The following is a 57,671-nucleotide window of genomic DNA, read 5'->3' on the forward strand; positions in this document are numbered from 1 at the left end:
CTCGCAGGGTGCCAGCGAAATCAACATGAGCTTCATGATCGAAGAAGACGATGCATCGGAAGCGATCCGTTCGCTGCACAGCACCTTCTTTGCCGATCCTGACCCGAACATCTTTGACCTGGACGCACGCGCCAATACCACCGGAGCACCTCCGGTGAATGAACCTGCGCGCATCACGGTGCAGTAACAGTTAGAGCTCCATAGCGTTAATAAAGATCGTGTGGCCCACGTCTCGCATCTGAGACGTGGGTTTACTCAACTAAGATCGACACACAGGAAGTACGAAGTCACAAAGACACGGCTTGAGCCGTGTCGCAACCGGCCAAGAGATAAAGGGCTTAAAGCCCTGAGGGAAACAAACCATGCGGATGCTCGTCCTGGGTCACGGCAAAACAGGCAAACTGGTTGCGGAAGTAGCCACAGAACGCGGTCACGGCGTACATGTTCTGGATGCGAAGGAAAACCCACGCGGCGCGGCCCTGACCGCCCCCTTCGTTGCAGGATTCGATGTGGTGATTGACTTCACTACGCCGGACGCAGTGCTGACGAATCTCCGCGCATGCCTCGCCGTAGGAGCGAAGGTAGTTGTAGGTACAACGGGTTGGTATCAGCACCTGAACGATATGACAGGTCTCGCCATTCGCAAGGATGCCGCGCTACTGCATGGCACGAACTATTCCATTGGCGTGCAGGTCATGCTGCAACTTGCCAAGCAGATGACCGAATCCCTGAAGAAATACGGCTACGAATTCAAAATTGAAGAGACGCACCACACGCAAAAGCTGGACGCGCCCAGCGGCACAGCCGTCAGCATCCAGCAGGCGATGAATGCAGCGGGCGAGGTGCCAATCGAATCCATTCGCGAAGGCGATGTGGCTGGCATTCACATTGCCGAAGCCATCAGTGCGGGCGACAAGCTCAGCCTCCGCCATGAAGCCTTTGGCCGCCGTGGTTTTGCAGAAGGCGCAGTGCGCGCGGCTGAATGGCTCAGCACACGCAAGGGTGTCTACGACTTCCGCGATATCTTCACGCAGATCTAAACCATACAAAGGGCCCGGCTGATGCCGGGCCGCTCTGTCTTACAAGCAACAAGGAACTTTAGCTCCTGAGGAAATTTACCGATGTCCAACAAGCCATTTGCCAATCTCACCTTCGATGAAAAGCTCGACCGCCTTGCACTCGTTGCCGTTCGCGTTGGCCTGAACCTACGCGAAGGCCAGGAAGTTGTCGTTACCGCATCGCTCGACCACATTCCCTTCATCCGCAAGGTTGTGGCAGAGGCATACAAGGCTGGCGCGTACGCCGTGACGGTGCTTTATCAGGACGACGTGGCCACACTCGCGCGCTACCAGAATGCACCTGACGCTGCATTCGACTTCACACCGAAGTGGTTGGCTGACGGCATCGCGGAAGCCTTTCGCAGCAACGCTGCACGCCTCGGCATCACCGGCGCAAACCCGGCACTCCTGAAGGATCAAGACCCCGGCAAGATCAGCCGTGCCAACGTTGCTGCATCCAAGGCCAGCAAGCCCGCGATGGAACTGGTCACGCGCCACGCCATCAACTGGAGCATCCTCGCCGGTGCCACACCTGCATGGGCCAAGTTGGTTTTCCCTGACCTACCAGAAAACGAAGCCGTCGCTCGCCTGTGGGATGCCATCTTCTCCGCATCGCGCATCACGGGCGACGATCCGGTTGCCGATTGGAAACAGCACGGCGAAAACATCATGAAGCGTGTGGGGCTGCTGAATGACAAGCGGTATCACGCGCTGCACTTCCGCGGCCCCGGCACTGATCTCGTCGTCGGTCTTGCGGACGATCATCTGTGGGCCGGTGGTGGCGGCGTCTGCGGCAACGGTATCTTCTGCAACGCGAACATCCCCACGGAAGAGTGCTTCACCACACCGCACAAGGACCGCGTGAACGGCACCGTCACAGCATCGAAGCCGCTGTCGCATCAGGGTACGCTGATTGAAAACATCAGCGTACGTTTTGAAAACGGCAAGATCGTGGAAGCTCACGCCACCGCAGGCGAAGAGGCACTGAAGAAACTGATTGCCGTAGACGAAGGCGCAAGCCATTTGGGCGAAGTCGCACTTGTGCCTCACTCATCGCCCATTGCGCAGAGCGGTCTGCTCTTCTGGAACACGCTGTTCGATGAAAACGCAGCCAGCCACATCGCGCTGGGTCAGGCCTACGCTACCTGCATCATTGACGGTGAAACCATGGACGAAGCTACGCTGAACAGCAAGGGCGCCAACAGCAGCCTGATCCACGTGGACTGGATGATCGGCTCCGGTGAAATGAATGTGGACGGCGTCTTTGCTGATGGCACAGAGGAGCCGCTAATGCGCAACGGTGAGTGGGTGTAAGCTGCCGCCATGCCCGCCGAAATGATGAAGTCAACCCGACTGGAAGCCTTCAGTGATGGTGTGATCGCCGTCATCATCACCATCATGGTGTTGGAGCTTCATGTGCCGGAAGCACACGGCCTGGCGGGCTTCATCAGCATTCTGCCTCGGCTTGGCATTTACGCGCTCAGCTTTCTGATGATTGCCATCTACTGGGTCAACCATCACGCTATCTGCGCGCGGATTGAAGTGGTGAACTATCGCGTGCTTTGGGCCAACCTGTTCTGGCTCTTTTGCGCTTCATTCGTTCCCTTCTTCACGGATTACATTGAAGAGCACCACTTTGATTCCTTTGCCACGGCGCTGTACGCGGCCATCATGCTGCTTGCCGGTTTCGCATTTTTCCTGCTGCGCGCATCGGTGGATCATCTGCGGCAGGATCTGGGCGAGCAAATTCCGAAAACAGATGTGAGCGAAGCCATCAAACACGGCACCAGCATCGCGTTGTACGTAGCCGCTATTCCCATGGCGTATTTCAAGCCGATTTTTTCGCTGGCGCTGGTACTGATCACCACGCTCATCTGGATTGCACCGAAGTTCGGCACCAAGCATCCAGACGGTGGAATTCGTTACGTAAGCCGCTGCGACTGACAGGCGTGTTTCGCCGCTGTTCGCGATACACTCAACAGTGGTATGGAACCCGCGATTATCACTGGACTCGGCACTGCGATCATCACCCCTTTTCACCCGGACGAGAGCGTTGATCACGCTTCGCTGAAGAAACTGGTGGAGATGCAAATTGCAGGTGGCGTCGACTTCCTGGTGGCATGCGGTTCCACCGGCGAAGCCAGCACACTGACCGAAGACGAGACCGATGCGGTCATCGCCACCGTGATTGAAGCTGCCGCTGGGCGCATTCCCGTTGTAGCCGGATGCACGCACAACAGCACACGCGAAGCCGTGGCGCGCGCGCAGCGCATTGCAAAGATCAAGGGACTGAGCGGCATTCTGACCGCCAACCCTTACTACAACAAGCCCACACAGCAAGGCCAGTATCTGCACTTCAAGGCGATCGTGGATGCAGTCGCACCGCTGCCGGTGCTGCTTTACAACATCCCGGGACGCACCGCTGCGAATCTGCTTCCGGAGACTGTGATTCGTTTGGCCGAGTTGCCAAACGTCATCGGCATCAAGGAATCCAGCGGCAATCTCGCGCAGATCGGCGAACTGCTTGCTATCAAGCAGGCAAACTTCGCTGTCTTCTCCGGCGACGATTATCTTGCGCTGCCCATCATTGCAGGCGGTGGCGTGGGACTTATCTCTGTCGCTTCGAACGTTGCGCCGAAGGAAGTAAAGGCAGTGATTACAGCCGCACTTTCCGGCAATCGCGAAGCCGCTGCCGAAGCCGCAAAGAAGGTTCAGGCGCTAAACACAGTGCTCTTCGCCGAACCCAACCCAGCGCCCACCAAGGCGCTGCTGGCAGAGATGAAGATCATTGCGGGCGACACGCTTCGTCTGCCGATGCTGCCCGTTGGCGACAAGACGCGCTTATCGCTAAATAAAATCGCCACGCAACTCCATCTGCTGTAATCGATTTGCTGTCATAGAATGACGCCGCAACGAAGTGTTCTCCGTCTGCTATCAAACGATAGCGAGAGGAGTTACACATTCATGGCTTCCTGGAAAACATTTGGCCTGTCCGCGGTTGCAGTTGCCGCCCTGGCATTGGCTGCTCCCAGTACGGACCGCGCGCAGGTTTCAATCGGCGTCAACATCGGCCCTGCACCTGTATGCCCTTACGGCTACTTTGATTACGCGCCCTATGACTGCGCACCTTACGGCTACTACGGCCCGGACTGGTTCACAGGCGGCGTTTTCATTGGCGCTGGCCCATGGTTCCACGGACCCCACGGTTTCTACGGCCACGTGGACAATCGTTACGATCCCCACTATGGCTATCATGGGCCATTCCCCGCACGTGGCGAGGCTCCGTTCAATCATTTCCACGCCAATGAAGCCCGCGACGGACAGGGCCACATTGGCAACGCGCCACACTCACCGGGAGGTGAACACGCACCAGGCTTCTCCGGTCATGGTGGCCCTGGCGGCGGTGGTCATCCCGGTGGCGGCGGACATCACTAAACCGGCTCCGAGTAATTACGAAACGAGCCATCGTCTGCACGGCGATGGCTCGTTCTTTCATCAATTGATCGCCTTACGCTTGATAAACTTTTCCTATGCCTTTGAATGATCTGGAACAGCGCATCGAGCATGCGTTTTCTCTTGGCGCATCCGCTGCCGCCGACCCGAACTCTGTCATCGCCTTCAACGAACTCCGCGACGCGCTGGAAGCCGGCACCATCCGCTCTGCCGAACCCGACGCCACCAGCCCCATCGGCTGGAAGGTGAATGCGTGGGTCAAGCGCGGCATCCTGCTGGGTTTCCGCCTCGGCAACCTGGTCGAGATGTCGGCAGGCTCCTTCGTCGATAAGCACACCTACCCCGCGCGCACGTTCGCCGCGGAACAGGGCATCCGTGTTGTTCCCGGTGGATCCAGCGTCCGCGCCGGCGCATATCTTGCGAAGTCGGTCGTAATGATGCCCCCGGCATACGTCAACGTGGGCGCTTACGTGGATGAAGGCACCATGGTCGACTCGCACGCCCTGGTCGGCTCCTGCGCGCAGATCGGCAAGCGCGTCCACCTGAGCGCGGCAGCCCAGATCGGAGGCGTATTGGAACCGGTAAACGCCACCCCCGTCATCATTGAAGACGACGTACTGGTCGGCGGCAACACCGGCGTGTACGAAGGAACCATCGTACGCAGCAAGGCCGTTTTGGCCGCCGGAACCATCCTGACGCGCGGCACACCGGTCTATGACGTGGTGAACAACACCGTTATTAAAGCCACGGCTGACACACCGCTGATCATCCCGGCAGGCGCGGTCGTCGTCCCCGGCTCGCGCGCCATCACCAAGCCCGGCGTGGAAGGCCTCAGCGTCTACACCCCCATCATCGTGAAGTATCGCGACGAGAAGACCGAGCTTTCGCTCGCACTGGAAGACCTGCTGCGCTAAATCGGCTTTCTGAACACCCAAAGCCCGGCTCCCGAGCCGGGCTTTGCCGTTTTTGCCGGACTGTAATCCCCCGCAAAAGCGCCATCAGCAACGAACTGAAGTGCTACCCTGAAAGTCCATGGGTAACGAAACACTGAAAGTAATCCCGCTGGGCGGTCTGGGCGAGTTCGGCATGAACTGCATGGCCATCCAGTGGAAGGACGACATCATCGTCATTGACGCCGGCCTGATGTTCCCCGAGGACGACCTCCTCGGCGTGGACATCGTTGTCCCCGACATCACGTACCTGCTCGAGAACCGCGACAAGGTCCGTGGCATCGTCCTCACACACGGCCATGAAGACCATATCGGTGGCCTTCCCCGCATCCTGTCGCAGTTGAACGTGCCGGTCTACGGCACAGAGTTCACGCTGACCTATGTGGAAGGCAAGCTCGAAGAGCACAAGCTGCTGGACGACGCCGACCTGATTGAGATGCTGCCCGGCGAAAGCTTCGTCCTGGGGCCATTCAAGATTTCGCCCATCCGCGTTACCCATTCGCTGGTGGACTGTGTTGCACTGGCCATCCGCACGCCCGTGGGCACCATCGTCCACACCGGCGACTTCAAGATCGACCTCAGTTCGCCCGACGGCAAGCCTTTTGACCTGCACTCCTTCGCAGAGCTGGGTAAAGAAGGTGTCCTTCTGCTGCTGCAGGACAGCACCAACTGCGACCGCCCCGGCTACACCCCCGGCGAACTGGCCGTGAAGCCCCGGCTGGACGAGATCTTTGCGCGCACAGAGAAGCGCCTCTTCTTCTCCTGCTTCTCGTCGTCCATCCACCGCATCAAGCTGGCAATGGAACTGGCGCACAAGCATGGCCGCAAGGTCGCGCTCATTGGCCGCTCCATGGACAACTCCACCGAAATCGCCATGGACCTGGGCTACATCGATCCGCCTCAGGGCCTCCTCATCCACAGCGGCCAGATCAAGGATCTGCCACCGGAACAGGTGTGCGTGCTCATCAGCGGAACGCAGGGCGAACCCATGTCCGCGCTCAGCCGTGCCGCCGTGGACAACCACAAGCACGCCCGCATTGAACCCGGCGACACCGTACTGTTCTCCTCGCGCGTGATCCCCGGCAATGAGAAGCCCATCTACAACGTCATCGACCACCTTTATCGCCGCAAGGCCAAGGTGATCCACGACGACGGCAAGAGCGGCCTCATCCACGTCAGCGGCCACGCATCGCAGGAAGAACTGCGCCTGATGATCAACCTGCTGCGCCCCAAGTACTTCGTGCCCGTCCACGGCGACTACCGCCACCTGACGCAGCATGTGGAGATCGCTGTCGGTACCGGCATCCCGGAAAAGGCCATGCTGATTGAGGATGGCGAAGTGCTGGAACTTACCGGTAGCACCATCGAGAAGACCGGCAAGGTCGCCAGCGGACGCATCCTCATCGACTCCGGTTCCACGGCTGATGTGGTGGAAGACATCATCATCCGCGACCGCCGCCACCTGAGCGAAGCGGGCCTCGTGCTGGCCATCATCACCATCGACAAGATGACAGGCAAGCAGGCCGGACCACCGGAGATCGTAACGCGCGGCTTCGCGGTGAACGAAGAGGGCATCATGTCCGACGCCCGCAACATCATCGGCCGCACGCTGGAAGAAAGCAGTGCAGAAGAAAAGCGTGACTGGATCCTGATCAAGGAAAAAATCCGCGCCGACCTGAAGCGTTACATCCAGAAGAACACGCAGCGCAGACCGATGATCATGCCGGTGATTCTGGAGATTTGATCTGACTCTCAAAACATGAAAAGGCTGCCGCGAAGAGTGGCGGCTTTTTTCATTTCGACAGTGCATCGCCTACCGGTCGTATATGTTCTGCTATAGATAACCCGCGAGCAGGAGCGAGCAGCATTGAACTTCGACCAAGGCGAACTCTCCCGACGCAAGTTCCTCCGCAATACCGTTACAAGCGCAGCCGCCCTTGCTGCAGCACAAGCCGCACACGCTGCACCCAAGTCCACAACGAAGAAGAAGCCGAACATTCTCTGGATCATGTCGGACGAGCACAACTACGCCATCACCGGCGCGTACGGCAACAAACTCGTTCAGACGCCGCACATCGATTCGCTTGCGGCCAAGGGCATTACGTTTGATACGCATTACTGCAACTCGCCGCTGTGTGTGCCGTCGCGTGCATCGCTGACGGCAGGTAAGTATGCCTCACGTGTCGACACATGGGGCCTGACCAGCGAGCTACCCGATGCCAACATGCCCACGCTGCCACGCGTGCTGAATGACGCAGGCTACAAGAGCTATCTCTGCGGCAAGCAACATTATGACTACACGCGTCGCTATGGATTCATCGAGTGGGGCGGCAACTTCAACAACAACTACAAGACCGGCAAGGGCCATCGCGATGCTCCCACGCATCTGACGCAGGCATCGCTTTCGGATCGCTTCGAGTCATTCCATCCCGGCGATCATTCCAGCATCATGAACCACGATGAGAAGGTAACCGCCGGCACGCTGGACTTCTTCGCGCAACACAAGGATGCGGATGAGCCGTGGTTCCTGTTCGTCGGCTATCTCGCGCCGCACTTCCCTCTTACCGTCCCGCAGCAATACTTCGGTCGCTACAAGGACAAAGTTCCGATGCCCGAGATTCCCGCGGGCTATCTTGATTCGCTCTCATTGAACTACAAGGTGCAGCGTGCTGGCTTTCAGGAGATTGGCGTGCCCGACGCAGTGGTGAAGCAGGGCCGCGAATGCTACTACGGCCTGACCAACTGGGTGGATGACGAGATTGGCAAAGTCCTCGCGGCACTTGAGGCACATCCGCACATCGCGGAGAACACTATCATCGTCTACAGCAGCGACCACGGCGAAAACATGGGCGAGCATGGCATGTGGTGGAAGAACAACATGTTTGAAACCGCCGCGCGTGTACCGCTCGTCGTCAGCTATCCCAAACGCTGGAAGGGCGGCCAGCGACGCAAAGGTGCGAGCTCACACCTGGATCTGGTGCAGACATTGATTGAGCTTAGTGGCGGCACCGCACCGAAAGATTGGAATGGCACCTCCATGTTGTCGTGGATGGACAACGCGAAACACACATGGAAGGACACAGCCGTCAGCGAATACTGGGCGCAGTTCACATCCAGCGGCTATGCGATGGTTCGTCAGGGAGACTGGAAGTATGTCTATCACTGCGTGATTGACGAGCAACACCCCGAGGAACACGAGCTCTACTATCTGCCCGACGATCCCAAGGAACTGCACAACATGGCCGCGCTGCCGCAACACAAGCAACGCATCGCCGAGATGCACAAGGTGCTGGTGGCCGAGCTTGGGCAGAACCCGAACCAGATTGAACAGCGCAGCCGTCAACAGCTAGCCGAGGGCTATCATCGCACCGATCCCAAGCCCAATCCAAGAGCAGGTGAAGCGGGATAAAGCCCACGACGATTTCATCGAAGCATAAGCTTGTTCATGAAATACGAAGGCGTCAGGTGACGCAGTATCTCAACAGATGCCGATAAACTTCCCGATCCTTAGAAAAGTGCAGGCAGGAATTTCCCTGAGGATAAAAAAGGCCGAACGAAACACCGCATGACTATTGTCGATTCGCTTTGGTGAATAACGTGCAAACGATCCCTTGAGACTCCATCCCCAGGATCGTGACGTATGCATCTATGGACCGAATACGAAGGCAATGTACTTGCCGGTTATCCCATTCTCCGGTTACTCCGCTCAGAGGGTCGTAGCGCCTTCTTCAGCACCACCACACCCGATGGCCAGCCAGCACTGCTACGCCTGACCGAATCGCACTTCGACGAAAGCGAGCTGGTAGGTCGATGGCGAAAAATCTCTGCCGTCACGCACCCCAACCTGCAAGCCATCAAGCACTGCGGGCAGATCACGTTTGACAGTGTCCCGCTGGCCTGCTGCCTGCTGGAACCCATCGACGCCAGCCTGGCCGACGTGCTGCGCGATCGCGCACTAACACTCGATGAGACAAAAGAAGTAGCAGAAGCAGTATCAGGAGCGCTCGCCGCACTGCACGCCGCCGAGTTGATCCATGAGCACGTGGATGCCTCCAACGTATATGCCCACGGCGAAGTGGTGAAGCTGCGCAGCGACTGCGCCCGCGAATGCATCGGCGACTTTGAAGCTGACACACCGGAAGCACGCGAGGCACTGTGCAAACGCGACGTCCGCGACCTGGGCTTGCTACTGCTGCGCTGCCTTGCTCTGGAATGGCAGGGGTCATCGGCGATGAAGCTTCCCAGCCCCATGGATCGCATCATCCCCAACGCACTCAATGGCACAGTGACGGCGCAGGGCGTGGTGGACATTTTGGACAGAATGAAGCCCGCTCCTATTGCAAAACCTGTGCCAGCAGCCGCGGTAAGCGAGCCAGCGAACACCGCCAAGACACCGACACCTTTGAAGAGCGCTGCGACTACTCCTGACGCAGTGCTGGGCACCTTGGCAAGCCGCGAAGCCCCCGCGAAAGCTGCCACACCGGAACCGCGTCGCACACCACCAGTCGCAACCAAGTCAGACGACCCGTTCGATGTCGGCCTGGGTAGCCTGCGCAACGAACCGCGCCATCAGGCAGGCACAGCAGCGTCTGCCATGTTGCAGCGACTGCGGCCACTCATGCCGCGTCCCATCAGCCGCAAAGCCCTGTCGATTTCCGGCGCGCTCGCGGCAACACTTGCCTTCGTGCTGTGGATCACCTTCCATAACGGCGAACCAACACCAGCAGAAACCCACGCTGCCGTAGTGGCGCAAGCACCTGTGGAAGCACAGCCTCAGCCTGCACCACAACCAGCCGCAACCAGCACACCGAAACCTTCCGCGACAACTTCGCTACTTACGTCAACAGCGCAGGCTGGCTGGCGCGTGATCGCCTACACATATAACCACGAGCAACAGGCGCAAGCGAAAGCTGTGCAACTGCAGCAGAAGTACATGAACCTGCAGCCGCAGGTGTTCTCTCCCACCGGCCATGCGCCGTACTTTGTCGCGCTCGGCGGCCCACTGGATTCATCCAGCGCCTTCGCACTCCGCAACCGCGCCCGCCAGTCCGGCCTTCCCAGAGACACCTACGCCCGCAACTTCTAAACACTCCACAACACGCAGAACACAAGGCGGCCCACAAGGCCGCCTTTTGTGCTTTTCTCACAGACGTTCCTAGCCGTACTCAGTATCATGGGCGTACCCGTGACCACCCAATCGTACGCACTCTCTGAAAGCAATCGCACACGACAACGTTTTCGGCATTATGCAGTGGCGCTCATACTGATCACGTTCCTGCTGATCGGCATTCTTGTCTCGCGCATCTACATAGTCGCGCACCTGCAAGCCATCGCAGTCATGAAACAAGTGGCGGGGCAGTCTATTCCTCGCTTCATTCGCAATGAAGCCACGGAAGCCGTCACGCAACGCGACCTGACCATCCCCACCCCCGATGGCGATCTGCGAGCAAGACTTTATCTACCTGCAAAGCATCCCAATGCGCCAGGCCTTGTCGTCTTTCACGGCGTACACCATCTCGGCATGAATGAACCTCGTCTGGAGGCTTTCGCACAAGCCATGGCCGCGAGTGGCCTTAATGTACTCACACCGGAGCTTCCTGCCATCAAGGATTATCGCGTCAGTGAGGCCAGCATTCACGCGATTGGTGAATCCGCGAAGTGGTTCGCGCAACAGCGTGGAAAACCTGTCGGTGTAATGGGACTCAGCTTCTCAGGCGGACTCGCGCTCGTGGCCGCAGCCAATCCCGTGTATGCGTCCAGCATGAAGTTCGTCTTCGCCGTCGGCTCGCAAGGAGCCATGACACGCGTTGCCAGCTACTATCGCACCGGCAACGATCCACGCCCCGATGGCACCACAGAAATTCTTCCGGCGCACGAGTACGGACCACTCGTTCTGGAATATGAACACATTGAAGAGTTCGTCCCGGCAAGCGATGTGAAGCCCATTCGCAACGTTCTTCGCGCGCACTTGTATGAAGACAATGACGCCGAATCCAGCGCCCTGAAATTGCTGAATGCGAGGCAGACCGCGGAAGCAAAACGTTTGATGGATGCAGCCTCCAGCAGCACGCGTTCTCTCCTACTCACTAGCGAAAACAAGCACGCCGCAGAAATGCAGCAGCTATCGCCCGAAGCACACCTGCATGACCTTACTGTGCCCGTTTTCCTGTTGCACGGCGAAGCGGACAACATCATCCCCGCAGCGGAAACGCTGTGGATGGCTAGCCAACTCCGCGCGGAATATCTTCAGGCGGCATTGGTGAGTCCCATGCTCTCGCATCTCGACATGAACAAGGAGCCGTCGCTGATAGATCAGTGGCAACTGATTCACTTCATGGCCAAAGTTTTACGCATGGCCCACCAGTCGTAGCGATATCATCTGGTTCTCAGTTGCACCATGACGATCAAGGAGCCATCCTTGCACTTCACACCCACTGTCCGACTCGCCAAGACTGTGCTGATGGCTGCCATGGCGTTTTTCTTCACGCTGGTGGTCTTCAACAACATCACCGACTTTCAATCGAACTATCAGTTCGTGCACCACGTGCTGGACATGGACACCACCTTCCCCGGCAACAAAGGCATGTGGCGTGCGTTGCATCCGGCGTGGACGCACCTGCTCTTTTACCTCGGCATCATCGCGTACGAAGCGTTGAACATGGTGCTGTGCTGGTGGGCTGCAGCAGCAATGTTCCGAGCGCGCAACGCCACGCCGCAAGCTTTCGCACAGGCACGCGCTATAGGTGTAGTGGCGCTTACAGCAGGTATCTTGCTATGGCTGGTGGCATTTCTGGAAGTAGGCGCAGAATGGTTCCTGATGTGGCAATCACAGATATGGAACGGACAGGAAGCCGCCTTCCGCATGGTAGCGATCGAAGGCATTCTGCTGGTGATTCTGCTGTTGCCGGAAGAACTCTAAAACCGAAGGGACGGCGTTACTCCATGCCGTAAAACTTCTCACCCATACGAATCGGCTCACGTCCGTTGGAGATACGCACCAGGTTCGTATCGCGCAGTGAATAAGCGCAGCCGCAGTATTCCTGTTGGTAAAAGTTTTCGCGCTTGCTGATTTCAATCATGCGCGATGCGCCGCCGCCCTTGCGCCAGTTGTACTCCCAGTACTTCAACTCCGGATAACGTGACGCGGCCTTCACACCTGCGCCTGTCACCTGGTTGAAGTCTTTCCAGCGCGAGATACCAAGCGAACTACTGATGATGTCGAAGCCATTCTCAGCGGCGTACAGAGCCGTACGTTCAAAGCGCATCTCAAAGCATTCCGTGCAGCGAATGCCACGCTCCGGTTCGTTCTCCATGCCCTTCACGCGCGCGAACCAGTTGTCCATGTCGTAGTCCGCATCAATGAACGGAATGTCCATCTTCTTGCAGAAGTCGACATTCTCTTCCTTGCGCAACTCATACTCGCGGCGCGGATGGATGTTGGGGTTGTAGAAGAACAGCGAGAAGCGGATGCCCGATTCGACCATCGCCTCCATCACCTCGCCGGAACACGGCGCGCAGCACGAGTGCAGAAGAAGATTGCCCTTCCCCTCCGGCAGTTCGAGTTTCACGCGTTGCTGCATAGTGCTCCTGTTCCGATGAGAGACTCACTGAAAACCACAGGCGAAATCCTCTTTCTAGGATACCGAATTGCCCGCCAATTCGCTGGCCGGGGCATTTCTGTGCGTGTTTTCTTAAGCCCGCCCCAAATGCGCGACAATAGTCTCATGCCCACAGAGCCGCTGATCACTCTTGCCGACATTCACGCCGCCCGCGAACGCATCGCCGGAACCTGTGTCCGCACCGGTCTTTACCGGCTTGATCCCGAACGCATGGCTGCTGCCGGATTCAACATTCCGCTGCACAGCGAAATCTGGCTGAAGGCAGAGAACGAGCAGCCCATCGGCAGCTTTAAACTGCGCGGCGCTTACAACAAGGTCGCGTCGCTCACTGACGAGGAGCGCAGCCTCGGCGTCATCACTTACAGCAGCGGCAACCACGCACAGGGTGTGGCTTTTGCAGGCCGAGCAATGGGCGCAAAGGCTGTCATCGTCATGCCAGAATCCGCGCCCATCAATAAGCGCGAGGCCACAAAGGCTCTGGGCGGCGAAGTTGTTCTTGTTGGCCCTGCCAGCAGTGAACGCAAAGAAAAAGCCGAAGAGCTCGTGGCCCAACACGGCTACGTAATGGTGCCGCCGTACGACGATCCGTACATCATCGCAGGGCAAGCCACCTGCGGCCTTGAAATCGCTGAACAGGCTCCCGATGCTGATCTGATTCTTTCTCCCGTCAGCGGGGGAGGCCTTCTCAGCGGCGTTGCTTCGGGCATCAAGTTGTCCGGCAGCGACGCAAAGGTCTGGGGATGCGAACCGGAACTGGCTGGCGATGCCACCGAAAGCTTCTACAAGAAGGAACTCATCGAATGGCCCGGCAGCGAAACCACACGCACCATTGCCGACGGCCTGCGCACGCAAAGCCTGGGTGAGCGCAACTTCCAGCACATTCTGAAATTTGTGGACGGCATTGTGACCGTTACCGAAGAGGAAATCCTGGAAGCCACGAGGGTCCTGCTGCTGGCCACCGACATCGTTCCCGAACCCAGCGGAGCAGTCACACTGGCCGCAGCCTTGTTCCATAGTGACCGTCTGCCGGAAGCGAAGAAGATCGTCGCCGTGGTCAGCGGCGGCAACATTGATCCGTCGTTGAAACAAGAACTGCTGACCGCCGAAGCATAATCGCCGTCTAAGAAAACGTATGCGCAAGCTTGCCGTTGTTCTCTGCCTGACTCTTCCGACCATCGCCGTGGCGCAGAAACAAGTTGCGCCCGACGCCCGGCGCGGTGTCGTTCTGCACACTGCAGACGTCTACGTGGCGCCCGACGGCAACTCGCAGCGCGTGAGCACGGTCACGCCGGGACACGAGATCGTCGTCAACGAAAAGAGTGGCCCCTGGGTATCCATCTTCGCCAATACCGATATCCAGGAACGCTCTGAGACCGAGGACGAACCGGAATTTTCTACCGACGAGGGCAGTATCCCGCGCTCCGGCTGGATCAAGGATAAGGGCATCGTCACCTCCGCCACGCCAAACGGCGACAAGCTGATTTACGGCGCAGCCGCCACATGGGAAGCCGCCGCCAGCGAACCGCATGCACCCAAAACCGCCGTGGGGTCGGCTTATCTGCTCTATCGGCGCGTTTACGAGTACTTCCCCTCGTCGCCTCTGGCAGCCGAAGCGCAATGGCGCTCTGCCGACGTCCGCTGGCAGGAAGCAAAGTTCGATGCTTCGACTTTGCCGTCGTGGAAAGACCCCGATCCCAACATGCGTCCGAAGCTCTACCAGAAGGATCTGGAGCGCATTGTGAAGACCGGCACTGGCAAATATCCCGCACTGGCCGCCTTCGATCTACTGGACATCAAGGTCTGCGGCGACTGGCAGGGACTGACCAAATGCCCCGAACGCGAAACCGAGCTCTACGCCAAGTACGCTGATGCCTTCCCCGACGGCCCCAAGACGGCCGAAGCACTCTGGGATGCCGCTTACCGTCAAGGCGTGCTGGTAACCATGTACGCCGCGGAAGAGAACAAGAAGAAGGCAGACGTAGCCACGCAGCGCGTGCACCAGTTCCGTGACCGCCTGGTACAGAACTTCCCTAACAGCGACTACACGCTTCGGGCCATCAGTCTGGTATACAGGGTGGAGCAAGGCATTGCCATTTACGGCAGTGACCGCGACTAATTCGCTGGTGAAGGCCCTTTGAACGCATACATTCTCTCCATCATCCTTGGCATCGTTGAAGGCCTTACCGAGTTCCTGCCTGTCAGCTCCACAGCGCACCTTCGCATTACGGAAGCGCTGCTGCACATCCCGCTCGCGGATCCGTTCTGGAAGATGTACACCATCGTCATCCAGCTTGGAGCCATCCTTGCGCTGCTCCTCTTCTTCCTGCTGCGCATCGTGCGTTATTTCCGCACCTTCCCGCAGGGCGAACGCGGCGACAAGACGTGGTTGACGCACCCCATCTCGCTCACGCTCATCGCCTTTGTCTGCACGGCAATCCCGGCAAAGCTGCTGACAAAGAAGATTGGCGAAAACCTAGAGAACATGACGGTCATCGCATTGGCGCTGCTCATCGGCGGCATCATCATGTGGGCCGTGGATTTCTGGGCATCGCGCCGCGAACCTTCCACCACGCATGTGGAAGACATGAGCCTGCCACAGGCCGTCTGGATCGGCATCTGCCAGGTGCTGTCCGCTGTCGTTCCCGGCACATCGCGCTCCATGAGCACCATCGCGGCAGGTCAGATCGCGGGTATGGATCGCCCCGCCGCGCTTGAGTTCTCGTTCCTGCTCTCCATCCCGACAATGATCGCCGCCACCGGCTATTCGCTCCTGAAGGCCGTCCACCCCAGCGCGAAAGACATTGCCGCACAAGGCGCTGAGGCTCTCACACCGCTAGTGATGGGCCCGGAACGCTGGATCGTCCTCATTATCGGCATGGCGGTTTCGTTTGTGGTGGCCTACGTTGTGGTGGCGTGGTTCCTGTCATGGGTACGCACACGCGGCTTCGGCATCTTCGCCGCCTATCGCATCGTCATCGGTGCAGTCATTCTCTACTGGCTCCACGCGCACCCCGGCGTGCTGCTGTAGTCACAACCAGCTTCTAAAGCAAGAATGCCCTGAACGTAAGCCTTACGTTCAGGGCATTCTTGCTTGTTGGTCATGATCGACCACGAAGCCGATTCAAATCCCTGCGATCCCGCTTCGTGGGCCGCTCCGAACGATCCATCTCAAACCACGGATTCATCTTCTTCGCTTCCTGCTCGCGTTTACGGGCAGCCACGCTCTCTTCCGTCTCACGATACAGAGCCTGTGCCACCGCAGCAGGCCCACGCACGTCGCTCAACGCGAGCACGTCCACGGTGAACGTGCCTCCATCGTTGGTGATGCGGAGCAGATCGCCTGCCTTGATTTCGCGTGCAGGCTTCACCGGCTGATCGCGTAGCTTAATCCTGCCCAGCTCGCACGCCTTCACCGCCAGCGCGCGCGTCTTAAAGAAGCGCGCCCCCCACAACCATTTGTCCAGCCGAACCGAATCCATCTGCTCTCCATCTTGCCTTCCCGGCAACGGAAATAGCAAAGGATCAGGCCACAGCACTCTTCAGGGGGAGGATCTGCACCATGTCCAACGGTTGCGCTCGCTGCTCCAGAAACTGAATGCCAACATACATCAGCACAATGCCCGTTATACCGCGCCGCAGCGGCAGGTACTGGCTGCAAAGACACCGCTGCGCCAACGCACGATGGCTGTCGCGGGTCAGTTCCAGGCCGCTGCTCAGCAGCGCGCCATACACATCCGGCAACGACGCGGCTTGTGATTCCATCACCAACTCCAGCGAGTTGGCATCCAGCGTCTTGCGATCCAGAATCCAGCCACCGGCGTGGTCAATGGACACCCCTAACTCTGGCATCAGCGCGTTTCGGTCCAGGTAGGTAAAGCCGCGCAGTCGTAGTTCGGGCTGTCTTGCAGGATCGCTCACAACAAACATATCGGCCTGCCCACTAGCCCCGTGATGCCCTGCACTGCCCTGTTGCGGAACAGTTTGCCTCTATCGCAAAGTGCTCTTCTGATGTCTCATAAGACCAAGGACGGGATTTTCTCTTGATCGTTGGAACAGGTGTTGATCTGACCGAAATCTCACGGATTCAGGATTCCGTAAATCGGTTTGCCGATCGCTTTCTCAATCGCATCTACACACCACGCGAAATCGCCTATTGCATGCGCAAGAAGAACAGCGCAGAGAGCTTGGCGGCGCGCTTTGCCGCCAAGGAAGCCGGAGCCAAGGCGCTCGGCACGGGCATCTCCCGCGGCGTAAGCTGGCGTGAGATCGAGGTGACACATCTTCCCGGCGGGCGCCCCACCCTCCTCTTTCATGGCCGCGCAGCCGAAAGAGCCGCTACCATGGGAGTGACCGCCGCGCATCTGAGCCTGTCCCATGGCCGCGACCTTGCCATTGCACAGGTAGTTCTGGAAAGCATGCCGATGGCTTGAAACGAAAGTCCCCGGAATTGCATCCATTTAACGTAAGCTTTCGTTTGAAATGAACTGACCGGGGTACGCACCCACCGCTCAGCCAATCGTTGATCTAGTTGATCTATTAGGAGTAGCCCCGGACGCATGCCCAGCCAGAGTGAAGTGAAGTGGTCGCAGTTGAAGGTGGGTATTGTGGTCATCGTGTCGCTATCCCTGTTGATCACGCTGCTCTTCCTGATGACCAGTGCTCAGGGGTTGGGTCTGTTCTCCCACAAGCTGACCCTCTACACCTACTTTGAAAACGCCGCGGGCGTGAAAGAAGGCGCCGCCGTCAATCTGCAGGGCGTCACTATCGGCACCGTCAAGTCCGTCAACGTGGTGCACGACCCCAAGCGCAAGCTGACCCCCATTCAGGTGGTCATGCGCATTGACGGCAAGTTCCAGCAGGACCTGCACACCGACACACGGGCCTCGCTCTCTACCGTGGGCGTACTCGGCGACACCGTGATCGACCTGAACAGCCAGACCGCAAACGGTCCCGTTGTGCAGGATCGTGCTGAGCTGAAAACATTAGAAGCGCCGAATCTGCAGGACGTGGTCAAGGCTAGCCAGGGCACCATTGAGAGCCTGAACGTCATCCTCGCCAAAATGGATCGCATCGTGGATCAGATCGCTTCCGGCAAGGGTTCCGTCGGCGGACTCATCTACGACGACACGCTCTACAAGCGAGCCAACGCCACCATTGAAGAGCTACACACACTCGAAGTGAACCTGAACAACGGCAAAGGTTCCGTAGGCAAGCTGCTGCACGACGACAAGGTCTACAACAACCTGAACGAAACCACGACCAAGTTGAACAAGATCGTCGATGATCTTGCTGCTGGCAAAGGTTCCGCAGGCAAGCTGCTGCATGACGACGCGCTCTACAACAATCTGAACTCCACCCTTGCCCATGCAAACAACCTGCTGGCCGAGGCCGACGCCGGTAAGGGTGCACTTGGCCTGCTCACCAAGGACCCGGCCTTCGCAAGCAAGTTGAACGATACCGTCACGAACCTGAACGATATCCTTTCCGGCATCAACAAGGGAGAAGGTTCAGCAGGCCTCCTGGTAAAAGACCCGGCGCTGTATCACAACCTCGACAAGCTCGCCGTCGATTCGCAGATGCTGGTGAACACCATTCGCAGCGACCCGAAGAAGTACCTGACCATCCACTTCAAGGTCTTCTAAGCATTCGTTTCTAGCGATTCAGTTGAGCTGATCCCCTGGAGGATGAGACCCATCCCGGCTGCGAAGTCCTTGCGGTCGTCGTGTGAACGCAACCGTGCTGCCAGGCTGCGTACAAAGGGATACTCGTTCGGATCAAGCTGCGACCACGCAGTGGAGATGGTTTCCAAAAAGTCCGCTCTGTCCCGGCCATTGGCTCGTGCATATTGCCCGTTTGCAGCGTTGCGCCCACCCACACCAAAGATGTAGTTCAACAGAGTAGATGCAGCCACCCAATGCTTTGCCTTGGCCACGCCCATCGTACAAAGCTGATGACCAATGCGCTCCACCAGATGCAGCATGGGCGACTGCTGAGGTGCATGCATGAGTGCCGAACCCAGCCATGGGTGCGCGTCCATCGCATCGAACATCGCTAATCCCAGCACGCGGATATTCTCCTGCGGTGTTCCAGTCAACGATGTCTCACGCATGGTCTTTCCGATAAGGTCATCGCATGCGGCAGTTATCAGGTCGTTCTTATTGGCAACATGCCAGTAAAGGGCGCCAGGGCCGGTTGCGAGCCGTTCCGATAGCGCGCGAAATGTAAGCCCCTCTTCCCCGTTCTCATCCAGCAATGCAATCGCCGCCTGAATAATCTGCTCTCGTGAGAGTGACTCTTCTCGACGCGAACTTTTACCCATCGCGTTCGCTTTCTTGGCCATGTATCCATCTTGACACACAATGGAACATCGCTCCATACTTATGGAATGATGTTCCATAAGCTCTACAAGAGCGTTGGAGCCCAGGAGAAACCGGAGATGCACACTCCCATCGCAATCATTGGCGGCGGCCTCGGTGGTCTGACACTCGCTCGCGTCCTGCACCTTCACGGCATTGCGGCAACCGTCTTTGAGGCGGAAGCCTCAGCGGAAGCTCGCGGTCAGGGCGGGCTGCTTGACATCCATGATTACAACGGACAGCTTGCACTCAGGGACGCCGGACTCTTTGAAGAATTCCGTAGCCTCATTCAGGCCGAGGCGGAATCGCAGTACGTTCTGGATAAGGACGCCAATGTCCTCCTCTATCAGCCGGACAAAGGCAACGGCGGACGTCCCGAAGTACCTCGTGGCGAACTTCGCCGCATTCTTCTGGAATCACTTCCGGCGGATACCATCCACTGGGGCCACAAGGTTGTAATAGCGTCTTCGCTCGGCGATGGTAAACACTGTGTCACCTTTGCCAACGGCACAACCATCACCACCGATCTGCTCATCGGCGCTGACGGTGCATGGTCCAGGGTTCGACCACTGCTCTCTCAGGAGAAGCCGCAGTATCTGGGCACATCGTTCATCGAGACCTTCCTCTTCAATGGCCAGACTCGTCATCCCGCAAGCGCAAAAGTGGTAGGCAGCGGCACCATGATGGCGCTTGCGCCGGGGAAAGGCATCATGGCGCACTGTGAAGGCAAGGACACGCTGCACGCCTATGTGGCACTGAACAAGCCGCAGGCATGGCTCGACAGCATCGATCTTTCCGATCCAATCTCAACAGTGGAGCGCGTTGCTGCAGAGTTCAAAGGCTGGGCTCCTGCATTGACAGCACTCCTCACGGCTACAGAAACTTATCCCATCCTTCGCCCTGTCTACGCGCTTCCCACGGAACACAGATGGAGCCGCATTGCTGGCGTCACTCTGCTCGGCGACGCCGCGCACCTGATGTCGCCCTTTGCAGGGGAAGGAGCAAACCTCGCGATGTACGACGGCGCAGAACTTGCCAAAGCCATCGTCTCGCATTCCGGAGACACCGAGGCAGCACTGCTGGAATATGAAACTGCAATGTTTCCCCGTAGCGCATCTGCCGCAGCAGAGGCTGACCGCAACCTGAAACTCTTCTTCAACGAAAACTCACCACAGAGTGTCGTGGATTTATTTATGAGCTATCAGTCGGCAGTCGACGGCAGTCTTACGCGGTAAGCGCAATCGGCCGCACCTTCGCGAACACGGGCGACAACCCAAAGCTGATGACCAGATTCAACACCAGCGCAGGAATCGCAGCATACATGCTCCACGTCTGCCCGAAGACATGCAGCGGATACACGCCACTGCCCTTGAACTCCAGCGCAATCGCCATCCCTGATCCCCACACCATACCCGCGAGCCACCCTGCAAACACCGCCCACGGATGCAACGCGCGACGCTTCACAAACGCGCCGCACACCACTGCGGGAAACAACTGCGTAATCCAGATGCCGCCCAGCAACTGCATCTCAATCGCGTAGGACCCCGGCGTCTCCAACACGAATGCCAGTGCACCAAACTTCACAATCAGCGACACGATCTTAGCCTGCGCTGCTTCTTTCTGTGCAGTCAACGGCGTCTTCACAAACTCGCCCCACAGATTGCGCGTGAATAGATTCGCCGCAGCAATACTCATGATCGCCGCAGGCACCAGCGCGCCAATCGCCACAGCCGCCAGGCAGAATCCCGCAAACCACTCCGGAAACCCATTCAGGAACAACAGCGGAATCACTTCCGACTTATCCGCCGCCTTCACACCTGCCGCCAGCGCCACATACCCCAGCAACGCGAGCAATCCCAGCATCAATGTGTACGCCGGCAGCAGCGCAGCATTCCGTCGCAACGTCTGCGGACCGGACGAAGACAACGTCGCCGTGGAAGTATGCGGATACAGAATCAGCGCCAGAGCGGAACCAATTGCCAGCGTGGAATATGGCAGATACTGCCCCGCCTTCAGCAGCGTTCCACCCGGTGGCGAATGCTTCGGCAACTCCGCAGCTGCCACGGCAAAGATGTGCCCAAATCCACCCAACTTTGAAGGCAGCCAGATCACCGCGGCAATCACCATCACGTACAGCATGATGTCCTTCACCACCGCGATAATCGCAGGCGCGCGTAGACCAGCCGAGTAGGTATAGAACGCAAGAATCAGAAACGCGAGAATCAGCGGCCATTCGCCGCGCAACCCCATCGCTGCCAAGGCCACCTTCATGCCCACAAGCTGCAGCGCAATGTACGGCATGAGCGACAGAATGCCCGTAAGCGCAATCGCTACGGTCAGAGGACGAAACTCAAACCGCCCCTTCACGAAGTCCGCAAACGTGACATAGCCATTGCGGTGGCACACCGTCCACAGCTTCGGCAGCACCAGCATCATGTACGGATAAATCAGGATGGTGTACGGCACGGCGAAGAAACCAAGTGCGCCCGCACCATAGAGCGCCGCCGGAACCGCGATCACCGTATAGGCCGTGTACACATCGCCGCCAAGCAAAAACCAGGTGATCAGCGTGCCGAAAGAACGTCCGCCCAGCCCCCACTCTTCCAGCGAGTGCAGCCCCTCATCCGGGCGACGCCATTTTGCGGCAAGAAACCCCGCTACCGTTACCAGCGCAAACGCAACACAAAAAACCGCAAGCGCAACAGGATGCATGTTCCCCGCAAGAGCCATATTCATGGATAGGCGAATGGTAGCAAAATGGCGGCAACCCCTGCCTGTCGCCCATCCACGATAGACTGGAAAGCGGTATGCCGCCTATCATCGTCGCCCAGCAGCTCGGAAAAACGTATCGCAGCGGAAAGATTGAAACACACGCTCTGCGCGACGCCACCTTCACCATTGATCGCGGCGAGTTTGTCGCCATCGTCGGGCCCTCAGGCTCCGGCAAATCGACACTCTTTTACCTCCTTGGTGGCCTCACACGCGCCACCGGCGGCTCCGTCACCATTGACGGCGTGGACTTCAGTTCCCTCTCCGACGCGGAACGCACGCGCAAGCGCGGCCAGAAAATCGGCTTCATCTTCCAGCGTTTCAACCTGCTGCCCACCCTCACCGCGCGCGCAACGTAGAACTGGCGCACTCCATTGCGGATAACGGTCAGCCGTTGGACCAGAACCTGCTGCAGCACCTTGCGGAACTTCTTCGCATTGAGAATCGCCTGGACAGTCGTCCCAGCGAACTCTCCGGCGGTGAACAGCAGCGTGTTGCCATTGCACGCGCACTCATCACCCGCCCCGCCATCATCCTGGCTGACGAACCCACCGGCAATCTTGACACGGAAAACAGCGAAACCGTTCTGGAGATGCTGCGCCACGCCTCCAAGGAGCTTGGCCAGACCGTGCTGATGATCACGCACAACCCGGAAGCCGCAGCCATCGCCGACCGCACACTCTACGTGCGCGATGGTCGTCTGCACGACGCTCCCCCGCCACCGCGTGAATCGCGCAAATCGCTCATCGGCAGCCTGCTCGCAGGCTGAACAACAAGATCAATCGAAAGTGGGTGCCCAGGTTCGCGAAGCTAACCTGGGCATCGTGCTTTAGCACGATCCTGTGAACGAAGTCCGTCATCCTGAGCGAAACGAAGTGACGTCGAAGAACCCGCTTTCTTACCGTCCGCACACAAATGTCTCACACTGGCACTTGACGCCTATAGAGCTACGAACCTACGTTTGTCAGTACTCAAACGCTTGTTGATCGGAGCTCCCGTGCGTTCTCTTTCCCTACGCTCTCTGCCTCTTGCTGCCATCCTTCTCGCCGCAACAACAGTACACGCACAAAGCGCTCCGGCAACACCGCAAGCTGGCCCCAACATGCCATCGGCCACCGCCGTCACGCCACCGGCCAAGCCGGAAGACGTCGCAGGCATTCCCGTCAATTACGACGAAAGCAAGGTCGGCACCTACACGCTTCCAGACGCATTAAAGATGTCCGACGGCACGCCCGTCCGCGACGTGAAGACATGGGAGACCAAACGCCGACCGGAGATCGTGCGCATCTTTGAAACGCAGCAGTTCGGCATCGCACCCGGCAAGCCCGTGGGCGAAAACTTCGAAGTCTTCGACAAAGGCACACCTGCCCTCAACGGCAAGGCCATCCGCAAACAGGTTGTGATCTGGCTGAACAAGGAAAAGACCGGCCCACACATCAACCTGGTCGAATATCTCCCGGCAAACAAAGTCGCCGCGAAGAAGCGTACACCGGTATTGCTCAGCATCAACTTCGGCGCGCCACAGATGGCCTTTGATGATCCCGGCATCCGTCCCGTGGAAGTGTGGAATCCAAAGACCGGAAAACGCGAAATGCCCACGCGCGCCTTCGGCAAACTCAACGCAGACATCTTCCTTGACGCAGGCATCGGCATCGCCACGTTCTATTACGGCGACATCGATCCCGACTATCCCGCCGGTGTTCCCGATGGCGTACGCGCCATGAACATCAAGAGCAATGACGACCGCCCCGGTGACGCGTGGGGCTCCATCGCCGCGTGGGCATGGGGCATGAGCCGTGTTCAGGACTACTTCGAGACAGACAAAGACATCGACGCAAAGCGCGTCGCCGTTCACGGCATCTCACGCTTGGGAAAAACCGCTCTGTGGGCGGGCGCGCACGACCAACGCTTCGCTGCTGTCATTGCAAGCTGTGGCGGTGAAGGCGGAGGCGCACTCAGCCATCGCAACTATGGCGAAACCATCGCACACATGACCGCGCCCAGCCGCTACCCCTACCAGTTCGCCAAAAACTGGGCCAACTACGCAGGCTTTCCTGACACTGCACCGATGGACGCCAACATGCTCGTGGCACTCGTTGCGCCGCGTCCGCTGCTGCTGCAAACCGGCAACGTCGACTTCTGGAGCGATCCCAAAGGTGAGTTCCTCGCCGCCGTCGCCGCGGGGCCGGTCTACCGTCTTTACGGAAAGCAGGATCTGGGCACCGACGTATTACCTGCTGCAGGCGTGCCCATTCTGCACGACCTAAGCTACGAAATGCACAATGGCGGCCACGGCATGGTGCCCTCCGACTGGCCCGTTTACGTGGACTTTCTGAAGATGCACCTGCACCCGGAACGTTAGTTCATTTACTTAACTTAGTACCGACAATCTCATCTCCGCCCTGCAACACAATGCGGGAAACACCATCTCGCGTCTGCGGAAAGATAACCGTAGCCACGCGTCCATTGCTCAACAAACGACGCAGCGTCGTCGTTGCAGGATCAATGCGCTGCGCATCCAACGCAGCACCCAGCGTTGTTCCTAATGCAAACGTCACTGGCTTGCGATTCACCTTCACGGCTACCAGCAGGCTCACCGCTTCACGGAACGTAAGACACTCCACACCGGCAACACTCTTCGCAGCATCACAGCCATGCGCCTCCACACTCGCTGAAACGCGTTGCAAGACAGCGTCTTCGTTACCCATCAGCAAAATAGGAGGTCTCTGCACCGACGTTCCCGGTGTAAGGTTCTGCAAGAGCAGCCGCAGATGCGTTGCACTTTGCGTGAGCTTATCCAGGACGAAAATCTCATCCGGGCGTTCTCTCATATGCAGCGTCTCCGCACGCACCTGCTTCAGCCGCACACCATCGTCAGCGGCAATCACTTCATAATCTGCCTGCAACGATTGCAGCTCGCGACGCCCCCTGCGTTCGCCAAGAACACTGCGTTCTACCTGCAACACCATGCCTGGCTGCAGATTCGCAATGCCTTCACCGCTAAATCCATAACGCAACACCAACGCCTCATCCGCAGGCACAGGAATGGCATCGGCTATGGCCTGCTGCAACGAAGCCGTTGTCCATCCTGCACGAAAACATCCTGCACGTCTGCGCTCCGCAAGTTGTGCGACAAACGCGGTCCACTCCGTGCGAAGCTGAGATGCTGTATCCGCCACCTGCCATCCCTGCACGCTCGGACTCGTCATCGTCCATTGCGATGCAGCATTAGCTGGCGGCTGCAGTGAAAACACTTTGCCGGCAATCGAACAATCGGAACCGGAAGCAGCGCCCAGCACAATCGTCGTCTGCACCGTCAACTGGTGTGATGTGTCTGCAACAGAAGTCAACACGGGATAACCAGCCGCTTCCATCAAATGAATCGAAGGCGCATCCACTCGATGTGCGGCGCTGCATCCCATAAGAGCAATGCAGGCCGCCGCCATCGCCACTAAGAGAGAACAACACTTCATGGTGCCAGCGAGAAGTTCACGTTGATGGTTGTGTCCACCGCCGTCGGCTTCCCGTTCAGCAGATACGGTTTGTACGTCCACTGACGAACCGCCTCGATGGAAGAGTTCGACAATGCGCTATCCGGCGAACTAACGACTGCAATCTGTTCCACCTTGCCGTTCTCATCAATGATTGCGTGCAGCACCACTTCGCCCTGAATCTTTGCTTCCTTCGCAGAAGCCGGATACACAGGCGTTACCTTGGTCAGCGTGTTCCCCGCCATTACATTCGCAGGAACCTTCCTCGGCTTCTCACCTTCCTGCGGCGTAATCACTAACATCGGCGAGTCCAGCTTCGCAATCATCACCTGCGTCTTTGCCAGTTCAACACGCTGCACCGGCAACGCCTGCAACTGCATATCGAGCTGCATCTTCTGCTGATCCAGCTTTGCCTGCGATAGCTCCGCGTCTCGCGTTCTCACATGCACCTTCACGTCGTCCCCGCTCATCAACGGTGTGTCATGAATGACATGGACTGTTACTGCGCGTGGCGCACTCTGCTCCGCAACTTCTGACTGCGCCATGCGTAGCACCTGCTGCGCAGTGGCAATCTTGCTGCGGTCTTCATCCTTATCGGCCTTCGTCTCCGCTTCATGCAACCGGCGGCTTGCATCCAGAAGTTGCTTCTGCACGCGATGTCCGCTTGCCAGCGCTGGACCATGATCGTTCACCGTGACCATCGCCTGCGCTTCCACGGTCGTGTCCTTCTGCGGTGCAGCCAATGCAGGCTGTACCTGGATCATGCTCGCTGCTGCTACTCCTGTTGCAGCAATTGCAGCAGCAGCAAGTCCGCGCATCCATCGACTGCGAAGACTCATCGTTTCATTGTTCTTCATCATGGACCTCATACGTTCCTCCATGGCGCCCGTGGCGTCGAAGAGTTCGAGACCTGCCGTCGCAGGCCCTGTTTTTGACCGCAGCCAACTGTCGCGAGCAGTTGCTGCATACGTCTGTTCCATATCGAAAAGTCCCAGCCCCACGCCTCTTGTGAGGGTCGTAGCAAATGACATCCGCTCCGCCACACACAACAAAGCATCCGCGTAGCGCGACCATGATCCCATCCACGCCACCGCTTCTGCATCGCAGGCCATCTCACGCGTTTGCCGAATGCGCGACGCGATCCAGTTCGCCACAGGATGAAACTGCACCGGCAATAACAGCACGGAAGACACGGTATGCCAGAGAGGATCGCGGCGACAGAGGTGCGAAAGTTCGTGCGCCAATACCGCTTCCACTTCCTCATCGCTGAGTTCGTTTGCAGAATGGGCAGGCAACAACAATGTTGGCTGCACCACACCTGCCAGCAGCGGCCCCGCAATCTCATCGCTCATCGCAACCTGCGGTATGGGACAATCCATCACTTCACACTGCATCTGCATGGCCCGAACAAACCGTTGCGGAACATCCGCTGACGCTGCATGTACCAGCCGCCGTGCACGTCGCCATGCCATGCCAAATCGCAGACAAGCCAACACAAGCAGCAGCACATACGTCGCACTAATGGCACGCGCCACATGCGGCGGCAGCGCAAACGCAAAAGGCCGTACACCATCCACAGAATTGAAATGCTTGTGAACCATGCGCAACCAGAACGATTCACGCTGCATGGCTGGAACATTGTGCGCTGCATCATCGTTGGGATAGCTAATGGAAACCGCATCCACTTGCATCTGCGCGCGTGCCACACGATATCCCTGCCACGTCGACAACAGTGGTGCGACAACACACAGCAGCAACGTCATCACCCACAGTGCATGGGCGAAACGAATCTTCGGTTGCCCCACTCGCACCGCCAACCACGTTGCACATGCCAACAGCGGAACCTGCCACACAGCATGCAACGCAAAGGCGGCAATCACCTGGTCAAACAGACCGGGCGCGCTCATCCCCGCGCCTCTTTCGCGTCTTCGCGTTCCGCAGCCTGCAACGCCTTGCGTGCACGCTGCAGATCCTCCGCATCCACATGCCCGGCATCCACCATCGCCAGCAGCATGGCCTGCGCGTCGCCTGCAAACATGCGCTTCAACAGATCGCCAATCGCCGATCCCGCAGCACGTTCACGGCTCACCGTTGCACGATAGCGATACGCACGCCCCTCAGCAGTGCGTTTTACTCGCCCCTTACGCAACAACACCTGCAGCATCGTTCCAACGGTGTTGTAGGCCAGGTTGCCGTTCAACAGAGGAACAATCTCCGCGGCAGTGCTGGGACCCTGGTTCCACAGCACCTGCATAATTTCCAGTTCCAGCGGCGTGAGTGCGGTCTTATCAGAAGCGGCGGCGGACATTCGCTTTCGTTCCTCCTAAATCTTTAGGAGTAAGAATGCGCCTGTCCGCCGCCGTGTGTCAACTAAAAGTTTAGGAGTAACGTGCCCGTACTACCAGAGCACGCCGTGAACCGGTTCCGCTGCCGCAGGCAAAGAACGCTCGCCCAGAGACTGCCGCAGGTTGATTTCGATCGTCCGGCACATGGCTGTGAGCGGAATATCGTAGATCGTGTTGTCAAAAGGATCTTCCAGATCGCGCCCAATCTTATCCAGCGCAATGAAGATAAATCCCACCAACGTGGAACCCAGCGGTGTAAACCAGCCCATGTTCTGTACCAGTCCCAACGGAAGCAGAAGACAGTAGATTTTCACGAACAACTGCGGATAGAAGTCGTACTGCTTCGGCATGGGTGTGTTCTTGATGCGCTCCGAAGCACCCTGGAAATCGATCAGATCATTCAGCGTACCGTCCAGAGACGACCACTGCAGACTGTCAACCCAATCGTTCTCCAAAGCCTTCCGCGCCAGATCACCTTGCCACAACTGGAGTGTGAAGGCGACATTCTTCTGCTCCTTCAGCATCATCAAGTCATCTTCTGTCAGAAGACTGTGCAGCTCATCGAGCGGGGGCAAACCGCGCAACTGCTGTCGCAGAGCATGGACCCACGCAATCTGCAGATATATCATCCGCACCTGCATCGCACGAACCGCCTCTTGCTCCGCCGCCTTCTGCGGAGCAATGGCCGTGAGCACTTGACGCGCCCACGCTCTTGAGTTGTTCACAATGCCGCCCCAGATGGTGCGCGCCTCCCACCATCGTCCATAGCTGCTGTTGTTTCGGAAAGCAACAATCAGACCAATCGACGATCCGAACAATGCCAGAGGAATATGTGGCAACGCCAGCCAGTCCCAATGCGCAACCTTGTACAGCAGAACAATGGCACCGTCCCATAGAAACAACACAAGAAGCGGCATGCCCACATATTCCAGCAGTCTTCGAAGCTGCGGCGCGTGAGGAACGATCAAGCAGTGGCCTCCTGGGCTACGGATTCGCGAACTGACAGAAAGCGGTTCGCCGCTTCGTCATAGATACGCACGTCACCGTGACCAATGTCGTACACCCAACCAGAAAGCGTCAGGTCGCCGCGAGCGATGGCTCCTGCCACGGAAGGATGCGTACGCAGATGCTGCAACTGCAGCAACACATTTTGTTCTGTCATCGTAGGCAACGAGGGTTTCTCACCGTCCACCGTCTGCGCCACACGCTTTGCGGCGTCTGCATTGCGAAGCCAGCTCTTCACCGTAGGCAAAGCATCCAGCGCGCCTTCGCCAGCAAGAATGCCCTTCATCGCGCCGCAATCCGTATGACCGCAAACCACAGCATGACTCACCTTCAGCGCATCCACCGCATACTCAATCACGGCAGATACACCACCCATCATCTCGCCATAGGAAGGCACCATGTTGCCGACATTACGGGCGACGAAAATTTCACCAGGGCGACTATTCGTCAGTGCTTCCGGATCAATGCGTGAATCCGCGCATGTGATCAGCAGCGTATGGGGCTTCTGCGGGTGTGTGGCTGCGTATTCGTACTCTTCGCGGCGTGCCGGGTACACCTCACTTTGAAACTGTAGAATTCCGTGCTTCAGCTTCTCCAGGGTTTCATTGCTCTTGGCCATTCATCCATCTCCTGCGGAAAGTATCCAGTGTGTAAGTACGCATGACTTCTCTCATCGGAAGCAAAAAATGCTTTCAGACAGCGGTCGCTGTGCGCTTACCGGACGACGATGCTTTTCTCATGAAAGCACACGGTTTTGTTGCAACGCTTCACCTTGTTTTGCGCTCTAAGTGCGCAACGGCTGGGGCTTATCCTTTCACGAAATGGGAAGGAATGGCGATACGAACTTTTCGCAGCCACGCTGTAAGGAGACAATGGCAACATGGCAGACGTTTCAGCATCCGGCATAAAGAAGAACATGACAGAAAACCTTCTGAGCCGACGTCGTTTTCTGAGTTGCGCAAGCATTGCAGGCACCGCAGCAATCACCGTCGGATGCGGCGACCCCACGCCCTACGTCGATGCCGCAACGCAACCGGAAATTGACACGCTGAACTTCGCCCTGAACATTGAGTATCTGCAGGCCACGATCTATTCCTACGTCGTCACCGGTAAAGATCTGGATAGCTCCCTGACCGGTGGAGGCCCCGCCCCTACAGGTGCCCCGGGGCAGTTAACCTTCCCGAACCAGCAGATCGCCGACCTCTTCGCTGAAGTTTATTTTGATGAGATTTCACATGTCTCTGCGCTGCGAACCGCGGTCGGCAGCGGCCTGGCCATCGCGCGCCCCCAACTCAATCTTTCTGCCATTACTGCCATCAATGCCTCCAACATCATCCCTATTGCACGGCTGCTGGAAGATGTCGGGGTCACGGCTTATGCGGGCATCATGGCCAAACTCAGCAGCAACAACGCCACCGCGTTGGCCCAAATGCTGGCCGCGGAAGGCTTCCATGCCGGCGCACTTCGCCTCATCGCTATCCAACAGAACTCCGGCTACCCCAGCAGCCTTCCCGGTTATGTCCCGGCAGACGGCTATGACATCAAACCGGGCGATCCCGGCACCGTTGCGCTCGCCCAGCAAGGCCCCACAACGGCGAATGGCGGCTTCTTTGACACAGCGGCCAACGGCGTTCCCGGCCAGACCAACACCTTCAACGGCTTCGCCTACCAGCGATCCACCTCGCAGACACTGGCCATTCTGTACAACAACACCTCCACCGGAACCGCCAAAGGCGCATTCTTCCCCAACGGTGTAAATGGCAACATCACTACCGTGTAACCAAAAAAACGGCAGTACAGCCCACATTCTGCTGCAATCTATGCGGCCTGCGTTGCTATTCTTGGAGACGTGCGTACCTCCGCCCTTCTTCTCCTCTCTGCCGTTGCCCTCATCCCTCTGACCGGTTGCCAGAGCAGACCCGCTTCCGCAGCGGAAGCAGCCGTGAAGCCGCAGCACAAGTAAACGATGCACGCCGCGATCTGGCCCAGATTCCGCCGCCGTCAAAGACTCTGTACATGTCCGTAAGCTCCATCTCCGGCTGGCAGAACCCTTCGCTCACCGTGCAGGAAAAAATGATCACCCTCCACGTGCTCATGCCGGATGCCAACCCCAGCGATCTGGGCAAGGGCACCATGCTGCGCCCTGAGGCGGCACGTCGCCAAATCCTGAACATTGACCCCTCAAATCTGGCGGAAGCGCTCAACGCGATTCCCAAGGAAGCGTGGCCTTACGGTCGCGTCGTTGCCATTGAAGAAGCGCATGACGCACCGGAAGTCGCCCGTCGCCAGCTTCGCATCAACATGGAAAAAGCCATGGACACGCTGAACTCTATCGGCGTCGTCGCTGACGAATGGAACAACGACCGCCCCGTCGGCGTCCGCTAAAAGATCTTCGGGGCACAAATGAAGAAAGGCCGCTCAGTGAGCGGCCTTTCTTTTTTCTTTAGGATGCGGCGTTACTTGCTGGCGACCTCGCTGCCGATTTCGCTTGCTGCAATCCGTAGATAATTGTGCGGGTTCACTGGCACATTGCGCAGACGCACCTCGTAATGAACATGCGCGCCGGTCGAACGGCCGCTGGTGCCCACATAACCGATAATCTGTCCGCGCACCACCTGCTCACCCGCCGAAACATGGAAGCCGGACATGTGCGCATAGGTCGTCTCTACGCCGCCACCGTGGTTAATCACCACCTCGCGGCCATAACCGTTCCCCAAGCCAGCCATCTGCACCACGCCATCGGCCGTCGCGCGGATAGGAGTGCCGTATGGTGCAGAGATATCCACGCCCTTGTGGAACTCACCTTCACCATTGCCAAGGATCGGATCCTGCCGTCCGCCAAAGGGAGACGTGATGGAACCCAGCACAGGCCACAGCGTAGGAAGATTGGCACCGGTCAAATTCGCTCCGATACCGAAACTCCCCAAACCAGAAGGATTAAAGCTATTCGAAATCGCACGCGACATGGAACCATCCATTGCCGTGTTCCGCAACGAATAGAACGTCTGCAGCGACTTGTAATAGTTCGCATTGCTGAAACCGTTCTCTGCTGAGGTCGATTCCGGTGCCGCGATAGTGGCAGTTTCGGTTCCGGCAGACTTGCGGCCACGCCCGAACACGCCCTGCGTGCTGCTGGCAATGCCCTTCGCGGTCAGGCCGTACAGCGCGGAAACCTCGCTGGCAAGCGCGCCCAACGACGCCGCCTGGACTTCCTTCTCATGCTCACGCTTCTGTAGCTTCGCGTAATCGCCAAGAAGTGTATTGTGTTCCTGCCGAAGCTGATTAAAACGCTCCGTTTTCAATAACATACGCGAATACGATCCAGCCAGACCAGCGATCGTGAACAGGCCCACCACCGCCGCGCCAGCAAACATCCAGGCAAACTTCAGCGGCACAGGAACCCTGCGCAACGATCCGTCTTCCTCGCGTGAAACCAGTACTACGTAAAAACTCTTCTTCAAACCAAGCTCATCCTGCGAACCAAGAAGCGAAAATGCGATTCGCCGATCTTGATTCAGAAATGCGAGTTACCAGATCGTTCCGACTCTTCAAGTTTACCCGTCGGGAAGCTGTCTGGTAAACACGGGTTGCCTCGTCCACGGTGAGAGTTCTGCGAATTCTTTCCCGACACTAATAAATACGCGCCGCCTTTGCAGAAAGACGAACTTTTTCGCCGGTATCCTGAATGACGTGGCCAGCGGCGAACTCCAATTCATCCGTAATCTTCGCAGTCGCGCCGGACGCCCCGGCGGCACGGTCCGCCTCGGAATCGGGGATGACTGCGCCGTTCTACGCCCTCCCAAAGGCCACGATGTCCTTGTAACCACTGACTTTTCCCTGGAAGGCCGCCACTTTCACCGCGACTGGCACCCCGCCGCCTCAGCCGGGCACCGCTGCCTGGCCCGAGGTCTGAGCGACCTCGCCGCGATGGGCGCACACCCCATGGCTGCCTTCCTGTCTCTGGCTCTGCCCGCTGGCTTCACTCGCCGCGCCGCAAACCGCAAGTGGCTCGACGACTTTCTGGGTGGCTTGCTTCATCTGGCGAAACAAACCAAAACACCCCTTGCAGGCGGCGACACCTCCACCGCTCCCGGCGACGCCATCCTCGCGGACATGGTTCTGCTCGGCTCCGTACCGGCAGGCACAGAACTCCGCCGTAGCAAGGCGCGCCCTGGAGACATCCTGTACGTCACTGGCTACCTCGGAGGAGCATCCGCAGAATTGGCCGCGCTGGCGCAGACTCCCCGACGCTTCCGCAGCGCCAACCCCACCGGCGACCACCCGCACCTTTACCCGCAGCCCCAGCTCCGCATTGGCCACCGGCTCCGCGGCCTGGCGTCCGCAGCCATCGACATCAGCGACGGTCTTTCTACCGACCTGACGCATCTCTGCGAAGAGTCCCGCGTAGGCGCCATCATCGATGCAGAATCGCTGCCACTGCACCCGCTTCTGAACAGCAAAGGAGACGCATTGCAGCAGGCCTTGCACGGCGGCGAGGATTACCAGCTTCTGTTCACCGCGCCCGCCAGCAGCAAAATCCCACGCAGCATCAGCGGCACTCCAATCACCCGCATCGGCGAAATCGTCCGCGGCAAAGACATCACACTGCGCAACAACGGCAAACCAGAACGGCTACAGCCCGCTGGATGGGAGCACTCACTATGACCGACCACTTCCCCCACAGCTGGCAGGCAACAATCCTCAACGGTCCGCCCATGATCATGCCCACGCGCCACTTCGTCTTTCCGCTGGCCATTCCGGGAGAAGAAGACGCGCTAGCCCGTGGCGCTCTCTGGCTCAACGTAAAACCCGCGGAAGAATCGAACTTCGTAGCGCAGTGCGCACTCGGCTTCTCGGATAAGAACCTCGCCACCGGCCTGTGGTCCACGCCCAACGCGGATCATCTCCTCGCCATCGCCGGTGGATACGCCTATCGCATCCCCACCAGCCAACCCGAATCCACCGCACTGCTGCCGATCCGTCCCGTAGTCAGCGTCCACGCCGCACCAGAGGCAGAGGCGCTTGTCCTCATTGGCTTCCACGACGCCGTCATCCTCACCGCAGACGGTATGTGGCAAAGCCCCAAACTTACCTGGGAAGGCGTCACAGAAGTCGCCGTCGACGGAACCATCCTCCGAGGCAAGGGCTGGCACATGCCATCGGATAAGGAGTTCCCCTTCGCACTCGACCTGCGCACACAAACCCTGACGGGCGGCGGCTTCAACCCTTAATCGGCAGTATCCATCGCATAAAAACTCAGCGCCGCATCACCCTGCAACAACGTCCGCGTCCGTTGCAAAACACCATAGCGATCCAGCAACGTCTGCTTGCGCGTATGCTCTGCAATCACCAGCGAATCGGTATTCACCAGTTCATTTCCCGCATCGCCGAGCGTGGTCAGCGTCTTGCGATATTCTTCTGCCTCTTCATACGGCGGATCCAGAAACACCACATCCAGCGGCTTCCCTGACAGCCGCTTTAGCAATGGCGCAGTCCCGCCAGCTTCCACCTGAAATCCACCCGCAATGCCCAGCGTCCGCAGATTCCCACGAATCGCCGTCAGCGCCGCGGCGTTCTTCTCGGCAAAGAAAACCTCAGCAGCCCCGCGCGAAATCGCCTCAATACCCACCGCACCGGAGCCGGCATACAGATCGGCAAACCGGGCATCCGGCACCCGCGCCGCAATCACATTGAAAAGAGTCTCGCGCAGCCTGTCACTCGTAGGCCGTGTAGCCAACCCTTTTGGAGCCCCCAACACTCGCGAACGGTATGTTCCCGCAATCACACGCATAAACCCATTCTATGAAAACCACGAGCATCACCCAAGCCGGTAATACCCTGTTCCCTGTTCCCTGTTCCCTGTTCCCTGAAAGAAACTACAATCAATCCAACATGCGTGGATGGTCGATCACTCTGGGCAAATACTTCGGCGTTGAGGTTCGTCTCCACGCCATCTTCGTTCTCTCATTGCCCATCATCATCATGCTGTCCTCGCTCTTGGACGGCAGCGGCATGCGTGGCTTCGGCCTTTGGCTGCTTCTGCTCTCAGCCGTGATTGTGCGTGAAGTGGGTCATGGACTCGCCACCGCATCCGCAGGATTCGCCGTCGACCGCCTGATGCTGCTCCCCACCGGTTCTGCGCCTACCGAAGAGCGTTCTCTCAACGCCAGCACACGCAGCGAACGCTTCATCGCTCTCTCCGGCCCACTCTCCAATTTCGCCGTAGGCATCACTATGGCGTTGCTGATGTACGCCGCCACACCTGCCATCAATCTCTTCGCGCAGCCGTGGGTTACGCCGCAACATCTTCTGCGTTCCGCCATCTGGGCACAGGTACTGCTCGGTGGTCTGCATCTTCTACCCGCGTGGCCTCTCGACTCGGGTATCGTCCTACGCCGTCAGTTCCGCCGTATCCGCGGCAACGATTCCGGCGTGCGCGCCTCCGCAGGCCTCTCTCACGCCATCGCGCTCGTACTCATCATCCTTGGCGCAGCGCTCACGAATGCGTGGCTCATCGTCATGGGTTGCTCACTGCTGCTGTCCAGCCGTGGCGACGCGATCACCCGCCTTGGCCAACAAGCCGCAGGCACGGTTACCGCAGCAGAAGTCATGCTCACTGACTTCGCCACGCTCTCCGCGTCCGACACGCTGGAAGACGCGCTCCGTCGCAGCGTCCATTCTCTGCAGGATGTTTTCCCCGTGGTGCGCGGCCCCATCCTCGTTGGTTCCATCCATCGCGACACACTCGCGCAAGCTCTCCGTGCCGACGGCAATGGATACGTGCAGGGCGTGATGACACGTACTGTCGAAGTTGTCTCCGCCGAAGACCTTCTGCTGCCCGCGCTGGAGCGCATGCAGAAGAATCGCGATGCGCAACTTGTCTCCGTCATGCGCGAAGAAAAACTTGTTGGCATCCTCACGCCCAACAGCCTCACGCAATCCATGTCCATGCTGGGCAATGCACGACGCGTCACCGAACTGGCCGCAGCAAGGTCTGGCGACGATGAGTAACGACGCACCACTCGCACCCGGCCTCTATCTCGTCGCCACGCCAATCGGTAATCTCGAAGACATCACACTGCGCGCCCTACGCATTCTGCGCAGCGCAGACCGTATCGCCTGCGAAGACACACGCCAGACGCAGAAGCTGCTGAACCACTTCGGCATCACCACGCCCACCGTCAGCTATCACCTGCACAACGAACGCGGCCGTTCCGAAGAACTCGTCAACGCGCTCCGTGAAGGCGCGCGCATCGCTGTCGTAAGCGACGCAGGCATGCCCGGCATTGCCGACCCCGGCGAAGAAATCGTGCGCGCCGCGATCGAGGCAAACATCGCGGTCTATCCCGTACCCGGAGCCAACGCGGTCCTCAGCGCACTTACCGCCAGTGGCCTGCCCACAGAACAATTTGCCTTCCACGGTTTCCTGCCTTCCAAAGCTGGCGAGCGCCGCACCATCCTCGAATCCCTGCGAGACAAGCTCAAAGCTGCACAAGAATCCGCAACACAAATTTTCTACGAAACACCACACCGCATCGCAGAAACACTGAGCGACGTAGAAGCAGTCTTCGGCCCCCAGCACCCCATCGCACTCGCACGCGAACTCACGAAACTGCACGAAGAATTTCTACGCGGCACCGCAAGCGAGGTCCGCACCACAGTGCAGTCGCGCGAAAACATTCGCGGCGAAATGGTGCTGCTGCTCTATGGAAAACTTCTCAACGAACAAAGCGAATCCAACGCCAGCCTCGCCGACCAGGTCCGCCGCCTCATCGGCAACGGCATCAGCGAAAAGGATGCGCTCAAACAAGTCGCCAAAGACCTCGGCATCGGCAAAAGCGAAGCCTACCGCGAATGGCAACGCACTCGCGGCAAACGCTAATTCTCCGTAGGCCGCTCCACACGATCCACGATCAAAAACCGAATCGACGCACGCGCATTCTTCAGCTTCAATCCCAACTGCTGCTTCAACGCATCGCGAAAGTTCGCAGAGTTATCTACCACACCTGCATCTCCACTCGCGGCATCATGCACCCACGTCAGATGAAAGTCGTACAGCCCCGTTAAACCTGTCTGATCCACCACGGGCCGAGGCACTGCCGCAATGCCCGTCATCGTCTGAATGGAGTTCGCAAACAAAGAAAGAGAAACGCCGCGCCCGCCGTAATGCTGCCCCGGCGTAGTGGAAGCGACATGCGCAACAACACCACACACCGGCGGCAGATCAGAAACGGGAGCACTGCATGTATCCGAAACCGGATGCGGTTGCAGCTTTGGCCCGGTCACTCCATCCTTCTCCAGCACTAGCGCAAACACGGGGGCATCCGCTTCTACTGTGTGCATTTGCAGATGAAAACGCTCCGCCAACAACGACTGCATCATCAGCCGCATCTGGTCGATCGTCGCATCCGCGGGCGCACGCGCAGAGATATCGAAGAACTCCGGCGGTGAATCAAACCCACCCGTCACCCAGAAAGGCGCGCCTGATTTCGGTGCACCGGAGAACATATTGAAGCGAAACGAAAGCTCCTGCGTACCCGACAACTTATACGCAAATGAGATGTAGCGCCACAGCGGTTGATGCGTAGCAACAAAGTACCCACCCGCAGCCGTACGAACATCATCCGCACTCACCGTGCTGTACACATTCCCTGAATCCAGCGGCACATTCGAACGCTGCGCAGCGCCCGCCTTGCTCGGCCGCACCGATGCAACATCAAACACCGGTGTTGCCCCACTCTGCGCAAACACACCAACGCTGAGGGTGATTGCAGATACCAATGTAGCGAACTGCATAGGGTAGTACTTCATAGTTGCGAAGTATACTCCATGACTACTTCGCCGCCGTCTCCAACACCACCGGCCCAATCAATCCATACTCCTGCACAATCTTCCGCTTGCGTACATCCGTATCCAGTTGCGACAACCGATTGTTCAGTGTCGTCGCCACACGCACTTCAATTGTGTTCGCCCCTGCATGCAGATACCTGCCAACTTCCACCGCAGCACTGATCTGGTTCGCAGGCACAGCCTTGCCATTCACCTTCAACTGGAACGAATCCATCACCTCACCCAACCGCAATACGGAAGACCTCCCGGCCTTCCAATCGTCAGGAAGATTCAACGTGGTTGTGTAAGTGCCAACGCCACTCACATCCGCCAATCCCGGAATTTTTCTCCACGACTTAAGCCCTTCCAACTCCACAGGAATCGCATCCTTCGATGTCTGCGTCGCCTCTACACCTGTCGCACCATATTTCACAGCAGGCTTCCAATCTTCCACTGCCAGGTGCCAACGCGCGCCCGTAAGGTCCATCGTCTTACCCGCACCAAAAGCAGTCACTACCGCACCGGCAACCGACGAAGTCAGTGGCAACTTGCTTAACGCAATCATCACCGCATCATCCGCGGCTATATGCAACGGCACACGCACTCCACCCGGCACCGCCTCATATCCTTGCAACGGCACAATCGCACCGCTCCACGCATCCAGCACGTACGGCTTTCCTTGCCCGTGCAGCGTCACCTTGCCGTCAAACACCTTCGTCCCCGCCAGCTCAAACAAGTTTGCAGGCTCACCCGGCGGCGTAACCTCCTGCTGGTTGTAGAAGAAGTAATACTGCACGCCACGTGCTGCATCCTCACGTCGCAAACTCAACACCTGCGAAGGAGCTTCCGGCTCTGCCGACGGATGAATGCCCAGCGACAACAATAACGCGGGCACATCGCCCTCATGCGTTACGCGATGCACATTCTTCAACTGCATCAACGCATCCATCGCCGATTTCACCGCAGCATCATCTTTCGTGTCGCGTCCCGGCACATGATCTGGCGCTTTACCCACAACGATGATCGGCAATCCTGCTTTCGCCAATGCAAGAATTCTCTGCGCCGTTGCCAACGGCATCTCATCCCGTTCCGGATTAGCATCCGGCTGCTGCTCTCCATCCAGGATCAGCACTTTGTACGCCGCTTTATTCGCAGCCAACACGTGATTCGTCACCACTGCACTCGGCATCGCCAGCAACGCCGGATCAAGATAATCCCGCGTAAATCCAGCCTCCTGCAACTTTGTATCCGGCCAGATGTGAAAGCCACCCTTCACCTGCATCGGCTGCGGAAACGTATAGCTCAGCATGTACACGGCAACATCCACCTTCGCCGTTCCCTGCGTCAACACCTGCTGCGTTCGCGCAAAGTAATCGTTGTACGTATTCGCATCAATCCAATTCGGATTGCGCGGCCCCCACGCATTTGAAAATCCTGCAGAACCAAACGAGTGATAACCGGGCCACTTCGCATCCTTCGCATCGCGATACGGATACACGTGATACACCAGCTTCGTAACGCCCGCCACATATTCGCGATGCATGCGGATCACCGCATCCTGAAACGTCTGCGCATACGCCTTCGACACAGCAGCGCAGCACTCCGTCGAATACCAAGTGTTGCCCGTCATGTGATTCGCCGCAGCAATCGGCAGAAAGCTATCCACCTCATCGCCAAAGAACAGCGACTCCGTCTCAGGCCTATCCAACACACTCGCCGCCTCAATCTCGTCTGGCGTCGTGGCAACCACTTCACCATAAGGCTGCAAGCGCAAACGCAGATTGTAACCATGCGCCCACGCGCGCATCGGCTTCAGATGGTTCTCAATCCACAACTGCGTGCGCATCGCATTCAGATCATTGCGCACACGCTCCGCGCTGCCATCACTGAACATAAAGTTCTGCGGGAACAAAGCCGCCGCGCTCTGCAGCAGCGAATACCCACGCAGCTCCTTGAACTCCGCCTCCATGTTGTTCGTCCATAACTCTGTCGGGCTGCCGCGATCCGCCGAATGCGAGTCATAAAAAATATCCCCACCATTCGCCCTCAGCAGCGCCTTCACATCCGGCGTCCAGTCCGACTCCATGCCGCGAATCAACTCATCCGTGCCTGCCTTGCTAAACAGATCAGGTTGTGCATTCGCGCCCTGTGACCAGAACGCAATGATCTTCCAATCACCCTCACTTGGAGCCTTCCAAGCAAGCTTGCCAGTAGTAGGCCCACCACCCACTCCAGCAGCATCCTTGCCCGTAATTTGAGACGTCACATCCACAGCCGAAGAAAAATCCAGCGTGGCCACGCCGCTATCGCACGACGACACACACTTGTACGCCATCACCGCAATCAACGTGCTTCTGCGCGGCTGCGGAGGAGGCGCGGGCCGCCCACCACCACCGCCTCCACCAAATCCACGATTCACCGGCGGCAACGGAGCTTTGAACGTCACCTCCGCAGTCTGCCCACCCTTCACATCTGACGCTGTAAACAACAGCGTCTTGCGCACATTGTCTTCATCCAGGCTGTAGCCCTTCGGAGCAGTCGTCGATCCATGACTCAAACTCACCTTCAGCCCCTTGCGATTCGCCTCCTGCAGAATCGCAATCAACTGCGGTGTCGCTGGAAATGTGCCCTGTCCAATCTCCACACCACCAATGCCCGACGCTGCCATCGCATCCACTTCTGCCTTCAACTCATCAGAGGTCAGCCCATCCGGTGTATTCATGCGCACCCAGGGTCTGTCTGACATCGACGGATGCGCAAAGCTTTGGGCCGTCAGCGGCGTCACCGGATTCCATCGCGTCCACGCCTGATTCGTTCCCGCCGTTGCAGCCTGTGCCATCGCAATTCCCGGAACAAGAACACCCAATCCCAGCATTCCCAAGTCCAACCATGTAAAGCGAGAACCCATAACCCTGACCATCTCCTGTGAGGCACCCCATCCTAAGTGACCTCACACAGCTTCGTGAATCAATTTCTCGCATTCGCAAACGGCGCAATCTTTCATGCACAGAAAACAACGTGCATCGTATCCTTGTGTTCGTCCATCTTTCACCGTGAACGTCCCCACAAAGGAAGGAACCCATGAAACGGTTTGCACTTACAGGATTGCTGCTGGCATCCGCGCTCCAGCCTGCCCTGGCACAGATCAACGCAGGCGAACAGAAGCCCGAGGCCAGCCTGCCCTTCACCATGACCCAGGTGGCCACGCTCCGCTACCCCTGGCGCATCGCCTTCCTGCCAGACGGCCGCATGCTCATCACGGAAAAAGTCGGAGGCATGGTCCTCATGACGCAGAAGGGTGAAAGCATCCCCGTCGCCAATGTCCCGCCAGTCCTGTACAAGGGCCAGGGCGGCCAGCTCGGCGTCTTCCTTTCGCCGTTCTATGCGAAGGACCACAGCGTCTATCTCACCTACTCTGAGCCCGGTGAACCCGGCGGATCCAGCCTCGCGCTGGCAAAAGCCCGCCTCGACCTGAAGCCCAACGCCGCCAGCCTTGAAGACCTGAAGGTCATCTGGCGCGACGGTGAGCGCGGACTCGGCGGCCAGTTCGGCGCGCAGATCGCATTCTCGCCTGACAAAAAGTTCCTCTACCTAACCGTGGGCGAACGCCAGCGCATGACACCCGCGCAGGATCCTAATCAGCCCCTGGGCAAAATCCTTCGCCTCACGCTCGACGGCAAACCTGCACCCGGTAACCCCTGGGCTGGCAAAACCGGCGCAGCAACTGTTCCTGTGATTGACCCGCCGTCGGACACCGAAGCCGCCAAGACCGCACCCAAGGTCCGCGACTACACCTTCCCCGGCCCCAACCTCACGCCGTCTGAAACGTGGACCAGCGGCCACCGCACACCCTACGGCCTCGCCTTTGCTCCCGACGGCAAACTGTGGGAAGCCGAGCACGGTCCCCGCGGTGGCGACGAGCTGAACCTCATCGAAAAGGGCAAGAACTACGGCTGGCCACTCGTCTCCTACGCTGTGAACTACAACGGTGTGCCCATCCCCAGCCCGGACACGCGCCCTGATCTGCAGAAGCCCGTCATCTACTGGACACCCATCATCGCTCCCGGCAACATCATGTTCTACAAGGGCAAGATGTTCCCGCAGTGGGATGGCAGCTTGCTAATGGGCGGCATGGCGACACACACGCTCAACCGCATCATTATCAACGGCTCCACAGCAAAACCGGCAGAGCGTTGGGATGTGGGCAAGCGCATCCGCGATGTAGAAGAAGCTCCGGATGGCGCACTCTGGTTCCTCGAAGACGACGCAAAGGGCGGCGTCTACCGCGTAACCCCCAAGTAAGCCAGCAAGAACCGAATCAATAAAGTGCCCAGATCTCAATCCCTGAGGTGTGGGCACTTTTGCTGCAAGCACAAACGTCATCGCAAAGTTGTACCCTTCTCAAGACCCGCCATGATGAAGCAGACTCTCGCCCTCGCGCTCCTCTTTGCCTCCACGCTTCACGCGCAGCAGCCAAAGCCGCTTACCTCGTACGTCGATCCGTACATCGGCGTTGACTGGGGCGGGAACACCTTCATCGGCTCCGCCATCCCCTTCGGCATGGTCAAGCTCGGCCCGGATATGGAGACGTTTGACCACAAGCCCTCGGGCTTTGGCTACTCGTCCAGCGGCAACATCCTCGGCTTCAGCCACACGCACCTCAGCGGCGCGCAGGGCAAGTACGGCAACATCCTCGTCATGCCCACAACGGGCGACGTCACTCCACTCGCCATCGCATCGCCGCGCGAAAAAGAAGTTGCACAACCCGGCTATTACGCCGCCACACTCACCCGCTACAACATCCGCGCCGAACTCTCCTCCACACGCCGCACCGGCATTCATCGCTACACCTTCCCCGCATCGCAAAATGCGCACCTCACGCTCGATCTGGAACACTGCCTCTCGCGGGGCAACTCGCAGGGATGGGAAGATCAACGCTTCGTCGGCGGCGAAGTCCACGTCACCAATCTGCATGAGATCACCGGCATTGGCCGTTATAGCGGCGGATGGAATCGCGGCGGCGAATACCGCGTCTACTTCGTCCTGCAAACCGACGCACCCGTCACCGCCGCACGCACATGGACCGGCAACGGCACCAACCCGTGGAAAGACGGCATCCCTGACACCACCACCATCCGCATCACGAACGACCACGACGCAACGGTCAATGCGGAAACACCCATCGGCGCCATCCTCGATTTCAAAACACGCGCGCAACAGCAGATCCACGTGCGGGTCGGCATCTCCTTCGTCTCCATCGATCAGGCACGCAACAACCTGCGTGAAGAAATGCCGAACTACGACCTCGACACCGCGCGCCGCAATGTCGTAGCGCAATGGCAGAAACAACTCGACACCATCCGTCTCAACGGCGCAACGGAGAAGCAGCGCCGCATGATCTACACGGCCATCTACCACACCATGATGATGCCCGTAGACCGCACCGGCGAGAACCCACTGTGGCAATCCACCGAGCCCTACTACGACGATTACTACGCCGTATGGGACACCTTCCGCTCCTCCGCACCCTTCCTCACACTCGTCGCGCCCGACCGTGAACGCGACCTCGTACGCTCGCTGCTGAACATCTATCAGCACGACGGCTACATGCCCGACGCACGCAGCGGCAACGTCACCGGACGCACACAAGGCGGCAGCAACACCGACGTTATGGTGGCCGACGCCTACGTGAAACATCTGCCCGGCATCGACTGGAACACCGCTCTGCAAGCCATGATTAAGAATGCGGAGGTCACTCCCGCCGATCTGCAGAAGGAAGGCCGCGGCGGCATCGCAGACTACAACAAGTTAGGTTACGTAACTACCAAAGATGAACGCGCAGGCTCCCGCACCGTCGAATACAGCAACGACGACTTCTCCATCGCCGAAGTAGCATGTGGCCTTGGCAAAGACGACGTTGCAAAGAAGTACCTCGCCCGCGCCCACAACTTTGAAAACCTCTGGGACAAGAATCTGGAAGAAGGCGCAGACGCAAATCCCCGCGCCAAACGCAGTGTTCCCGGCTTCAAAGGCTTCATCCGTCCAAAGAATCCAGATGGCACATGGGCAGCACCAAACAAAGACACACGCGGATCGTGGTGGAGCTTTTTCTACGAAGGCGATGAGTGGACCTATTCGCTCTATGCACCGCAGGACATGAAGCGCATCGTCGAACTCTCAGGCGGCCCGGAAGAATTCACCCGCCGCCTCGACTACACCTTCACCCACGGCCACTACGACGTCAGCAACGAACCCGGTTTCCTTCTGCCCATGCTCTACGCCTGGTCAAACCATCCCGATCACACCGCAGACGTACTCCGTCTCACACTGGAGAAATGGTTCAGCGACACACGCAGCGGCATCCCCGGCAACGACGACTCCGGCGCCATGTCGAGCTGGCTCATCTTCAACACACTGGGCTTCTATCCCGTCGCAGGCCAGGACGTCTACATCCTCGGCACACCCGCCATCCCTGATGCCACCATCGCCGTCGGCAACGGCAAGACACTGCACATCGTGGCGAAAAACGCAGGCGAAGACGGCCTGAACCGCTACATCCAATCCGCCACACTCAACGGCAAACCGCTCCACAACACATGGTTCCGCCACGCCGACATCGCCAACGGAGGCGAACTCATCCTCACCATGGGCTCAGCACCAAGCGCAACATGGGGCAAGCAAACACTGCCCCCCTCCATGTCCGACCCCGGCTTCAAACTCTGTACGAAGTAGTAAAGATCGTCGCTAAAAGGTTTCAAAATAGACCTCAATATTGAGGCGCACCGCAACTTTCTTCCTATCCTTCCGTGCAGGCTCGAATCGATATTGTGATACCGCCTTAGCGGCTTCAAGGGCGTAGTCACTCGCTGCCGGAAGGATTACCCATAACTCAGTGGGTTTACCATCCGAGCCTACCGTCAAGCCAATCCTTACGCTGGTTCGTGTGGGCTTTTCTTTATGTGCGCTTGCTGGAATTTCGGGATCTACCTGATGAGTGAGCTTAGGAGGAATCACTCCTTCCTTCACATCCAGCTTCACAATCCCGTCGCTCTTTGGGACATGCTTCCCAGGACCACAGTCCGTACACATCGCAACTGTCTGTGTCTTGGAAACATAGTTCCCCGGGACATTCTTCGCGACATAATCCGGGATAGAAGAAACTGCTTCGTCGAGCGAAGACCAGAATAGAAGTTTCTCAATTGCAGGCAATGCCTCATCAACTGTCCCGTCTTTGACGACCACACTGATCGACATGGGAGACTGAATCCCCGCCGCCGCTAAACCGTGCGTAGAGGGATTCCGTATGATGGCCGCTCTCTCTCCTTTGAGAGAAACAGTATCGCCATGAAGCGTGACTTGATTTGCGGTGAAAAAACCAAACTCATGCAGGAAAGGTTCCTTCGCTGACAGCTCCTCCGCTCGAAACTCATACTTGCGCTCTTTATCTGCGCTGTAATCCGTAAGTACTCGAGGCTGATTCACGATGTGATTTCGAAAGGCCACAAATGCAGCAGATTCTTGCGCAGCGGCTGGCAGAACAAACAGCAACAAACAAAATACGGAACGAAGCATAGCGAAATAGTCCCTCACAAACAAACAAATGAAAAGCGGGAGCATTGTGCTCCCGCTTTTAGGTACTCCCACATACAAAACAATTAGTGGATATCAAACGCCTCTGGGCTAAGTGAAGGATCGCTCTTCAGCAGAATCGTCTTCCGCGTCATCTCTTCCAGCTCCACCAGTCGCTTCGCATTGTTCGCCTTCAGCGTCTTCACCACTTCCGGATGCACACGCAGCAGAACATCCTGCTTCTCCAGGTGGCGATGCATCTTTCGCATCTCCACATAGATTTCGTTTGCCACCGTCACCGGCGACTTGATCATGCCCGTGCCTTCGGTGATCGGATCAGGAATGCACAGCGTACGTTCCAGGCTCTGCTTCACGCGCTTGCGCGTCATAATGACAAGACCGAAATCGTTGAACGGCAGAATCTTCGATGGCGCACGATCCGTCTTCATCTCGTCTTCCAGTGCCTGCAGCACCTTCGCACGATTCTTACGGTCATCCATGTCAATGAAGTCGATCACGATGATGCCGCCCAGATCGCGCAGACGAATCTGACGGACAATCTCCGGAATCGCATCCAGGTTCGTCTTCACAATCGTGTCTTCCAGGCGAGCCGTCTTACCAACATACTTACCGGTGTTAATGTCGATCGCCACCAGCGCTTCCGTCTGGTTGATCACAATCGATCCACCCGACTTCAGCCACACCTTCGACTTCAGCGCCTTATCAATCTCCTGCGTAATACCGAAGTGTTCAAAGACCGGCGTCTCCTTCGTGTACAGCTTCACACGACGCACCAGCGACGGCTGAAAGCGCTGCAGAAAGCGCAGCACGCGCTCATACTCCTGCTCCGTATCCACCCAGATTGCAGAGAAGTTATCCGTCACCTGGTCACGCAGAATACGCTCCACCAGGTTCAGATCGTGATAGATCAGCGCAGGCGACTTCGACGTCTCCGACCGCTGCTTGATGTCATTCCAGATCTGGATCAGGAAGCGCAGATCCGTACGCAACTCTTCTTCGCTTGCGCCATCCGCAGCCGTACGCACAATGAATCCACCCTGCGCATCGCCCTTCTCTGAAAGCAGAATCGACTTCAAGCGACGACGCTCTTCATCCGAAGAAATCTTGCGCGATACGCCCGTGTGATTCACCGTAGGCATGAACACCAGGAAGCGTCCCGGCAGCGCAATGTGCGACGTAATACGCGCACCCTTCTTCGCAATCGGTTCCTTCGCAATCTGAACCAGAATCTCCTGGCCCGGCTTCAACAGTTCGTTGATCGCCGGCAGATCCTGCGTCTGCACAGACTGACGACGTCCACGTCCGCGATCACCACCGCTGTTACGGCCTCCGCGACGATCACGCCCACCACGGCGGCTGCGCTCAGTGCGCTCCTGCCGCGGCTCGCTGGTTGAAGACTCGGAAGCATCTTCGTCCTCGTCTTCATCGCCACCAGCAAAGTCCGCCTCGGTGAATCCGCCGCTGGCATCTTCTTCCTCGTCAAAGTCCTCGCTCGGCACTTCGCGATCCAGATGCATCTCGTGCAGCACGCCGCCCAGGTCTGCGGAATCCTCCAGAGTCTCTTCTTCGTACTCGTCTTCCTCGTCGTCCGCGTTCCCGGCCAGCGCCTCGTACTCGAACTCGTCTTCCTCGTCGATCTCTTCTTCGTGGAAGTCGCCATCGCCATACGCATGAATCTGCGGCTGGAACTCTTCTTCAAACTCCACTGGCTCCGGCGTGGTCTCTGCTTCGGCCAGCGTCACAGACTGCACAGCACCTTCAACGGCTACAGGTGCTGCAGGCTCATAAATGTCCTGCTGTGCAATTGGCGCTACGCCCTGCTCCTCCACACCCGCAGTCACGGACAGCAACTCACCCGATGCCTGCAGCGTAGTGAAGTTCGGCTCCGCTGCAGTATTCGTCTCTGCGTGCAGATCATAGGTAGTGGGGTCGGTTTCTGCTCCCGACGCAATGGCCTCTTCTGCAGCCACAGTCTCCGCAGGCTCTTCCGCAACAAATTCAACTTCTTCGGTTGCATCCGCTTCTTCGGCAATCTTGTCCGTCTCGGCTTCGATGATTGCCTCTGCCTCAGCAGAAATCTCCGGCTTATCCGGCTCCTGCTCAAAGCGGCGAAGATCGCGGCGAGTTTCATCCTTCACACTCGCGCTTTCTCCTTCAACCGGTTCGTACTCAGCAGGCTCAGCAACCTCGACCACCTCAACGGACGCCACTTCAAACTCCGCCTCTGGCGCCACCGGCTCTGCATCTTCTGCAATCGGAGTAACTGGCACAGAATCAAACGCCGCGCCAGCATCTTCACTCAGCGCCTCTTCTACTTCCGGCGACAGTGCAGGTTCCGCAGCTTCTACAACAGGAGCAACTTCCTTCGGCTTGCGGTTCTTGTGGCGCGACAGCGTCTCGCCCGGCAGCACCGCACCACCATCCCAGCCCACAATCTCAATCAACGGTGTAGAAACCGTCACCACCTCAGGCTTCGGCGGCGCATTCTTCCGCGCCTCTTCTTCTTCTGCGGCAACTTCGGCAGGGTCACGATACTTGCGGATCGACTCGCCCGGCAGCACAATCGGCTCACCGGTCGGCTCCGGCAGAAACTCTTCCGGTGCATCGTATCCCGCATAGCTGTTGTCATACGGCGGAGCATCTGCCGAACGGCTGCTGCGCTCACCACGATCACGGTCACGTCCACCATTACGACCACGGCGATCCCGTCCACTGCGACCACCACGGCGATCATCCCGACGACCACGACCCTGGCTCGGGGTGTAACCCTCCGTAGGCGCTTCCGCCTCAGCGGAAAGATCAATCTCAATCGGGCTGCTCTCAGCAGCGGCGTCGAATGAAGTCGTCTCTTCGTCCTCGTCGTAGCCGCCTTCAATCGTCACCGATTCTGCATCCGCAGTCGTTGCCGTTACCTCAGGCGACTCACCACGACCACGGCCACGACGACGGCCACGGCGACCGCGCCAACGGCGGCTGCCTCCCGTCGATTCTGCATCGATGCTGCCCACGCCTTCGGTCGGCGAAGGTGCAATCGGCTCATCAAATGAAACGGTGCTCTCAGTTTCTGCGGAAGCCTCCGGAGCCTGGCGACGCTCGCCACCCCGCTCACGATCCCGTCCACCACGATCACGCCCACCGCGCTCGCGTCCACCACGACGGCCACCGCCAGCGTTGCTCTCGGCCGAATCGAAATCCGCGGAGTCACCCTGCTCTTCCATGAAGTCCGTGACATACAGGAAGGCATCGCGCTCCAGGCCGATGTCGACAAACGCCGACTGCATGCCTGGCAGCACGCGCGTTACTTTTCCGTTGTAGATAGATCCAGCGAGTGTGTATTCGTTCTCGCGCTCGTAGTAAATCTCCGCCAGTTGCTCGTCTTCGACGATGGCCAGCCGCGTCTCATGCGGCGTTGTGGAGATATAAATTTCCTTCGACATGTGTCCTGCTCGTTTCCGCCAACGGTTACGAGAGACTTCAGGTCAGTGCGGGAGCCGCGCTAGTCTTAGCGCGAAACAATCCCAAACGGCAGGGTGGAATCCGAACCAAGGCCATCCGGGCGCAGCACAAGCTCCCCCGAACGAGCGCCAAAACGCCCTCCGGGTGGTGATGGAACTTTTGTATGCGACCAGTGATGCATTCCTGCAAAGCCTCTTCGTATCAACTGCTTTTCCGGATTTGTGACCACGCTTGCCTCCGTTACAAAGGGGTGGAGGCGGGGCCGTTTACCGTCCGGCGAAGCAACTGCTGTAGTTCAGAACCTGATACCCAGCCGCCCTTCGTGACCCAATGGCCCGTAACCGGCAGCTTGCAATTCGTTACAACTAAACTTTGTTCAACCGCCCCGGCGACCTTTGCGCACGTCAGCGGCTACACTTCCCCGGCGGCGGCGAGACGCGCCAGCAGACGGAGTAAAACCTGCCTTTATTGTGCAACACCCACACCGTTTCTGGCTACCGGGTGACAGGCCTATAAATCCGGCGCTACCCTTCTCGTCGAAGGAATCACTGCCAGCTATGAATCTCTCCCGCCGCGACGCCCTGAAACTAGGCACCCTTTCCGCCGCCGCAACCATGCTCCCCAGCGGCCTCGCGCAGGCACAAAAGCTGGCCCCCGCAGTCTTCCAGCCGCTCCCCCTCGGCGAAATCAAACCCACCGGCTGGCTCCGCCGCCAACTTCAAGTTCAGGCCGACGGCATGGGTGGCCATCTCGACGAGTTCTGGCCCGACGTCAGCAATAACAGCGGATGGCTAGGCCGCACCGGCGAAAGCTGGGAGCGCGGCCCCTACTTCCTCGACGGCCTCTACCCGCTCGCCATCCTGCTCGACGACCCCAAACTCAAAACCAAAGCCAACCGCTGGATCGAATGGACACTCACCCACCAGCAGCCCAACGGTATGATCGGCCCCGCCAGCAATAACGACTGGTGGCCCCGCATGGTCATGGTCAAAGTCCTCATTCAGCACTACGAGGCCACCGGCGACAAACGCGTCCCCGACGTTCTCACAAAGTACTTCCACCACCAGCTAGCGGAACTACCCACACGCCCACTGCAAAGCTGGGGACTCTACCGCTGGCAGGACGCCGCCTACGGCGTCCAGTGGCTCTACGACCAGACGCACGATCCCGAACTCCCCCGCCTCGCCGCACTCCTGCAAAAACAGGGCTTCGACTGGACCGCCGAGTTCCGCAACTTCCCCTTCGAAAAAGCCACGGATAAAACCATCCTCGGCCCCCAAGGCTTCGACTCGCCCCTGCCTGAGCGAGCCATGCAGGCCCACGGCGTCAACAACGGCATGGCACTCAAAACCGCCGCCGTCCAATACCGCTCCAACGGCAACAGGCAGCAGGAGCTCGACAACTTCCGCATGCAGATCGGGAATCTCGACAAGTACCACGGCCTGCCCAACGGCATGTTCAGCTGCGACGAGCACCTCGCTGGCCCCAGCCCTGTCCAGGGCACCGAACTCTGCACCGTCGTCGAAACCATGTTCTCGCTCGAAGTCGCCCTCAGCACCTTCGGCGACGCCACTATCGCAGACCGTATCGAGAAGATCGCCTACAACGCCCTGCCCGGCACCTTCACCGACGACATGTGGGCGCACCAGTACGACCAGCAACCCAATCAGGTCCAGTGCAGCCTGAACAGCAAGCCCTGGAGCACCAACGGCCCCGAATCCAACCTCTACGGCCTCGAACCGCACTTCGGTTGCTGCACCGCCAACTTCCACCAGGGCTGGCCCAAATTCGTCGCCAGCCTCGCCATGAGCACACCCGACGACGGCCTCGCCATCACCCTCTACGCACCGTGCGAAATCAAAACCAAAGTCCGCAACGCAAACGTCCACATCACGGTAGAAACCGAGTACCCCTTCCGCGACACCGCACGCATCACCATCAACGCCGACAAGCCAACGCGATTCCCGCTCCACCTCCGCGGACCACAGTGGACAGACGGCACCACAGTAGAACTCGCAGGCAAACGCACCAATCTGCCCAGCGGCGGGTTTCTAGCCTTCGAGCGCGACTGGAAGTCCACCGATGTCATTACCCTCAAGCTCCCCATGCAGCCGCGAGCCACCCGCTGGTTCCACAACTCGCTCGCAATCGAACGCGGCCCACTCCTCTTCTCACTCGACCCCGGCCAAAGCTGGATGAAGCTCCGCGACCGCAAACCCACCGCCGACTGGCAGGTCTTCCCCACCGGCCCCTGGAACTACGCGTTAGCCACGGATGAAGCAGCAGCAACCAAACTCAAAGTAGAAGAGAAACCAGTAGGCGACCGCCCCTTCGCCACAGCAACACCCGCCGTCACCATCGCAGTCCCGGCTCACCAGATCGACCGCTGGCGCAGCACCGACGGCGTAGCCAACCCACTCCCGGAAAGCCCACTCACAGGCAAAGACCTCGCCAGCGCCCGCCCACAGGAAACCATCACGCTAGTCCCTTACGCCGGAGCCAAACTAAGAATCTCTGCCTTCCCGCAGATCAAGGCATAAGCAAGTTGATTAACGCGTGAAACAACCATTAGACGATGGTTACAACATACAAACAAGAGGCTTGCTAAGTTGCGGCCTATTAGAGATTGACTTCTATACTGCTTTCAATGAAATCCGAACTCGAAGCCAATTTTTCTAAAGAGCTCATCGAACCCACCCTCGATATTGCCCAAGACTACGCGGAAATGGGATTGGATTACCTTTTGTCGAGCGACATTGCTAAAGAAGTTCCAATCGTTAAGACCGCTTTTGCATTTTTCAAAACTGGAGTAGCAATCCGTGATAGGTACTTTGTTAAAAAACTTCTAGTTTTCCTAAAAGAATTCCATAGCAACCTATCCGACAGCGACGAGACGGAAGCTTTCCGTAAGCGAATCGACAATGACCCAGCTTTCCGAAATAGAGTCACCGAACACCTTCTCGTCATAATCGACAAATTGCTTGATGCAGAAAAAGCTCAAATTCTCGCTCGTCTTTTCCGTGCTCATGTGCACAGACATCTGACTTGGGACCAATTTGTAGACTTGTCGATTGTCCTCGATTCGTTGCGACGCGAAAGCCAAACATTTTTAAAAGAAATCGCGGGCACAAGCTTTTGGGGCTATCACGGCCCCGATAGACCAGGCGAGGCATCATTGTTCGCAGCTGGCATTGCGACGAGGCATGGAACCAAATTCGCCGTAACAGAGCAAGGACAGCTCCTCTATACATATGGACTTCTATGAGCCAGCCACCAGCATTTCCGGCTTACCGAATATCAGAACTATAGTGTGCGAATGTCTCGATACTTACGGCTTAGGCCGCGACTCCGGCGGCACAAGACCTGCCAACCGGTAATACACAACCAGTTGGCCATAGTGCTCCCCGCTGTGTTCGATGATGCCGTAGGCAATGTCGATCACGCGCGCTTTCTGCTCCGGGGTATACACAACTTCCGTCGTCAAACCCTTCTCACCTTTCGCTTGGATAGCGGCTGCGCCATCCGCGAAGGCTTTCTTGACGAATGCAACCACAGCGGCCTTGGACGGGTACTGCTCACGCTTCGGGTCTTCTGCTGCTTGGGTCTTCACGCCCATCACAGGATTCGTGAAGAAGTAGCAGGAACCTGCAGCATGCAGTAACTGCTCCGCAAAGCTCCGCTGCGCAGGTGTTGGCTTGAAGTCGTATTTGTCCTCGGGAAACTCTTCCGCCATCACCGTCAGCTTGCGGCCAATCTCATTCCAGGAATCAAGTACAACCTTCAATTCCGGGTCTGCAGGCTTGATGGCGATGTGTTGTTTCGGCGCGTCCTGGGCATGCGCAGTCCATGCGCATGCCAGCAGGACGATAGCAAGAAACGTTGTTCGTTTCATGTCTTCCTCCACGATTGAATCTCAAGAGTGTCAGCGTCCTACTTCGCCCGCACCAATCCCGCCACAACATCAGCAACCTTCTCGAAGATCTCCTTCCAACCCTCAAGCTGACCGCTCTCTGCAGCATCCTTCATAGGCTCATTGCCAATGAACGTGAGTTTTGTCTTGCCATCCCCAAGATCCTCAAACAGGGTCACGTCGTATGCCTCTTCAACCACCTCATGTTCGTATCCCACTTGTGCAGGGTCGATCTTGTTTCCTTCTGCATCGGCAAAGTACATGAGCGAGACGATCTTCTCGTACGGCACAATCTCGATGTACTCAATCCCATTCCAACACTCTTGCCCATCCGGCGACTTCATGCAGAAGAGCGCCTTCCCTCCCACGCGAAAATCAATCTTGCAGACAGGCGCCGTAAAGTCCTTCGGCCCCCACCACTGCATCACATACTTCGGATCGGTCCACGCCTTCCAAACCAGCTCGCGTGGAGCATCGAACACCCGCGTAATCGTCATCCGCTCTGTTTCGTTAACCGCGTTTTCTGCCATCTCGAGCCTCATCTTTCTTCATTTGAGTTACAACCGCGTCCAACCTGTCCAATCTCTCTTCCCAGAGCTTGCGATAGTTAAACGCCCAGTCGCTGACCGTCTTAATCGCCTCAGGCCGAAGCGTGCACACACTCTCACGTCCACGCTTCGTCTTCACCACAATCCGCGCCCGCACCAGGCATGCAACATGCTTTGAAATCATCTGCTGCGAGATCTCAAACGATTCCGTCAATCCATGCACGGTCGCAGGCCCATGCGAGAGCCGTTCGACCATGGCTCGCCGCGTCGGGTCAGATAATGCCGCAAATGCTGTGTCCAACTGATTCACAACCATATGGTTGTTGATTAGTGCACAGGTTGTCAAGATAAAGGTTTCCTACCGCTAAAAGCAGTGGACCCGCCAAATCAGTCTTCGTAGGCCAACGCGTCCAGTACCTCTAACCGCATGGATATCCATGCGGACCAAGCACTCGCAGCGAAGAACACAGAGGCAGCAATGATTCCAGCAGGCAGCCAAAAACTGTATGGAGTCTGCAAAACAAACAGCCCACCCAGAAGTGTTGAAATCAGCCACTCATGAAGGTAGGCCAGTAGCATTCCAACAATCGTTCCCGGCAAAGCGACGAGGAGCGCCTCCTGAAAAAGGAGGGTAAGGATGAAGAAGAGTGATCCACCCAAAACTCGGAGAATTGCGAATTGCCGTGTGCGTTCTCTGACTTGGGAGAATCTGTTGATTGCCATGAACAGAAATGTTGCTCCTGTTGCCACCCACGCAACCGCGACAACCATGAACCGTACCGCAACGATGAACCTGTTCGGATGGCTCGCTGGATCAAGCGACGCTCCAGCCAAAGTCAGCATCATCATCACCGCTAGCGCTATTCCTAGCGAGTTCAACGCGGCTTGCTGAGCGTTGTGGCGGAGGTGTTCCCTCACCAACGGATGCACGGTGATCATTTCGCTGTAGCATACCAGCGGTATGAAAGCTAAGTAGACCAATAGCAAATACGTAGAAAACTCTACCCTGCAATACCGAAAACCCAACCTATCGTTGGCAACTATTCCGCTTTCGCAACAGCCTCAACAGGAGCCACCAGCTTCCCCGCAGCCCGAACCATCTTCCGCACCGGCCACTCCCCGCGCGCCGGAAAGAAGATCGCACCCACCCGCTGCTTCTCCGGCCGGTAATACCAGCGCTTCAGCAGCGCAAGCTGGTCCCCCAGCTCCGTCATATCCTTCGCGCCACCACTACCATCAAACAGTCGCGTAACCGCAGCCAGCATCCGCTCCTCCGCAGAACCAGAAGACGAACCACCAGCAGCAGCAGCGCCACCTTCAAGCGGAGTAGCCGCCAGCATCATCGGCTGCGCAAACAAGCTCGACCCAACCTCTGCCTGCTCCTTCACCAACCGCACTCCTAAGAGAGACACCCGTTCCGGCCCGCGGAAACACCCATCCGCAAAACTCCACACCGCCACATGCGGCGCATCATCGTCCGCGCGCGAAGGACAAGGCATCACCAATACCGCCTTCAACTCACTCAACGGCTGCACCAACTCATCCGCAAACGCCGCCGCGGCCTTTACCTTCGCAATGCGCCCATGCACCGCCGCAGCCTGCTCAAACTCCATCGCTGCAGAAGCCTCATCGCGCTCCGCCTCCAACGCCGCAATCCGCGAGCCTCCGCGCGTCTTCAAAAATGCGAGCACTTGCTCACATTCCGCACTGTATTCCGCATCCGTACAACGCTTCTGACACGGCGCCATGCACTTCTTCATCTCGCCATAAATGCAACCCGGATCATCCACCGAAGGATGCAGCTCCATATAGCAACGGCGAATCAGAAACAACTCCTCCACCGCCTCGCAATACCGCTCCGCTGCCAGCCGCGAAGCAAACGGCCCAAACGTCGTCTGCAACGAACGACGCCGCAAATGGTTCGTCACATAAATTCGCGGATACGCATTCTCGGCCGCAAACCGAATCGTGAACGGAGGCGACAACCGCATCCTCTTCCGCGCCTCATCCGCACCAAACGCCAGATGCATCGCGCGATACAGCAACAGCAACGACTCAAACTCGCTGCCCGCCTCACGCCACGCAATCCGCGCAATCCGATCGCGCAGATTCAGCCGCTTCGTCTGCCCCTCGGCTGGCTCCAGCAAACGCTGCAACCGCCGGCGCACATTCGCACTCTTCATCAGATGCGGACGATCCGTCGCACTATGCCCAAACAGGCCCACCACCGCAGGCCCCGCAGGCAACTGCCGCAGCGCATCCGCCGCCTGCGCCGGATCAAACGCAATCTCATGCTCGAAGATGGGTTCCGCTGCCACTCTGCGATTCTAGCTGTCCCGAAGGCGCGTGCCCCACATCTCGCTCCTGAGATGTGGGGCAGCTTCGCAACGCGAAGCTCATACGGTCGAACGACCGTCATCCTGAACGAAGCGAAACGCAGCTGAAGGACCTGCATTCATTTCCGCCACCAGGATGCGACGGGAAGCAGACGACATTGCGAAGCACTACAATCCCCATGTCCGCATAGCACGCACAGACCGCGTCGTGAACGCAGCCGTGACATTCGCCATGCACCTGGGAGCAAGCACAATCATGCGTCACCTCATCGCCGCCAGCCTCGTCCTTCTGCCCTTCGCCGCCCACGCACAAAACACATCCGACTGGCCCAGCTATAACCGCACACTCAACGGCCAGCGCTTCGCCCCGCAGACAGAAATCACCGTGGCAAACGCAGCGAACCTGAAAGAGCTCTGCCGTTACGATCTCAAACTGCAAAGCAGCTTCCAGACCGGCCCCGTCGTCGTCGCCGGCACCATGTACCTCACCAGCGCGCACGACACCGTCGCCATCGACGCCAACACCTGCGCCGAAAAGTGGCGCGCGCATGAGGACTACACGATGGCCATCCCCAACGACACCAACCGTGGCGTAGCCTTCGCCGACGGCCGTGTCTTCCGCGGCACACAGGATGCGCGCCTGCTCGCGTACGACGCCGCATCTGGCAAGAAGCTATGGGACATCTCCCTCGGCGACCCCAAGCATCTCGAAACCACCTCCGCTGCGGTCCTCGCATGGAAGGGCATGGTCTTCACCGGCAACGCAGGCAGCAGCAAAGCACCCACCAAGGGCCGCATGTACGGCATTGAAGCTGCTACCGGCAAGATCGTATGGGAGCAGTACATGGTGCCGCGCTCCGCAGACGACAAATCCCGCGGCCCCGCAGCCCCTGCACCCAAAGTGAAAGGCACCGCTGACGAAGGCGGCACGCCCTGGACCGCCTTCACGCTCGACGAATCCACCGGCACGCTCTACGTGCCCGGCGGCAACCCCAGCAGCACAGAAGACGCCAGCTTCTCCGTCGCGCTCGACGCAAAGACCGGCGCCGTCAAACAGACCTACCTTCCCGTGAAGCACGACTTCCATGATTGGGAAGTCTCCGCCGCTCCGCTGCTCTACACCATCAATGGCAAAGCCATGCTCGCCTCCGCCACGAAGGACGGCCGCATCTACGCAGGCGACATCAAGACCGGCAAATCCGCATGGACAGCCAACGCCACAACCGTAAGCAACGAAACCGCACCACTCACCGCCACCGGTCCGCACGTCTGCCCCGGCACACTCGGCGGCAATGAATGGAGCAACCCCGCTTACTCACCTGTGACCAGGCTCATCTACAACGGAGCCGTTGACTGGTGCGCCACCCTCACCAGCACCAACACCTCAAAACCGAAGATCACCTTCGATGCCCCCTCACAAGCCACTGGCTGGGTCAAAGCATTCAACCCAGCCACGGGTAAAGGAGCATGGAGCTTCCACACACCCGCGCCCGTCGTTGGTGGCGTAACGCCCACCGCAGGCAACGTCCTCTTCGCAGGCGACCTCGCCGGCAACCTCTACGCCTTCAATGCAAAGACCGGCGACATCGCATGGAAGACAGCCACAGGAGGAGCCATCGGCGGCGGCGTCATCAGCTACGCCATCGCAGGCAAACAACGCATCGCCGTAACCTCGGGCATGAAGTCCAACACCTGGCCCATGGCCTCCGGCTCAGCCTCCATCGTCATCTACGGCTTGAATTAGAAACCATCACGAGAAGTAACGGGTGCCCCACGTCTCGATTCTGAGATGTGGGGCATCGCGCAAAGCGCGATCCAACGGCCATAGGCCGTCATTCTGAGCAGAGCGAAGAATCCCAACGCATTCAACCGCCGACACATCCGAACCCTTCCTGCCAAAGAAACCAAAACCAGCTTCGCCTCGCGAAGCTCAAACGGCCAAAGGCCGTCATCCTG

General features: G+C 58.2%; 51 protein-coding genes and 1 pseudogene (1 of these 52 only partly in view). 31 read left to right on the plus strand and 21 right to left on the minus strand.

The window, feature by feature from the left end; genetic code table 11:
* From lysC to JAO32_RS05055, 12 genes are all read left to right on the plus strand, one after another.
* On the plus strand, positions 1-187 hold the 3' portion of the coding sequence (gene lysC / locus JAO32_RS05000) for a lysine-sensitive aspartokinase 3 (RefSeq protein ID WP_334238118.1). It extends 1,283 nt beyond the left edge of the window; 187 of the gene's 1,470 nt are visible here — the last part of the coding sequence; the start codon falls outside the window, past its left edge; it ends in the stop codon at positions 185-187.
* 175 nt (positions 188-362) lie between these two features.
* Entirely contained in the window at positions 363-1,040 is a 678-nt protein-coding gene (locus JAO32_RS05005; RefSeq protein ID WP_334238120.1) for a 4-hydroxy-tetrahydrodipicolinate reductase, read from the plus strand.
* Between the two features lie 81 nt (positions 1,041-1,121).
* Positions 1,122-2,372, plus strand: coding sequence for an aminopeptidase (locus tag JAO32_RS05010; RefSeq protein WP_334238122.1), 1,251 nt, complete (start codon positions 1,122-1,124; stop codon positions 2,370-2,372).
* A gap of 9 nt (positions 2,373-2,381) precedes the next feature.
* Complete coding sequence (locus tag JAO32_RS05015; RefSeq protein WP_334238124.1) at positions 2,382-3,002, plus strand: TMEM175 family protein; 621 nt, start codon at positions 2,382-2,384, stop codon at positions 3,000-3,002.
* Positions 3,003-3,044: 42 nt separating this feature from the next.
* Complete coding sequence (gene dapA / locus JAO32_RS05020) at positions 3,045-3,941, plus strand: 4-hydroxy-tetrahydrodipicolinate synthase (RefSeq protein ID WP_334238126.1); 897 nt, start codon at positions 3,045-3,047, stop codon at positions 3,939-3,941.
* A gap of 81 nt (positions 3,942-4,022) precedes the next feature.
* Entirely contained in the window at positions 4,023-4,493 is a 471-nt protein-coding gene (locus JAO32_RS05025) for a hypothetical protein (RefSeq protein ID WP_334238128.1), read from the plus strand.
* Between the two features lie 95 nt (positions 4,494-4,588).
* Complete coding sequence (locus tag JAO32_RS05030; protein WP_334238130.1) at positions 4,589-5,425, plus strand: 2,3,4,5-tetrahydropyridine-2,6-dicarboxylate N-succinyltransferase; 837 nt, start codon at positions 4,589-4,591, stop codon at positions 5,423-5,425.
* Between the two features lie 118 nt (positions 5,426-5,543).
* A complete protein-coding gene (locus JAO32_RS05035) occupies positions 5,544-7,205 on the plus strand; it encodes a ribonuclease J (protein ID WP_334238132.1) in 1,662 nt (553 codons plus the stop codon).
* A 123-nt stretch (positions 7,206-7,328) separates the two neighbouring features.
* Positions 7,329-8,870: a sulfatase-like hydrolase/transferase gene (locus JAO32_RS05040; protein ID WP_334238134.1), complete on the plus strand. Its 1,542-nt coding sequence runs from the start codon at positions 7,329-7,331 to the stop codon at positions 8,868-8,870.
* Between the two features lie 231 nt (positions 8,871-9,101).
* Positions 9,102-10,547 carry a hypothetical protein gene (locus tag JAO32_RS05045; RefSeq protein ID WP_334238136.1) on the plus strand — a complete coding sequence of 482 codons (1,446 nt, stop codon included), beginning with the start codon at positions 9,102-9,104 and terminating at the stop codon, positions 10,545-10,547.
* Between the two features lie 99 nt (positions 10,548-10,646).
* Positions 10,647-11,831, plus strand: a complete 1,185-nt coding sequence (locus JAO32_RS05050) for an alpha/beta hydrolase family protein (protein WP_334238138.1) — start codon at positions 10,647-10,649, stop codon at positions 11,829-11,831.
* Between the two features lie 27 nt (positions 11,832-11,858).
* Entirely contained in the window at positions 11,859-12,380 is a 522-nt protein-coding gene (locus JAO32_RS05055) for a DUF2165 family protein (protein ID WP_334238140.1), read from the plus strand.
* Between the two features lie 16 nt (positions 12,381-12,396).
* Here the strand turns inward: JAO32_RS05055 and JAO32_RS05060 are convergent, their stop codons facing one another.
* Positions 12,397-13,041: an epoxyqueuosine reductase QueH gene (locus JAO32_RS05060; protein WP_334238142.1), complete on the minus strand. Its 645-nt coding sequence runs from the start codon at positions 13,039-13,041 to the stop codon at positions 12,397-12,399.
* A 126-nt stretch (positions 13,042-13,167) separates the two neighbouring features.
* Between JAO32_RS05060 and JAO32_RS05065 the strand changes: the two genes are divergently transcribed.
* The 3 genes from JAO32_RS05065 to JAO32_RS05075 are packed head-to-tail and all read left to right on the plus strand — an operon-like array spanning position 13,168 to position 16,108.
* Positions 13,168-14,193 (plus strand): threonine ammonia-lyase, encoded by a 1,026-nt coding sequence (locus JAO32_RS05065; RefSeq protein ID WP_334238144.1) that lies wholly within the window; start codon positions 13,168-13,170, stop codon positions 14,191-14,193.
* A 19-nt stretch (positions 14,194-14,212) separates the two neighbouring features.
* Positions 14,213-15,196, plus strand: a complete 984-nt coding sequence (locus JAO32_RS05070; protein ID WP_334238146.1) for a tetratricopeptide repeat protein — start codon at positions 14,213-14,215, stop codon at positions 15,194-15,196.
* Between the two features lie 18 nt (positions 15,197-15,214).
* Positions 15,215-16,108 (plus strand): undecaprenyl-diphosphate phosphatase, encoded by an 894-nt coding sequence (locus JAO32_RS05075; protein ID WP_334238149.1) that lies wholly within the window; start codon positions 15,215-15,217, stop codon positions 16,106-16,108.
* Positions 16,109-16,178: 70 nt separating this feature from the next.
* On the opposite strand, the gene JAO32_RS05080 is transcribed toward JAO32_RS05075, so the two are convergent.
* On the minus strand, positions 16,179-16,559 hold the full coding sequence (locus JAO32_RS05080) for an RNA-binding S4 domain-containing protein (RefSeq protein ID WP_334238151.1): 381 nt from the start codon (positions 16,557-16,559) through the stop codon (positions 16,179-16,181).
* A gap of 43 nt (positions 16,560-16,602) precedes the next feature.
* Entirely contained in the window at positions 16,603-17,007 is a 405-nt protein-coding gene (locus JAO32_RS05085) for a hypothetical protein (RefSeq protein WP_334238152.1), read from the minus strand.
* 113 nt (positions 17,008-17,120) lie between these two features.
* Here JAO32_RS05085 and acpS point away from each other — a divergent pair, with 113 nt between their 5' ends.
* A complete protein-coding gene (gene acpS, locus JAO32_RS05090; protein ID WP_334238154.1) occupies positions 17,121-17,510 on the plus strand; it encodes a holo-ACP synthase in 390 nt (129 codons plus the stop codon).
* Positions 17,511-17,636: 126 nt separating this feature from the next.
* Positions 17,637-18,722, plus strand: a complete 1,086-nt coding sequence (locus tag JAO32_RS05095; RefSeq protein WP_334238156.1) for an MlaD family protein — start codon at positions 17,637-17,639, stop codon at positions 18,720-18,722.
* Here JAO32_RS05095 and JAO32_RS05100 read toward each other — a convergent pair.
* Complete coding sequence (locus tag JAO32_RS05100; RefSeq protein WP_334238158.1) at positions 18,719-19,420, minus strand: TetR/AcrR family transcriptional regulator; 702 nt, start codon at positions 19,418-19,420, stop codon at positions 18,719-18,721. The two genes, JAO32_RS05095 and JAO32_RS05100, sit on opposite strands and share 4 nt — an antisense overlap.
* 96 nt (positions 19,421-19,516) lie before the next feature.
* Here JAO32_RS05100 and JAO32_RS05105 point away from each other — a divergent pair, with 96 nt between their 5' ends.
* On the plus strand, positions 19,517-20,671 hold the full coding sequence (locus JAO32_RS05105; protein WP_334238161.1) for an FAD-dependent oxidoreductase: 1,155 nt from the start codon (positions 19,517-19,519) through the stop codon (positions 20,669-20,671).
* On the opposite strand, the gene mctP is transcribed toward JAO32_RS05105, so the two are convergent.
* Entirely contained in the window at positions 20,661-22,172 is a 1,512-nt protein-coding gene (mctP, locus tag JAO32_RS05110) for a monocarboxylate uptake permease MctP (RefSeq protein WP_334238163.1), read from the minus strand. The two genes, JAO32_RS05105 and mctP, sit on opposite strands and share 11 nt — an antisense overlap.
* Positions 22,173-22,243: 71 nt before the next feature.
* On the opposite strand from mctP, the pseudogene JAO32_RS05115 reads away from it, so the two are divergent.
* Both JAO32_RS05115 and JAO32_RS05120 read left to right on the plus strand, forming a co-directional pair.
* Positions 22,244-22,974 (plus strand): annotated as a pseudogene (locus tag JAO32_RS05115) (ABC transporter ATP-binding protein).
* Between the two features lie 228 nt (positions 22,975-23,202).
* Positions 23,203-24,567 carry an alpha/beta hydrolase family protein gene (locus JAO32_RS05120; protein ID WP_334238164.1) on the plus strand — a complete coding sequence of 455 codons (1,365 nt, stop codon included), beginning with the start codon at positions 23,203-23,205 and terminating at the stop codon, positions 24,565-24,567.
* A gap of 1 nt (position 24,568) precedes the next feature.
* On the opposite strand, the gene JAO32_RS05125 is transcribed toward JAO32_RS05120, so the two are convergent.
* The 5 genes from JAO32_RS05125 to JAO32_RS05145 form a co-directional block, all read right to left on the minus strand.
* Positions 24,569-25,678 (minus strand): hypothetical protein, encoded by a 1,110-nt coding sequence (locus tag JAO32_RS05125; protein ID WP_334238166.1) that lies wholly within the window; start codon positions 25,676-25,678, stop codon positions 24,569-24,571.
* A complete protein-coding gene (locus JAO32_RS05130; protein ID WP_334238168.1) occupies positions 25,675-27,603 on the minus strand; it encodes a M56 family metallopeptidase in 1,929 nt (642 codons plus the stop codon). The genes JAO32_RS05125 and JAO32_RS05130 overlap by 4 nt, the downstream gene beginning before the upstream one ends.
* On the minus strand, positions 27,600-28,004 hold the full coding sequence (locus tag JAO32_RS05135) for a BlaI/MecI/CopY family transcriptional regulator (RefSeq protein ID WP_334238170.1): 405 nt from the start codon (positions 28,002-28,004) through the stop codon (positions 27,600-27,602). The genes JAO32_RS05130 and JAO32_RS05135 overlap by 4 nt, the downstream gene beginning before the upstream one ends.
* A 90-nt stretch (positions 28,005-28,094) precedes the next feature.
* Entirely contained in the window at positions 28,095-29,009 is a 915-nt protein-coding gene (locus JAO32_RS05140) for a bestrophin family protein (protein WP_334238172.1), read from the minus strand.
* Positions 29,006-29,665 (minus strand): carbonic anhydrase, encoded by a 660-nt coding sequence (locus JAO32_RS05145; RefSeq protein ID WP_334238174.1) that lies wholly within the window; start codon positions 29,663-29,665, stop codon positions 29,006-29,008. Before JAO32_RS05145 ends, JAO32_RS05140 begins: the two co-directional genes overlap by 4 nt.
* Positions 29,666-29,926: 261 nt before the next feature.
* Between JAO32_RS05145 and JAO32_RS05150 the strand changes: the two genes are divergently transcribed.
* Together JAO32_RS05150 and JAO32_RS05155 are read left to right on the plus strand one after the other, a co-directional pair.
* On the plus strand, positions 29,927-30,826 hold the full coding sequence (locus JAO32_RS05150; RefSeq protein WP_334238176.1) for a ferritin-like domain-containing protein: 900 nt from the start codon (positions 29,927-29,929) through the stop codon (positions 30,824-30,826).
* 125 nt (positions 30,827-30,951) lie between these two features.
* Positions 30,952-31,431 (plus strand): hypothetical protein, encoded by a 480-nt coding sequence (locus JAO32_RS05155; protein WP_334238179.1) that lies wholly within the window; start codon positions 30,952-30,954, stop codon positions 31,429-31,431.
* A 71-nt stretch (positions 31,432-31,502) separates the two neighbouring features.
* Here JAO32_RS05155 and JAO32_RS05160 read toward each other — a convergent pair whose 3' ends face one another.
* Positions 31,503-32,507: a M23 family metallopeptidase gene (locus tag JAO32_RS05160; RefSeq protein ID WP_334238181.1), complete on the minus strand. Its 1,005-nt coding sequence runs from the start codon at positions 32,505-32,507 to the stop codon at positions 31,503-31,505.
* A 229-nt stretch (positions 32,508-32,736) separates the two neighbouring features.
* Between JAO32_RS05160 and thiL the strand changes: the two genes are divergently transcribed.
* Together thiL and JAO32_RS05170 are read left to right on the plus strand one after the other, a co-directional pair.
* A complete protein-coding gene (gene thiL / locus JAO32_RS05165) occupies positions 32,737-33,711 on the plus strand; it encodes a thiamine-phosphate kinase (RefSeq protein ID WP_334238184.1) in 975 nt (324 codons plus the stop codon).
* Entirely contained in the window at positions 33,708-34,277 is a 570-nt protein-coding gene (locus tag JAO32_RS05170; protein WP_334238186.1) for a hypothetical protein, read from the plus strand. The genes thiL and JAO32_RS05170 overlap by 4 nt, the downstream gene beginning before the upstream one ends.
* Here the strand turns inward: JAO32_RS05170 and rsmD are convergent.
* Positions 34,274-34,837 carry a 16S rRNA (guanine(966)-N(2))-methyltransferase RsmD gene (rsmD, locus tag JAO32_RS05175; protein WP_334238188.1) on the minus strand — a complete coding sequence of 188 codons (564 nt, stop codon included), beginning with the start codon at positions 34,835-34,837 and terminating at the stop codon, positions 34,274-34,276. The two genes, JAO32_RS05170 and rsmD, sit on opposite strands and share 4 nt — an antisense overlap.
* Positions 34,838-34,938: 101 nt before the next feature.
* Between rsmD and JAO32_RS05180 the strand changes: the two genes are divergently transcribed.
* Both JAO32_RS05180 and rsmI read left to right on the plus strand, forming a co-directional pair.
* A complete protein-coding gene (locus JAO32_RS05180; protein ID WP_334238190.1) occupies positions 34,939-36,057 on the plus strand; it encodes a CBS domain-containing protein in 1,119 nt (372 codons plus the stop codon).
* Positions 36,050-36,928, plus strand: coding sequence for a 16S rRNA (cytidine(1402)-2'-O)-methyltransferase (gene rsmI, locus JAO32_RS05185; RefSeq protein WP_334238192.1), 879 nt, complete (start codon positions 36,050-36,052; stop codon positions 36,926-36,928). The genes JAO32_RS05180 and rsmI overlap by 8 nt, the downstream gene beginning before the upstream one ends.
* Here the strand turns inward: rsmI and JAO32_RS05190 are convergent.
* On the minus strand, positions 36,925-37,857 hold the full coding sequence (locus JAO32_RS05190; protein WP_334238193.1) for a TIGR03435 family protein: 933 nt from the start codon (positions 37,855-37,857) through the stop codon (positions 36,925-36,927). The two genes, rsmI and JAO32_RS05190, sit on opposite strands and share 4 nt — an antisense overlap.
* A 22-nt stretch (positions 37,858-37,879) precedes the next feature.
* Complete coding sequence (locus JAO32_RS05195) at positions 37,880-40,783, minus strand: glycosyl hydrolase (RefSeq protein WP_334238196.1); 2,904 nt, start codon at positions 40,781-40,783, stop codon at positions 37,880-37,882.
* A gap of 173 nt (positions 40,784-40,956) precedes the next feature.
* Here JAO32_RS05195 and JAO32_RS05200 point away from each other — a divergent pair, with 173 nt between their 5' ends.
* Complete coding sequence (locus JAO32_RS05200; protein WP_334238197.1) at positions 40,957-42,177, plus strand: PQQ-dependent sugar dehydrogenase; 1,221 nt, start codon at positions 40,957-40,959, stop codon at positions 42,175-42,177.
* 111 nt (positions 42,178-42,288) lie between these two features.
* Positions 42,289-44,607 (plus strand): GH92 family glycosyl hydrolase, encoded by a 2,319-nt coding sequence (locus JAO32_RS05205; protein ID WP_334238199.1) that lies wholly within the window; start codon positions 42,289-42,291, stop codon positions 44,605-44,607.
* Between the two features lie 12 nt (positions 44,608-44,619).
* Here JAO32_RS05205 and JAO32_RS05210 read toward each other — a convergent pair whose 3' ends face one another.
* A complete protein-coding gene (locus JAO32_RS05210; protein WP_334238202.1) occupies positions 44,620-45,447 on the minus strand; it encodes an energy transducer TonB in 828 nt (275 codons plus the stop codon).
* 83 nt (positions 45,448-45,530) lie between these two features.
* A complete protein-coding gene (locus JAO32_RS05215; protein ID WP_334238204.1) occupies positions 45,531-48,902 on the minus strand; it encodes an Rne/Rng family ribonuclease in 3,372 nt (1,123 codons plus the stop codon).
* A 576-nt stretch (positions 48,903-49,478) separates the two neighbouring features.
* Here JAO32_RS05215 and JAO32_RS05220 point away from each other — a divergent pair.
* The gene (locus JAO32_RS05220) at positions 49,479-51,461 is read left to right on the plus strand and encodes a beta-L-arabinofuranosidase domain-containing protein (protein ID WP_334238206.1); all 1,983 of its coding nucleotides are present in this window, start codon (positions 49,479-49,481) and stop codon (positions 51,459-51,461) included.
* 107 nt (positions 51,462-51,568) lie between these two features.
* Entirely contained in the window at positions 51,569-52,186 is a 618-nt protein-coding gene (locus JAO32_RS05225; RefSeq protein WP_334238208.1) for a hypothetical protein, read from the plus strand.
* A gap of 63 nt (positions 52,187-52,249) precedes the next feature.
* Here JAO32_RS05225 and JAO32_RS05230 read toward each other — a convergent pair whose 3' ends face one another.
* From JAO32_RS05230 to JAO32_RS05250, 5 genes are all read right to left on the minus strand, one after another.
* Complete coding sequence (locus tag JAO32_RS05230) at positions 52,250-52,813, minus strand: DinB family protein (RefSeq protein WP_334238210.1); 564 nt, start codon at positions 52,811-52,813, stop codon at positions 52,250-52,252.
* 38 nt (positions 52,814-52,851) lie between these two features.
* Entirely contained in the window at positions 52,852-53,361 is a 510-nt protein-coding gene (locus JAO32_RS05235) for an SRPBCC family protein (protein ID WP_334238212.1), read from the minus strand.
* The gene (locus JAO32_RS05240; RefSeq protein WP_334238213.1) at positions 53,342-53,725 is read right to left on the minus strand and encodes an ArsR/SmtB family transcription factor; all 384 of its coding nucleotides are present in this window, start codon (positions 53,723-53,725) and stop codon (positions 53,342-53,344) included. Before JAO32_RS05240 ends, JAO32_RS05235 begins: the two co-directional genes overlap by 20 nt.
* A gap of 41 nt (positions 53,726-53,766) precedes the next feature.
* Positions 53,767-54,228 carry an ABC transporter permease gene (locus JAO32_RS05245; RefSeq protein ID WP_334238321.1) on the minus strand — a complete coding sequence of 154 codons (462 nt, stop codon included), beginning with the start codon at positions 54,226-54,228 and terminating at the stop codon, positions 53,767-53,769.
* Positions 54,229-54,419: 191 nt separating this feature from the next.
* Entirely contained in the window at positions 54,420-55,697 is a 1,278-nt protein-coding gene (locus tag JAO32_RS05250) for a UvrB/UvrC motif-containing protein (RefSeq protein WP_334238215.1), read from the minus strand.
* Positions 55,698-55,971: 274 nt separating this feature from the next.
* Here JAO32_RS05250 and JAO32_RS05255 point away from each other — a divergent pair, with 274 nt between their 5' ends.
* Positions 55,972-57,459 carry an outer membrane protein assembly factor BamB family protein gene (locus tag JAO32_RS05255; RefSeq protein ID WP_334238216.1) on the plus strand — a complete coding sequence of 496 codons (1,488 nt, stop codon included), beginning with the start codon at positions 55,972-55,974 and terminating at the stop codon, positions 57,457-57,459.
* Positions 57,460-57,671: the final 212 nt, after the last annotated feature.

This window comes from Terriglobus sp. ADX1, assembly GCF_036877645.1.
Classification (GTDB): Bacteria; Acidobacteriota; Terriglobia; order Terriglobales; family Acidobacteriaceae; genus Terriglobus.

Coding starts and splice junctions, on each gene's coding strand:
- JAO32_RS05235 (WP_334238212.1), bottom strand. CDS start 53,361: ATGGCAGAAAACGCGGTTAACGAAACAGAGCGGATGACGATTACGCGG.
- JAO32_RS05065 (WP_334238144.1), top strand. CDS start 13,168: ATGCGCGACAATAGTCTCATGCCCACAGAGCCGCTGATCACTCTTGCC.
- dapA (WP_334238126.1), top strand. CDS start 3,045: ATGGAACCCGCGATTATCACTGGACTCGGCACTGCGATCATCACCCCT.
- JAO32_RS05015 (WP_334238124.1), top strand. CDS start 2,382: ATGCCCGCCGAAATGATGAAGTCAACCCGACTGGAAGCCTTCAGTGAT.
- JAO32_RS05230 (WP_334238210.1), bottom strand. CDS start 52,813: ATGAAACGAACAACGTTTCTTGCTATCGTCCTGCTGGCATGCGCATGG.
- JAO32_RS05245 (WP_334238321.1), bottom strand. CDS start 54,228: ATGATGATGCTGACTTTGGCTGGAGCGTCGCTTGATCCAGCGAGCCAT.
- JAO32_RS05145 (WP_334238174.1), bottom strand. CDS start 29,665: ATGGCCAAGAGCAATGAAACCCTGGAGAAGCTGAAGCACGGAATTCTA.
- JAO32_RS05210 (WP_334238202.1), bottom strand. CDS start 45,447: ATGCTTCGTTCCGTATTTTGTTTGTTGCTGTTTGTTCTGCCAGCCGCT.
- JAO32_RS05030 (WP_334238130.1), top strand. CDS start 4,589: ATGCCTTTGAATGATCTGGAACAGCGCATCGAGCATGCGTTTTCTCTT.
- JAO32_RS05215 (WP_334238204.1), bottom strand. CDS start 48,902: ATGTCGAAGGAAATTTATATCTCCACAACGCCGCATGAGACGCGGCTG.
- JAO32_RS05205 (WP_334238199.1), top strand. CDS start 42,289: ATGATGAAGCAGACTCTCGCCCTCGCGCTCCTCTTTGCCTCCACGCTT.
- JAO32_RS05180 (WP_334238190.1), top strand. CDS start 34,939: ATGCGTGGATGGTCGATCACTCTGGGCAAATACTTCGGCGTTGAGGTT.
- JAO32_RS05045 (WP_334238136.1), top strand. CDS start 9,102: ATGCATCTATGGACCGAATACGAAGGCAATGTACTTGCCGGTTATCCC.
- JAO32_RS05060 (WP_334238142.1), bottom strand. CDS start 13,041: ATGCAGCAACGCGTGAAACTCGAACTGCCGGAGGGGAAGGGCAATCTT.
- mctP (WP_334238163.1), bottom strand. CDS start 22,172: ATGAATATGGCTCTTGCGGGGAACATGCATCCTGTTGCGCTTGCGGTT.
- JAO32_RS05200 (WP_334238197.1), top strand. CDS start 40,957: ATGAAACGGTTTGCACTTACAGGATTGCTGCTGGCATCCGCGCTCCAG.
- JAO32_RS05125 (WP_334238166.1), bottom strand. CDS start 25,678: ATGAAGTGTTGTTCTCTCTTAGTGGCGATGGCGGCGGCCTGCATTGCT.
- JAO32_RS05025 (WP_334238128.1), top strand. CDS start 4,023: ATGGCTTCCTGGAAAACATTTGGCCTGTCCGCGGTTGCAGTTGCCGCC.
- JAO32_RS05225 (WP_334238208.1), top strand. CDS start 51,569: ATGAAATCCGAACTCGAAGCCAATTTTTCTAAAGAGCTCATCGAACCC.
- JAO32_RS05055 (WP_334238140.1), top strand. CDS start 11,859: ATGACGATCAAGGAGCCATCCTTGCACTTCACACCCACTGTCCGACTC.
- JAO32_RS05170 (WP_334238186.1), top strand. CDS start 33,708: ATGACCGACCACTTCCCCCACAGCTGGCAGGCAACAATCCTCAACGGT.
- JAO32_RS05130 (WP_334238168.1), bottom strand. CDS start 27,603: ATGAGCGCGCCCGGTCTGTTTGACCAGGTGATTGCCGCCTTTGCGTTG.
- JAO32_RS05035 (WP_334238132.1), top strand. CDS start 5,544: ATGGGTAACGAAACACTGAAAGTAATCCCGCTGGGCGGTCTGGGCGAG.
- JAO32_RS05010 (WP_334238122.1), top strand. CDS start 1,122: ATGTCCAACAAGCCATTTGCCAATCTCACCTTCGATGAAAAGCTCGAC.
- JAO32_RS05150 (WP_334238176.1), top strand. CDS start 29,927: ATGGCAGACGTTTCAGCATCCGGCATAAAGAAGAACATGACAGAAAAC.
- JAO32_RS05005 (WP_334238120.1), top strand. CDS start 363: ATGCGGATGCTCGTCCTGGGTCACGGCAAAACAGGCAAACTGGTTGCG.
- JAO32_RS05095 (WP_334238156.1), top strand. CDS start 17,637: ATGCCCAGCCAGAGTGAAGTGAAGTGGTCGCAGTTGAAGGTGGGTATT.
- JAO32_RS05220 (WP_334238206.1), top strand. CDS start 49,479: ATGAATCTCTCCCGCCGCGACGCCCTGAAACTAGGCACCCTTTCCGCC.
- JAO32_RS05100 (WP_334238158.1), bottom strand. CDS start 19,420: ATGGCCAAGAAAGCGAACGCGATGGGTAAAAGTTCGCGTCGAGAAGAG.
- JAO32_RS05085 (WP_334238152.1), bottom strand. CDS start 17,007: ATGTTTGTTGTGAGCGATCCTGCAAGACAGCCCGAACTACGACTGCGC.
- JAO32_RS05135 (WP_334238170.1), bottom strand. CDS start 28,004: ATGTCCGCCGCCGCTTCTGATAAGACCGCACTCACGCCGCTGGAACTG.
- JAO32_RS05080 (WP_334238151.1), bottom strand. CDS start 16,559: ATGGATTCGGTTCGGCTGGACAAATGGTTGTGGGGGGCGCGCTTCTTT.
- JAO32_RS05195 (WP_334238196.1), bottom strand. CDS start 40,783: ATGGGTTCTCGCTTTACATGGTTGGACTTGGGAATGCTGGGATTGGGT.
- rsmD (WP_334238188.1), bottom strand. CDS start 34,837: ATGCGTGTGATTGCGGGAACATACCGTTCGCGAGTGTTGGGGGCTCCA.
- JAO32_RS05255 (WP_334238216.1), top strand. CDS start 55,972: ATGCGTCACCTCATCGCCGCCAGCCTCGTCCTTCTGCCCTTCGCCGCC.
- rsmI (WP_334238192.1), top strand. CDS start 36,050: ATGAGTAACGACGCACCACTCGCACCCGGCCTCTATCTCGTCGCCACG.
- JAO32_RS05190 (WP_334238193.1), bottom strand. CDS start 37,857: ATGAAGTACTACCCTATGCAGTTCGCTACATTGGTATCTGCAATCACC.
- JAO32_RS05070 (WP_334238146.1), top strand. CDS start 14,213: ATGCGCAAGCTTGCCGTTGTTCTCTGCCTGACTCTTCCGACCATCGCC.
- JAO32_RS05105 (WP_334238161.1), top strand. CDS start 19,517: ATGCACACTCCCATCGCAATCATTGGCGGCGGCCTCGGTGGTCTGACA.